Source organism: Clostridium sp. UBA4548, assembly GCF_002387895.1.
Lineage (GTDB): Bacteria > Bacillota > Clostridia > Clostridiales > Clostridiaceae > Clostridium_J.
Genome location: NZ_DGLI01000043.1, coordinates 1 through 57,671, shown reverse-complemented (window position 1 = coordinate 57,671; position 57,671 = coordinate 1). Strand labels below are relative to the sequence as shown.

The 57,671-nt window shown below is 30.8% G+C and carries 44 protein-coding genes and 2 riboswitches (1 of these 46 running past the window's edge); of the genes, 34 read left to right on the top strand and 10 right to left on the bottom strand.

Translation table 11 applies throughout. The annotated features are described in order from the left end of the window. Window positions 1-75, top strand: a riboswitch (purine riboswitch); it begins 27 nt to the left of the window's first position. 101 nt (window positions 76-176) lie between these two features. After that, complete coding sequence (locus B3040_RS15405; protein ID WP_291575054.1) at window positions 177-1,604, top strand: NCS2 family permease; 1,428 nt, start codon at window positions 177-179, stop codon at window positions 1,602-1,604. A 170-nt stretch (window positions 1,605-1,774) separates the two neighbouring features. Here the strand turns inward: B3040_RS15405 and msrA are convergent, their stop codons facing one another. Beyond that, window positions 1,775-2,344 carry a peptide-methionine (S)-S-oxide reductase MsrA gene (msrA, locus tag B3040_RS15400; protein ID WP_291575052.1) on the bottom strand — a complete coding sequence of 190 codons (570 nt, stop codon included), beginning with the start codon at window positions 2,342-2,344 and terminating at the stop codon, window positions 1,775-1,777. 253 nt (window positions 2,345-2,597) lie between these two features. Here msrA and B3040_RS15395 point away from each other — a divergent pair, with 253 nt between their 5' ends. The 9 genes from B3040_RS15395 (at window position 2,598) to B3040_RS15355 (ending at window position 13,627) form a co-directional block, all read left to right on the top strand. Beyond that, complete coding sequence (locus B3040_RS15395) at window positions 2,598-2,759, top strand: zinc-ribbon domain-containing protein (protein WP_017414257.1); 162 nt, start codon at window positions 2,598-2,600, stop codon at window positions 2,757-2,759. 159 nt (window positions 2,760-2,918) lie between these two features. After that, window positions 2,919-5,159, top strand: coding sequence for a DNA helicase RecQ (gene recQ / locus B3040_RS15390; protein WP_291575045.1), 2,241 nt, complete (start codon window positions 2,919-2,921; stop codon window positions 5,157-5,159). 142 nt (window positions 5,160-5,301) lie between these two features. Continuing rightward, window positions 5,302-5,559 carry a phage holin family protein gene (locus B3040_RS15385; RefSeq protein ID WP_291575043.1) on the top strand — a complete coding sequence of 86 codons (258 nt, stop codon included), beginning with the start codon at window positions 5,302-5,304 and terminating at the stop codon, window positions 5,557-5,559. 279 nt (window positions 5,560-5,838) lie between these two features. Then, on the top strand, window positions 5,839-6,531 hold the full coding sequence (locus B3040_RS15380) for an ABC transporter ATP-binding protein (protein WP_291575041.1): 693 nt from the start codon (window positions 5,839-5,841) through the stop codon (window positions 6,529-6,531). A 132-nt stretch (window positions 6,532-6,663) separates the two neighbouring features. Continuing rightward, entirely contained in the window at window positions 6,664-9,180 is a 2,517-nt protein-coding gene (locus B3040_RS15375; protein ID WP_291575039.1) for an ABC transporter permease, read from the top strand. Between the two features lie 106 nt (window positions 9,181-9,286). Continuing rightward, the gene (locus B3040_RS15370; RefSeq protein WP_291575035.1) at window positions 9,287-9,982 is read left to right on the top strand and encodes a response regulator transcription factor; all 696 of its coding nucleotides are present in this window, start codon (window positions 9,287-9,289) and stop codon (window positions 9,980-9,982) included. Further along, the gene (locus B3040_RS15365; protein WP_291575031.1) at window positions 9,979-11,220 is read left to right on the top strand and encodes a sensor histidine kinase; all 1,242 of its coding nucleotides are present in this window, start codon (window positions 9,979-9,981) and stop codon (window positions 11,218-11,220) included. The genes B3040_RS15370 and B3040_RS15365 overlap by 4 nt, the downstream gene beginning before the upstream one ends. 216 nt (window positions 11,221-11,436) lie before the next feature. Further along, the gene (locus B3040_RS15360; RefSeq protein ID WP_291575029.1) at window positions 11,437-12,429 is read left to right on the top strand and encodes a metallophosphoesterase family protein; all 993 of its coding nucleotides are present in this window, start codon (window positions 11,437-11,439) and stop codon (window positions 12,427-12,429) included. Window positions 12,430-12,793: 364 nt separating this feature from the next. Continuing rightward, window positions 12,794-13,627, top strand: coding sequence for a sulfurtransferase (locus B3040_RS15355; protein WP_291575027.1), 834 nt, complete (start codon window positions 12,794-12,796; stop codon window positions 13,625-13,627). 177 nt (window positions 13,628-13,804) lie between these two features. On the opposite strand, the gene B3040_RS15350 is transcribed toward B3040_RS15355, so the two are convergent. After that, a complete protein-coding gene (locus B3040_RS15350) occupies window positions 13,805-14,533 on the bottom strand; it encodes a polysaccharide deacetylase family protein (protein WP_291575022.1) in 729 nt (242 codons plus the stop codon). Between the two features lie 507 nt (window positions 14,534-15,040). Between B3040_RS15350 and B3040_RS15345 the strand changes: the two genes are divergently transcribed. The 5 genes from B3040_RS15345 to B3040_RS15325 all read left to right on the top strand — a co-directional run bounded on the left by B3040_RS15345 (window position 15,041) and on the right by B3040_RS15325 (window position 20,665). Beyond that, entirely contained in the window at window positions 15,041-16,414 is a 1,374-nt protein-coding gene (locus B3040_RS15345; protein WP_291575014.1) for an MATE family efflux transporter, read from the top strand. A 242-nt stretch (window positions 16,415-16,656) separates the two neighbouring features. Next, window positions 16,657-17,442 (top strand): hypothetical protein, encoded by a 786-nt coding sequence (locus B3040_RS15340; protein WP_291575008.1) that lies wholly within the window; start codon window positions 16,657-16,659, stop codon window positions 17,440-17,442. Between the two features lie 406 nt (window positions 17,443-17,848). Beyond that, complete coding sequence (locus B3040_RS15335; RefSeq protein ID WP_291575003.1) at window positions 17,849-18,751, top strand: CsxC family protein; 903 nt, start codon at window positions 17,849-17,851, stop codon at window positions 18,749-18,751. A 133-nt stretch (window positions 18,752-18,884) separates the two neighbouring features. Next, entirely contained in the window at window positions 18,885-19,517 is a 633-nt protein-coding gene (locus B3040_RS15330) for a DUF4489 domain-containing protein (protein WP_291574999.1), read from the top strand. 185 nt (window positions 19,518-19,702) lie between these two features. Further along, the gene (locus tag B3040_RS15325; RefSeq protein ID WP_291574993.1) at window positions 19,703-20,665 is read left to right on the top strand and encodes a hypothetical protein; all 963 of its coding nucleotides are present in this window, start codon (window positions 19,703-19,705) and stop codon (window positions 20,663-20,665) included. A gap of 45 nt (window positions 20,666-20,710) precedes the next feature. Here the strand turns inward: B3040_RS15325 and B3040_RS15320 are convergent, their stop codons facing one another. Further along, window positions 20,711-23,182: an ABC transporter substrate-binding protein gene (locus tag B3040_RS15320; RefSeq protein WP_291574991.1), complete on the bottom strand. Its 2,472-nt coding sequence runs from the start codon at window positions 23,180-23,182 to the stop codon at window positions 20,711-20,713. A gap of 403 nt (window positions 23,183-23,585) precedes the next feature. On the opposite strand from B3040_RS15320, the gene B3040_RS15315 reads away from it, so the two are divergent. The 3 genes from B3040_RS15315 to B3040_RS15305 all read left to right on the top strand — a co-directional run bounded on the left by B3040_RS15315 (window position 23,586) and on the right by B3040_RS15305 (window position 27,259). Further along, complete coding sequence (locus B3040_RS15315; protein WP_291574989.1) at window positions 23,586-24,095, top strand: hypothetical protein; 510 nt, start codon at window positions 23,586-23,588, stop codon at window positions 24,093-24,095. Window positions 24,096-24,557: 462 nt separating this feature from the next. Then, a complete protein-coding gene (locus B3040_RS15310; RefSeq protein ID WP_291574987.1) occupies window positions 24,558-25,985 on the top strand; it encodes a TldD/PmbA family protein in 1,428 nt (475 codons plus the stop codon). Then, on the top strand, window positions 25,985-27,259 hold the full coding sequence (locus tag B3040_RS15305; protein WP_291574986.1) for a metallopeptidase TldD-related protein: 1,275 nt from the start codon (window positions 25,985-25,987) through the stop codon (window positions 27,257-27,259). The genes B3040_RS15310 and B3040_RS15305 overlap by 1 nt, the downstream gene beginning before the upstream one ends. Window positions 27,260-27,680: 421 nt before the next feature. On the opposite strand, the gene B3040_RS15300 is transcribed toward B3040_RS15305, so the two are convergent. Continuing rightward, a complete protein-coding gene (locus B3040_RS15300; protein WP_291574984.1) occupies window positions 27,681-29,186 on the bottom strand; it encodes a PLP-dependent aminotransferase family protein in 1,506 nt (501 codons plus the stop codon). 141 nt (window positions 29,187-29,327) lie between these two features. Here B3040_RS15300 and pdxS point away from each other — a divergent pair, with 141 nt between their 5' ends. The 6 genes from pdxS to B3040_RS15270 all read left to right on the top strand — a co-directional run bounded on the left by pdxS (window position 29,328) and on the right by B3040_RS15270 (window position 34,632). Further along, window positions 29,328-30,206, top strand: coding sequence for a pyridoxal 5'-phosphate synthase lyase subunit PdxS (gene pdxS / locus B3040_RS15295; RefSeq protein ID WP_291574982.1), 879 nt, complete (start codon window positions 29,328-29,330; stop codon window positions 30,204-30,206). A gap of 10 nt (window positions 30,207-30,216) precedes the next feature. Continuing rightward, on the top strand, window positions 30,217-30,789 hold the full coding sequence (gene pdxT, locus B3040_RS15290) for a pyridoxal 5'-phosphate synthase glutaminase subunit PdxT (protein ID WP_291574980.1): 573 nt from the start codon (window positions 30,217-30,219) through the stop codon (window positions 30,787-30,789). A 323-nt stretch (window positions 30,790-31,112) separates the two neighbouring features. After that, window positions 31,113-32,075, top strand: coding sequence for a CobW family GTP-binding protein (locus B3040_RS15285; protein WP_291574978.1), 963 nt, complete (start codon window positions 31,113-31,115; stop codon window positions 32,073-32,075). 11 nt (window positions 32,076-32,086) lie between these two features. Beyond that, window positions 32,087-32,719 carry a GTP-binding protein gene (locus B3040_RS15280; protein WP_291574976.1) on the top strand — a complete coding sequence of 211 codons (633 nt, stop codon included), beginning with the start codon at window positions 32,087-32,089 and terminating at the stop codon, window positions 32,717-32,719. A gap of 159 nt (window positions 32,720-32,878) precedes the next feature. Further along, a complete protein-coding gene (locus tag B3040_RS15275; protein WP_291574974.1) occupies window positions 32,879-33,832 on the top strand; it encodes a permease in 954 nt (317 codons plus the stop codon). Beyond that, window positions 33,829-34,632, top strand: coding sequence for a TIGR03943 family putative permease subunit (locus tag B3040_RS15270; RefSeq protein WP_291574971.1), 804 nt, complete (start codon window positions 33,829-33,831; stop codon window positions 34,630-34,632). The genes B3040_RS15275 and B3040_RS15270 overlap by 4 nt, the downstream gene beginning before the upstream one ends. 293 nt (window positions 34,633-34,925) lie before the next feature. Here B3040_RS15270 and B3040_RS15265 read toward each other — a convergent pair whose 3' ends face one another. Continuing rightward, a complete protein-coding gene (locus tag B3040_RS15265; protein ID WP_291574970.1) occupies window positions 34,926-35,162 on the bottom strand; it encodes a hypothetical protein in 237 nt (78 codons plus the stop codon). 321 nt (window positions 35,163-35,483) lie between these two features. On the opposite strand from B3040_RS15265, the gene B3040_RS15260 reads away from it, so the two are divergent. The 9 genes from B3040_RS15260 to B3040_RS15220 all read left to right on the top strand — a co-directional run bounded on the left by B3040_RS15260 (window position 35,484) and on the right by B3040_RS15220 (window position 48,872). Continuing rightward, complete coding sequence (locus B3040_RS15260; protein WP_291574968.1) at window positions 35,484-40,400, top strand: cytidyltransferase; 4,917 nt, start codon at window positions 35,484-35,486, stop codon at window positions 40,398-40,400. A gap of 14 nt (window positions 40,401-40,414) precedes the next feature. After that, entirely contained in the window at window positions 40,415-41,791 is a 1,377-nt protein-coding gene (locus B3040_RS15255; protein WP_291574967.1) for a lactate/malate family dehydrogenase, read from the top strand. A 6-nt stretch (window positions 41,792-41,797) separates the two neighbouring features. Next, on the top strand, window positions 41,798-41,956 hold the full coding sequence (locus B3040_RS15250) for a hypothetical protein (RefSeq protein ID WP_291574965.1): 159 nt from the start codon (window positions 41,798-41,800) through the stop codon (window positions 41,954-41,956). A 70-nt stretch (window positions 41,957-42,026) separates the two neighbouring features. Then, on the top strand, window positions 42,027-43,079 hold the full coding sequence (locus B3040_RS15245; RefSeq protein WP_291574963.1) for a flavodoxin family protein: 1,053 nt from the start codon (window positions 42,027-42,029) through the stop codon (window positions 43,077-43,079). Window positions 43,080-43,500: 421 nt separating this feature from the next. Beyond that, a complete protein-coding gene (locus B3040_RS15240; RefSeq protein WP_291574961.1) occupies window positions 43,501-43,695 on the top strand; it encodes a hypothetical protein in 195 nt (64 codons plus the stop codon). 78 nt (window positions 43,696-43,773) lie between these two features. Then, the gene (locus B3040_RS15235) at window positions 43,774-45,771 is read left to right on the top strand and encodes a methyl-accepting chemotaxis protein (RefSeq protein ID WP_291574958.1); all 1,998 of its coding nucleotides are present in this window, start codon (window positions 43,774-43,776) and stop codon (window positions 45,769-45,771) included. A 410-nt stretch (window positions 45,772-46,181) separates the two neighbouring features. Next, complete coding sequence (locus tag B3040_RS15230) at window positions 46,182-46,430, top strand: cytoplasmic protein (protein WP_291574956.1); 249 nt, start codon at window positions 46,182-46,184, stop codon at window positions 46,428-46,430. 392 nt (window positions 46,431-46,822) lie between these two features. Continuing rightward, the gene (locus B3040_RS15225; RefSeq protein WP_291574954.1) at window positions 46,823-47,656 is read left to right on the top strand and encodes a CAP domain-containing protein; all 834 of its coding nucleotides are present in this window, start codon (window positions 46,823-46,825) and stop codon (window positions 47,654-47,656) included. A gap of 226 nt (window positions 47,657-47,882) precedes the next feature. After that, window positions 47,883-48,872 carry a sodium:calcium antiporter gene (locus tag B3040_RS15220; RefSeq protein WP_291574952.1) on the top strand — a complete coding sequence of 330 codons (990 nt, stop codon included), beginning with the start codon at window positions 47,883-47,885 and terminating at the stop codon, window positions 48,870-48,872. A gap of 100 nt (window positions 48,873-48,972) precedes the next feature. Here B3040_RS15220 and B3040_RS15215 read toward each other — a convergent pair whose 3' ends face one another. From B3040_RS15215 to B3040_RS15195, 5 genes are all read right to left on the bottom strand, one after another. Next, a complete protein-coding gene (locus B3040_RS15215) occupies window positions 48,973-50,223 on the bottom strand; it encodes a homoserine dehydrogenase (RefSeq protein WP_291574950.1) in 1,251 nt (416 codons plus the stop codon). Window positions 50,224-50,240: 17 nt separating this feature from the next. Then, on the bottom strand, window positions 50,241-51,116 hold the full coding sequence (locus B3040_RS15210) for a homoserine O-succinyltransferase (RefSeq protein ID WP_291574947.1): 876 nt from the start codon (window positions 51,114-51,116) through the stop codon (window positions 50,241-50,243). After that, window positions 51,116-52,405 carry an O-acetylhomoserine aminocarboxypropyltransferase/cysteine synthase family protein gene (locus tag B3040_RS15205; RefSeq protein ID WP_291574921.1) on the bottom strand — a complete coding sequence of 430 codons (1,290 nt, stop codon included), beginning with the start codon at window positions 52,403-52,405 and terminating at the stop codon, window positions 51,116-51,118. Before B3040_RS15205 ends, B3040_RS15210 begins: the two co-directional genes overlap by 1 nt. Window positions 52,406-52,619: 214 nt before the next feature. Continuing rightward, window positions 52,620-52,731, bottom strand: a riboswitch (SAM riboswitch). Window positions 52,732-53,186: 455 nt separating this feature from the next. Next, complete coding sequence (locus B3040_RS15200; RefSeq protein ID WP_291574919.1) at window positions 53,187-53,696, bottom strand: ferritin; 510 nt, start codon at window positions 53,694-53,696, stop codon at window positions 53,187-53,189. Between the two features lie 604 nt (window positions 53,697-54,300). Next, window positions 54,301-54,855, bottom strand: a complete 555-nt coding sequence (locus B3040_RS15195) for a biotin transporter BioY (protein ID WP_291574917.1) — start codon at window positions 54,853-54,855, stop codon at window positions 54,301-54,303. A 452-nt stretch (window positions 54,856-55,307) separates the two neighbouring features. Between B3040_RS15195 and B3040_RS15190 the strand changes: the two genes are divergently transcribed. After that, window positions 55,308-57,320, top strand: coding sequence for a methyl-accepting chemotaxis protein (locus B3040_RS15190; RefSeq protein WP_291574915.1), 2,013 nt, complete (start codon window positions 55,308-55,310; stop codon window positions 57,318-57,320). Window positions 57,321-57,671: the final 351 nt, after the last annotated feature.

Sequence of the window (57,671 nt, the reverse complement as noted above, 5' to 3'; positions counted from 1 at the left end):
GGTCTGACAATAGGGGTCAGGTGTTTCTACAAAGAGGCCGTAAACTTCTTAGCTATGGGTGAATCCAAGTTCTATTCTTAAAGTTTTTGATTTCAAACTTTTTTGGATTTAGAACTACCATTGGATTTACTCATAATCCGATGGTAGTTTTTTTTATTTTCAAAGGAGGAATAGATATGCAAATTACTAGCAAAGTACAAGATAAAAAAGATGGATTATTAGAAAAACTTTTTCATTTAACTAAGTATGGAACTAGTGCTAAAACTGAGGTTCTTGCAGGTTTGACTACCTTTATAACCTTAGGTTATGCACTTTTAGTTATACCAAATGTCTTAAAGGCTTCAGGAATGAATTCACAAGGAGCTCTTGGAGATGCCGCAAATGCACTTACAATTTTAAATGACCCTGTAGTAGGTTCTATATTTACTGCAACTTGTGTGTTATTTTTAATTTCAACTTTATTTATGGGGTTATATGCTAACTTACCCTATGCTTTAGGACCAGGAATGGGACTTGTAGCTTTCTTTACCTATGGTGTATGTTTAACTATGGGATTTACTTGGCAAGAGGCAGCTGCTGCAGTATTTATTTCAGGAATAGTATTTATTATTTGTACTGTAACTTCTCTTAGACAATTAATAGTGGATGCACTTCCAGAGAATATAAAGATTGCTATCACTTCAGGTATAGGACTATTTATAGCTCTTATCGGGCTGAAAAGTGGGGGCATAGTTGTAGCTAACCCAGGGACCCTAGTGTCTTTTGGAAGTTTCACAAATCCTAGTACTTTATTAACTATTATAGGAATTTTAGTAACCGGTATTCTTATGGCAAGAGGAACTAAGGGCGCTATGCTTATAGGGATTGTTGTAACAACTATAATTGGAATTCCCATGGGGATAACAAATATTCAAGGAGTACAACTGTTTTCAATGCCACCATCAATGATGCCAACCTTTGGTAAAATGGACTTTGTTGGCCTTTTAACTCACAATGGCACAGGAATTATTGCAGCAATAACATCAGTAATAATGGTTATTTTAACTTTTTCATTAGTGGATATGTTTGATACTATAGGAACTCTTGTTGGAACAGCTCAAAAAGGTGATTTGTATGATGAAGAAGGAAAGCCAAGAGGAATGAACAGAGCACTCTTAGTGGATTCTATTTCAACTACAATTGGTGCATTATTTGGTCTTCCAACAGTTTCAACTTATCTTGAGTCTACATCAGGAATTGCAGAAGGTGGAAAAACTGGATTAACAGCAGTGGTAACAGCTGTACTATGTGGGCTAACTTTATTCTTTGCTGGTTTTGTAGGGATGGTTCCAGCTCAGGCTACAGCACCAGTACTAATAATTATTGGGTGTTTAATGCTAGAAACAATAAAAGAAGTTGACTTTTCTAGCTTCGATGAAGCATTGCCAGCTTTCTTTACTATAGCAATAATGCCATTTAGCTACTCTATAGCAAATGGAATAGCTTTTGGGATAATTAGCTACCCTATATTGAAAATTGCAGTAGGAAAAGGAAAAAAAGTTCATCCATTAATGTATATACTAGCAGCATTATTTATCTTAAGATATATATTAATACCTCAATAAAAATAAATAAAACTTCCATCTTAAATTTGAATGTCATCTGCAAGGATTACAATTATATTAAGATGGAAGTTTTTTATTTAGATAGATTTTAAACTTTTCTCCAAAATTTTGTTTAGGAAGGAAAGTTTTAATTTTTATAGAAAATAAAAATTAAAAGTGGCTAAAAATATTTATTCTTCATAGATAGAATAGTAATCTTCTCCCCAATATTGTTGTATAAACTCATCTCTTCCAGATATGGAACGATCTTTTTTATATTCTACAGGGCTCTTTTTATAAAAATCTTGATGGTATTCCTCAGCATCATAGAATTTAGAAGCAGGTAATATTCTTGTTACTACAGCATCAGGGAATCTACCAGATTCATTTAACTCTTTTTTAGATTTTTCAGCTACAGTCTTTTGTTCCTCATTAGTGTAAAAAATAGCTGCTCTGTAAGAAGAACCCCTATCTTGGAATTGGCCCTCATCATCCATAGGATTAATTTGTCTCCAAAAAGCTTGTAGTAGCTTTTCATAGCTTATAACTTTAGGGTCATAGGTGATTTTAATAACTTCGAAGTGTCCTGAAGTTTGAGATTTTACATCTTTGTAGGTTGGGTTTTCCAGGTGACCTCCCATGTATCCTGATTTCACTTCAATAATTCCATCTAGGATATCAAAGGGAGAAACCATGCACCAAAAGCATCCTCCTGCAAAAATAGCAGTGCTATAGGTTGTATTAATATTATCTAAGCTCATTGTAAACACTCCTTTGTAATAAATAGCATATATTAAATTTTATCTCATAATTTCAATTAAAGAAAGAATTTTAATTATGATTATAGTTAGCAAAAAAACACTTGCATAATATTTTAAATCATGTTATATTAAAATAGTCAGGTAGCAAAAGCTACTTGTAGAGAGATTTAATTTGATAAGCAACATTTCCATTTTTCGGAACAATGTGAATCAGTTTTTAAATCTTAATACGAAGAAAAGGGGAAATGTTTAAATGGCAGATAAAACTTTAACATGCAAAGATTGCGGAAAAGAATTCATATTCACTGAGGGAGAGCAAGCTTTCTACAAAGAAAAAGGATTCGAAAACGAGCCACAAAGATGTGCTGATTGCAGAAGAGCAAAGAAGCAACAAAACAACGGATTCAGAAGATAATATCATTTGAATTAACAACTCTGTAAGAAGAAATTCTTATAGAGTTTTTTTATTTTGCAAAAGTTATTGAATTAAAACAATAGCTTTTTTTATTTTAGTTTTTATAAAAATCTACAACAATGGTATAATGTAAGGGACAAAAAATTTGAGGTGGAATGAATGATTAATAAAGCTTTAGAAGTTTTAAATAAATATTATGGTTATAGCTCCTTTAGGAAAGGTCAGGAAAAAATAATTGAGGAAATATTAAGGGGTAACGATACTGTGGCTATCATGCCAACTGGTGGAGGAAAATCTATTTGTTATCAAGTGCCTGCCTTACTTTTAGAGGGGGTAACTTTAGTTATTTCCCCCTTAATATCCCTTATGAAGGACCAAGTTGATAGTATTAGGGAGTTAGGGGTTGAGGCTGCATATATAAATAGTTCTTTAAGTAATAATGATATAGTAGAAATATTAGAAAAACTTGAAAGAGGACAATTAAAAATTGTTTATATTGCTCCCGAAAGATTAGAATCAAATAGTTTTATTTCCCTTATAAGAGATATAAATATTTCACAAGTAGCAATAGATGAAGCACATTGTGTTTCTCAATGGGGACATGATTTTAGAACTAGTTATAGAAATGTTAAAGGATTTATTAAATCTTTAAATAAGAGGCCCATTGTTACAGCTTTTACAGCTACAGCTACTGAGGAAGTTAGGGAGGATATTGTAAGTCTTCTTAATTTATCTAGACCTAAAGTTTTTATTCAAGGATTTGATAGAGAGAATTTAAAAATTCAGGTTATAAAGGGGTTAAGTAAAAAAGAGTTTTTGCTTAATTATATAAAAGAGAACAGTGAATTGTCAGGAATTATTTATACAGCGACAAGAAATGAAACAGATAAGGTTTATGAAGCATTAACAGCGAGAGGCTATTCCGTAGGGAGATATCATGCAGGATTGTCTGAAAGTGAAAGAACTGAAAACCAGGAGGCTTTTGTTTATGACAGAGTAAATATTATGGTGGCTACAAATGCCTTTGGAATGGGAATAGATAAACCTAATATTAGGTATGTAATTCATTACAATATGCCTAAAAATATAGAAAGCTATTACCAAGAAATAGGAAGGGCCGGTAGAGATGGAGAAAAAAGTGAGTGCATTCTACTGTTTTCACCTTCCGATGTACATACCCAAAAGTATATTATTGATGTTGGAACTAATAATCCTGAAAGAAAAATTAATGAATATAAGAAGCTTAAGCAAATTATGGACTTTGTCCATTGTAATTCTTGCCTCAGAAATTATATACTAAATTACTTTGGAGAGGAAACCTCTAGGGATTGTGACAATTGTAGCAGTTGCAATCTAGAAGGAGAGCTTATTGATAAGACTATTGATGCTCAAAAGGTTTTATCCTGTGTATATAGAATGAACAGACCTTATGGAGTTAACATGATAATTGATGTGCTTAGAGGTTCACAAAATAAGAAACTTAAGGATTTAAGATTAGATGAACTATCTACCTATGGAATTATGAAGGATTATTCAAAAGAAGGATTAAAGGAGTTTATAAATACCCTAATTGCACACTCTTTTTTAGACTCTGTTGAGGGGGAGTATCCTGTTATAAAGCTTAATCAAAAGTCCGTAGAGGTGCTCAAAGGTAGAGAAAAAGTAATATTTAAAGAACCTAAAAAGGCAGAGAAGGTAGTAATAAATAATGATTTATTCGAGTCCTTAAGAAATCTAAGAAGAGAGCTAGCGGCTAAGGAAGGGGTACCACCTTATATTATCTTTGGAGATAGTTCTTTAAAAGAAATGAGTGTTAGATATCCTAGCAACCTAGAGCAGTTCTTAGATATCAGTGGAGTTGGAGAAATAAAAGCAAATAAATATGCAAGTTATTTTATTGAAGCCATAGAAGCACATGTAAAAGAAAATGGCATCCAGGTTACCTGGACTTTTAAAAAAGAAGGAAAAGCTACATCTATTCTTAAAGCAGAGGGCAATATGGAGGAGCATAAGGAGCCTATTACTAAAACTCATAAGAGCAAAACTAGTGATGAAAATAGTACATCTGATTCAGAAAAGAAAAGTAAAGAAAAATCCTACGAAGTTACTATTAGTATGATAAGGGATAAAAAATCTTTAGGACAGATTTCTGTTGAAAGAGAAATAGCATTAACCACAGTTTTAACACATGTAACAGAGTTTCTTACTACAGGAAGTCCCATAGATTTTTCAGTAGATTTTACTGATGTGTTTAATGAGAAAACAGAAAACTTAGTAATGGAAGCAATAAAAGAAGTGGGAGCAAACAAGTTAAAACCTATTAAAGAAAAACTACCAGATTATATCACTTATGATCAAATAAAAGGAGTTGTGTTGAAAAATTACTCAAATCTTGTTTAGATTAAATAAAGAAAGCTCAGCTTTTAATACTGGTTTCTTTTTCTTATAAAATCAAATACTGGAGCATATAATAGATTAACAACATATTATATAGAAAGAATATATGATAAATAGGTTGTTAATCTATTTGGGAGGGGTAAGCATGGACTTAGGAAAATTTATAATTGACCAAGCTCTAATTCTTGTTCCGGCACTATATGTTATAGGTATGTTTCTTAAGAATACACCAGCGGTTAAGGATTGGACAATCCCGTATATATTATTAGCAGGTGGAATTATAGGTGCAATAGCTATAATGGGATTAAGTGTATCATCAGTAATTCAAGGAATATTAGTTACAGGTGTAACAGTGTTTACTAATCAATTAATTAAACAGACAGCAAAAAAGGATGAAGAGTAAAAAGAATAATATTAAAAAGGGTAATCTCTAGAAACAGGGATTACTTTTTTGTTTGTAAAAATATTAACTTTTAGGGTGAGTAAAATCCTGACTAACCTATCTTACTAAATTGTAAGATAAGTATTTTTATTGTAAGGTAACTGAAATGGAGTAGGAAATCTTAAAAGGCTATAATAAGAATATAAGCTAAGAACATATGAGTGTAAAGAAAGTAGCTTTTAAAAAATAATTATAGGAATTTAATATAAAGAATTAATTATTAGAAAAGGAGATTAATTTATGGAAATTTTAAAAGTAGAAAGTTTAAGCAAGATTTATGGTAAAGGGGATAATAAGGTAGAAGCTCTTAAAAATATTAATTTATCAATAAATAAGGGTGAATTTGTAGCAGTTGTAGGGGCTTCAGGATCAGGAAAAAGTACTTTGCTTCACTTACTAGGAGGTTTAGATAAGCCAAGTAATGGAAAGGTTATTATAGATGGTGAAAGTATTTATGACTACAAGGAAGAAAAGTTAGCTATATTTAGAAGAAGAAAAATAGGATTTGTTTTTCAGTTTTTCAACTTAATACCTGTATTAGATGTAGAAGAAAATATATCTCTTCCAGCACTTCTTGATAACGATAAGGTAGATAAGGGATACTTAAAAGAGTTAATCCAAATCTTAGGCCTTGAGGAAAGAAGAAGTCATCTTCCTTCTGAACTGTCAGGTGGACAACAGCAAAGAGTTTCCATTGGAAGAGCTCTTCTCAATAAACCAGCAATAATCTTAGCTGACGAGCCAACAGGAAACTTAGATAGTAAGAATTCAAAGGAAGTTATTGAACTCTTAAAGCTTACAGCAAGAAAATACAATCAAACTTTAATTTTAATAACTCATGATGTTAATATAGCATCTATGGCAGATAGAGTTATTACAATAGAAGATGGTGAAATAACATCAGATAAATATTTAAGAAATAAAGTTGGCTAGAATACTTATTCTAAAGTTCACATTAAAAATAAGTTCAGCTAAATAAAAAGAAAGATAAAATGTTAAGATATTTTCTCAGCAAAATAAAAATTAAGGACTCAGCAGAGGTAACATAAAGTAGGAGGTAGCAAGGTGATTACTGAATTTAAACAGCTTTCAAGTAGATATTTAAAGGCTAATAAGAAAAGAACTATTTTAACCATTATTGGAATAGTATTGTCTGTAGCATTAATCTCCACCATAGGTCTTTTCTTTAAAAGCATACAACAAACTGAATTAGAGGATGCCAAACATGATTATGGTTCATATCATGTAGCATATAAAAAAATAAATGAAGAGTTTGTAAATAAGGTAGTAAATAATCCAAGGGTTGGTAGAACTGGCTTATATAGTACTGGTGAAGAAATAGAAATATCAGATAAGCTAAAGATTTATCCTGTAGTGGCTTCAGATAAGGCGTTAGAACTAGCCCCATATAGAGTAACAGAAGGAAGACTTCCAGAGAGAGAAAATGAAATAGCTATTGAAAAATGGGCTATTAGACACATAGATAATAATACTAAAGTAGGAGAAAAAATTAAAATTAAAGATAATGAGTATTTACTAGTGGGTATTTTAGCAAATAATGTAAAGAATCAATCAGAAAACACATCAATGATACTATTTAATAGTAACAATATAAAGGTTGAAAATGCAGTTTTATTAGTAGAAGTAAATCCAAAAGCTAATTTAAAAAAAGCTGTAAAAGAATTAGTTGCTTTAGGTGAAAAAGATAATGTAAGTACAAATAATATGATTTTAGGGTTACAGGGAGCAGGAGAAGATAGTTCATCATGGAAAGGAATTTATTTTACTGTAGCAATAATAGTAGCAATAGTAGTAGTTTGTACCATTGCAGTTATCTATAACTCCTTCCAGATAAGTGTTGTGGAAAGAGTTAAACAATTTGGTCTTTTAAGAGCTGTAGGAGCCACTCCAAAACAAATAAGAAAGTTAGTATTTAAAGAAGCAACCACAGTAGCAATAATTGCAATTCCTCTAGGATTAATCTTTGGAATTATAGCTCTTTTAGGAATAAAGCTTACCTTTAAGTTAATTGGGGCAGATTCAGTTATGAATATTAGACTAACTATATCCTATATGGTTTTAGCTATAAGTGCATTAGTTGGAGTAATATCAATATATATTTCAGCCTTCATACCAGCTCACTTTGCAGGGAAGATATCACCTTTAGTTGCTATTAGTAGTAGAGCTACTATTACTAAAGAAAGAATTAAAAAGAGAAAATCAGGAGTAGCTAGCAAGATTTTAGGCTTTGAAGGAGCACTTGCTTCTAAGAATATGAAAAGAAATAGGAAAAGATATAGGATTACTGTCTTTTCTATAGTAATTAGTGTGGTTTTATTCATAACCTTTAAATCTTTTATGGACATGTCTATAAATATATCTGCAGACCTTAATGAATCACAGAATATACATTTTACAGTTTGGCCTGAGTACAATGATGGGGAGAACAGAATATTTATTGACCATAAGGTAGCTGAGGATATAAAAAATCTTTCAATGGTTGAGAAAATATATAAAAGGTACGATACCGACTACTTAAAAGGAACTATAAGTAAAGAGAAGAAAGTTGAAGAAGTAAATAACATAGAAAATGTCTATAAGTCAACAAATCTAGGAGATAACAATCTTGGAATAGATAGTGCTATAACTATTTATGATGATAATTCATTAGAAATTTCTAAAAAATATATAAAAAGTGGATCTATAGATAAAGATGCCTTAAATAAAGAAAATGGTGTAATCCTAATTGGTAAGAATAGAATATTTAATGGAAAAACCAAAAAGACCTATTATGGTCAGATTGCAGACTTAAAGGTTGGGGATGAAATTGAGCTAGAGGCTTATAGGGATGATAATGACAGAGATAAATCTTCATTGGAAACTTCTTTAGAATTTAATAAGGGTAATACTAAAAAGGTAAAAGTCATGGCAATACTTGAAACTAGTCCATTTTACTATATGGGAAGTGGTAGAGCTTTAAATCTTATAAGCACAAAAGATGTTGTTGAGAGCTTGGTTGGGAAAGGTGAACTTAAACCTACAAGCTTAGATATTCAAATTAAAGATTCGAAAGAAGAGATTCAAGCAAAAGAGAAAATTGAGGAGAAAGTAAAAACAAATTCAGCCTTAACTGTAATAAATAATATTGATGAAAATAGAAAAGCTAAATCCTCTATATTAATGGTACAAATATTATTATATGGCTTTGTAACAGTAGTATCTTTAATTGGTAGTGTAAATATCATTAATACCTTAACAACTAATATTATTCTTAGAAAAAAAGAGTTTTCCACTTTAAAATCCATAGGATTAACGCAAAAGGGATTAAAGAAGATAATTGTTTTAGAAGGGTTATTATATGGAGTAGTAGGAACTATATATGGCTCCATAATTGGAACAGGGTTATCTTACCTAATGGGCGGTGGAATGAATGCTGCAAGGGAATTTAAGTGGGTAATTCCTTGGAACGCTATAGGCATAGCAGGTGTTGCAGCTTTAGTAATAGGATATCTTTCAGTTTTGGCACCATTAAAAAGAATTGGCAATGAGAATTTAATTGAGGGTATAAGAGAAGACTTTTAAATAAAAAGGAAAAATAATGAGAAGGGGTCAGGGTAACTGACTCTTTTTCTGTTTATAGTTTAAACAATACTCATTTTGGGTTAAAATGTTTTTGTGAGGTGAGTTTATGAATAAATTATTGTTAATTGAGGATGATGAAGCATTAGCTTTAGGTATAGAGTTTACCCTTAGGGATGAAGGATATGAAGTGGTTCGAGGAGCAACTTTAGCACAGGGGAAGAGCTCCTTTGAAAAAGAAGAATTTGATTTAATTCTTCTTGATATAAACCTACCAGATGGTAATGGCTATGATTTATGTAAATACATAAGAACAAAAAGTGAAGTACCAATTATATTCTTAACTGCATTAGATGATGAAGTAAATGTGGTTTTAGGTTTAGAAATTGGAGGAGATGACTACATTACAAAACCCTTTAGAGTGAGGGAACTTTTATCTAGGATAAAGGCCTTAATAAGAAGAAGTAGCAAAACACAAATTGGTGGAACTAAAATGAAAAGTGGAGAATTAGAGATAAATACTCTAGATACTACTGTAAAGAAAAAAGGACAAGAAATAACCTTAACTGCTCAAGAATACAAACTTTTATTAATTTTCATGAGTAATTCAAATGTAATGATGAAGAGAGAAGAAATACTAAGCAAACTTATTGAAGGCGATGAGGTATTTTTTGATGAAAATACTCTATCAGTGTATATAAAGAGAATTAGAGAAAAAATAGAAGATAATCCTAGAGAACCTCAGTATATAGTCACCCAAAGAGGATTAGGGTATAAGTGGAATGGAGAGGTAGTAAGGCTATGAAAAAGTACTTTACTAATCCAGAGCTAAAAAGAAGTTCAATTTTCCTTGTAATTTTAATGAGTACTTTTTTTCTTATCACAATCTTTGCTCTTAAACTACAACATGACCGGTTAAAACAGTCATATATAAAATCACTGGGGGCTATTGCAATAAAAATTATAGAGAAAGATCCTCAGCTAGAAAAAGATATAATTCCACTAATACTAAACAAGGCGTCAGAGGAAGAAAAGGTGAAAGGTGAGGAGTTTTTAAGGAAATATGGCATTACTAAAGAGTTAGATACAGTTATCTTTCCATATATAAGTAAAACTTCAACTGAAAATTATTATTTGATTTGTTTTATATTTATAGCTATGTTATTGATGATTTTAACTGTGAATTATTTTAACCATACTTTTTTTTATAAAAGGATAAGACGAATAACTACAGGAGCTAAAAGAGTAATTGAGGGAGAATATGATATTGCAATTAGTGAAGATAAGGAAGGCGATTTCTCTAAACTAGCAATAGCTTTTAATTCTATGAAAGAAATTATTAGAAGTAATTTACATAATTTAAAAAGAGAAAAACAATTCTTAGTTGATTTGTTAGCAGATATATCCCATCAGTTAAAAACGCCACTTTCTTCCATGATTTTATACAATGAAATTATGCTAAGTAAGGAGTTATCCAATGATCAAAGAACAACTTTTTTAGTGAACAACAAAAATCAACTTCATAGGATGGAGTGTCTGATAAAGAGTATGCTAAAATTAGCTAAAATAGATGCCAAGGCAGTTGAGTTTCATAAAGAAAACTATAGCTTGAATGAAACCATACATGAAGCTGTAGAAGCCTTAGAAAGTATGTCAAATGAAAAAGGTATTAAAGTGAAATTTCATGAGGAAGAGGTCATGATTTTTAATCATGATGCTCTTTGGCTTCAAGAAGCCTTAATTAATATTATAAAAAATGGCATAGAACATAGTGAACAAGGAAAAGAGGTTTCCGTAAGTCTTATAGAAAATCCAGTATATAGAAGAGTTATAATTGAAGATAATGGTGAAGGCATTAGTGAAGAAGACCTACCTAATATTTTTAAAAGATTCTATAAAGCTAAGGAGTCTAAGAATACTAACTCTGTTGGAATAGGCTTAGCGCTAGCGAAATCTATAATAGAAGCTCATGGTGGAATCATAGAAGCACAAAGCACTTTAGGAGTATGTACCAGATTTATTATAACCTTTTTAAAGTATTAAGTTTACTAAAGAATATATGTGTCAAATGAAAACATAGAAGTAATAGTCTAAATTTGAAACACAAAGACTAATTTCAAGTATAATAATATTTTATATGAAAATTTTTTTTTTATTTCTTAGTGATAGTTGAAGTGTTACTTCATTAATGAAAATAAAAACTTATAAAATTCCTCTTATAGCACAAAATAATCTATAACTTTACTTGGAGGTGCTATGGTGAGGAAGTTTATAAAACTTATCTTGTTCATTACAATTATATTCAATGTATTTCCTAGTGTATCTTTTGATGCCAAAGAAAAAGATACAGTGCCAAATTTACAGATACCAGTAATAAGTGATATACATATTGGTGATGGAGAAGCAGAGAACAAAGTTAAGAAAGTTTTACAACAGTATAAAATTCTTGCACAAAATTATAAGGTTATAGCTATAGTTGGAGACATGACAGACTGTGGCTTAGAAGAGCAATATAGTGGTTTTAATAAGATACTTAAAGAAAATATAAACCCCCAGGTAGAAAGAGTTATTACTATTGGAAACCATGAATTTTTTGAGGGAAGATTTTTTAAAAAGCCTGGACTTACAGATGAAATTTTAATAGATAGATTTATAAGACAAACACAAATGTCAGGAGTTTATTATGATAAATGGATAGACGGATACCATTTTATAGCTCTTGGTGGGGAAAAATCTAACTTGTCTGATGAAACCATTGGAGATAAAGCTGTAATTTCAGAGGAGCAATATAAGTGGTTAGAAAAAAACATACAAATAAAAGTAAAACCTGATAAACCAATCTTTATATTTTTACATCAACCTATTGAGAATACAGTTTATGGCAGTAAACAGTGGGGTGGAGGGTTAAGTGATGGTAGGTTATATAATTTACTAAAAAAATATCCTCAGGTAATATTATTTACAGCACATTCTCATTATCCATTAAATAACCCAAGAACGTTATACCAAGATGGTTTTACCGTGGTAAATACAGGAGCTATAAGATACATATTAGAAGAAGATGGAACTGTATTAGAAGGAGACATGCAGGGTCTGTTAGTTAATGTTTATAAAAATCGAGTTGAGATCAAAGCTAGAGATTTTGCAAAGAATCTATGGATAAACAAGTACACTATTAATCTACCAGAGGATAGATCTATTAAGGATAAATTTAAGAGACATATTTTAAGCAGATATAGGCAAACAAATTGATATTTAATAATTGTTGAGTAAAAATTAAATTTTATATCTGTTTTTAATTTGAAATTTATAGTATAAGCTTTTATTATACTACAAGATATAATGAATAATTCATTGTAGGTATAGTTATACAATTTACTTAAATGTAGGACAGTAAGAAAAAGATTATATTTCTTCTGATTACTGTTTTTTTATATAACAATAATTTAAAACAGAGAATAACCTTCATCGTTAATCATATGTAAGTAAATGAAATCTAGATATTTGAGCGGGAAAGTGGATTTTTAATTCTTTAAATGATATTATATTTATGAGAAGATAATTGTTAATATTATACATATATCATTACTGGATGTATTAGATAAGGAGTGATTTTTTGAAAAATATAGTTGATATAAATTGGTTAAAGAAACATATGCAGGATAATGACTTAGTAATTATTGATTGTAGATTTAGTCTTCAAGACCCAACCTATGGAGAGAAGGCTTACAAGGAAGCCCATATCCCAAAGGCAATTTCAGTAAATCTTGATAAAGATTTAGCAGGAGAAAAGGGAGAACATGGTGGAAGACATCCACTTCCAAATATGAAGGACTTTGTAAAGTTTATGGAATCCCTAGGAGTATCAAACAATACAACAGTTTTAATATATGATGATGGTGATTTAGCTGCTCCTTCAAGGCTCTGGTGGATGCTTAAATATGTAGGAATTGATAAAGTGTATCTATTAGAGGGTGGAATAACAGCTTGGAAGACTTCTCAGGGAAGCGTTACTGCAGAAGAGTACAGGGGAAAAGAAAAGGGTAAAATAGACATAAACTTTAAAGAAGAAATGAAATGCTCAATGGATTATGTAAAGGAAAGTCTAGGAAAAAATGATATTGTAATTATTGATTCAAGGGCCAAAGAAAGATATCTAGGACTAGTGGAGCCAATGGATAAGAAGGCAGGACATATACCAGGTGCTAAAAATTATGATTGGACTTTAAATTTTAGAGATGATAAGGTACTTCCACTAGAAGAGCTTAAATCAAGATTTGAAGAAGTAAAAGATTATAAGGAGGTAATAGTACACTGCGGGTCTGGAGTTACAGGGTGTGCTAATGTGCTTATGCTAGAAGAGATAGGTATTCCCTCTAGGCTTTATGTAGGTAGTTGGAGTGACTGGTCAAGTTATGATGAAAATCCGGTAGCAACTGATGAAGAATAAGTTTAAATATAGCTAAAGATAAAGTTCAGATACAACATTATAAATATGGATAGGATAACATTAATTATAAAGATCACAGAATTGCAATTTAAAAAGCAAACACGAATACAAGTTTATGCAATTTGTAAGTGTAATAAAGAAAGATATGTTGAAATTGTACTTCAACATATCTTTCTTTTACACTTGTTTTTTTAGTGGGAAATAGTGTTCAGGAGTGGTTTCATCAATAACTTTAAACTCATATCCTTTGTTTTTGTAAAACTTAATAACCTCTGGTAAGGCTTTGCAGGTGTTTTTATGGGTGTAATCACAGTGCATCAGTAAAATTACTGGTTCACCAGATTCTACAGGTTTAGTTGCCTCTTTGTACAGTTTATAGGGAGGGGTTTTGCAATTGATACCATCAGACATAAAAAGATTCCAATCATATACTTTGAAATTATGATTATGTAGATTGTTTAAAAAACTTTGGCTTAATTTTTTGTTACTCCCAAAAGGAAATCTTATAATATTTGGTTTAACACCAGTAAGATCATCTATAATTTTTTGAGTGGTAAGCATTTCAGAAATAAATCTTTGCTGGCTAGAATAGATTTTCTTATACTCATGAGTGTAAGTGTGAAGTCCTATACTATGACCTTCCTTATGTATTCTTTTAACTTTTTCCTCTTGACCTTTTATTTGATTTCCAATAAGAAAAAATGTACCTTTAACATCAAACTTATTCAAAATATCTAGAATTTCGCCTGTTAAAACACTAGGTCCATCATCAAAAGTTAAGTAAATAGTTTTTTCATCCATGGAAGAATCTAAAGTAATTGCCTTAACTTTAGGTACTAATATATAGTTTAAAACTATAAATATAGTTAATACAGTAGAAATATAAGTTATAATAGTTTTTTTCATTTTATTCCTCCGTTTCATAAATAATGAACAGGTTTGGTTTTGTTAAACAATACTTATTATTTCTTAAATCTTGATTCATATTCCAAACAAATTTTCTCAAATAATTTAATTTAGTGGACAATCTGATTTAAACAAAATAAAATATACTTGTGTAAATATATGAATTAATCAATGGTTATATCAAGGAAAAAGACAAACAGTAGAAAAAAGTATTGTATTATGAAATTTAGTATAAGTTCTCTCACTAGATGGTACATAGGATTCCAAGAATAAATGGTGCTTTTCTTCAACAAAAAACGTAAGGAAACTAATAAAGAGTGATTTAAAAGGCAGATCTTAAATAGGGTTACCTCATTATCTAATGAATATAGAATTAAGGAAAAGACTCTTTAATATATAGTATTGATATATGTTTTCTTTACTATAAATTGTTAAGGATTATTAGTTAAAAGAAAAATATTAGAATATAAATAAAATTTAAATAAAATTAATGACTGGAGATGAATCATGGAAAAGAGAATAAATTTAGTTGAAGGAAATATTTTTACAAGTCTAATAAAGCTAGCAATTCCAATTATGGGAACCTCTTTTATACAAATGGCTTATAACATGACAGATATGATTTGGATAGGAAGAGTGGGAAGTAAAGCTGTTGCAGCGGTTGGAACAGCAGGTTTTTTTACTTGGTTAGCTATGGCATTTATTATGATTTCTAAGATTGGGGCAGAAGTTAAAGTTGCCCAAAGTTTAGGAAGAGGAGATAATGATACAGCTAAAAGCTATATTATCAGTTCAATTCAAATAAATGTAATTTTGGCATTGGCATACGGGGCGGTTTTATTTATGTTTAGAAAACCTCTTTTAGGCTTTTTTAAATTAGGGGACCCTTCTATTGTGAATATGGCAGAAACTTATTTAATAGTAATGATTTTAGGAATGGCATTTTACTTTATAAATCCTGTTTTCACTTCAATTTTTAATGGGGCAGGAAATAGTAGAACTCCTTTTATCATTAACTCAATAGGATTAGTGTTTAATATGGTATTTGATCCTGTATTAATACTTGGAATTGGACCATTTCCAAGAATGGAAGTTTTAGGAGCAGCTATAGCTACTGTTTTAGCTCAAATGGTAGTAACCTTATGTTTTATACTTGTAATGTTAAAAAGCAAAGAGCAATATCTAAAGTTTAATATATTTTCTAAACCTAATAAGGAAAATATTATAACAATTTGCAAGTTAGGACTTCCGGTAGGAGGACAAAGTGGATTATTCACTATATTCTCCATTCTCATTGCTAGAGCTATTGCGAACTTTGGACCTATTCCAATTGCAGTACAAAAGGTAGGTTCTCAAATTGAAGCTATATCTTGGATGACAGCAGGTGGATTCTCAACTGCTTTAGGAACCTTTGTGGGACAAAATTATGGGGCTAAAAAATATCATAGAGTTAAAGAGGGATATAGGGCTACTATGATAATGGCTATTATAGTAGGTATTTTTGCAACCTTGCTACTGACATTTGGAGGAAGAACAGTATTTTCATTATTTATACCAGAGGAAGAGGCTATAAAATACGGAATTGTTTATTTGAGAATATTAGGATACTCTCAGTTGTTTATGTGTATAGAAATTACTGTTAGTGGTGCTTTCAATGGGCTAGGGAGAACTATGATACCATCTGTTATAAGTGTAATATTCACAGGACTTAGAGTCCCTGCAGCTTATATCCTTGCATCAGAAAGTATTTTAGGACTAAACGGAGTATGGTGGAGTATTAGTATGAGTAGTGTTATTAAAGGTATATTGATGGTTGGAATTTTTACTATTTTATTAAAAAGAAACAAGCTTTTCAAAGAGGAAGTTGAGCTAGTTGCTTAAAGCTTTTTCATTTATATCGCCTTATATGCTTTAGAACTCTAAAGGATATAAGGTGATTTTTATTATAGAAAGCTATAAAAGTAGTTTTATTTATAAAATGAATAAAGCTAACTTTTCAACGGAAAATCTATGTATAGTAACATTTATAAGAAAAATGAATAGTATATACTGTAAAATAGATATACTGACATAGGTATATTTAGATTTATAATGTTAGCTTGTGGTGTGGGGAGGGGAAAAATATGTCTGAAGAAAATAAATTAAATAATGAAAAAGAACACGTACACTGCAAGGAAGACCATGAAGCAAAGGTATTAGAATGTGATACTATAGTAAAATGTCGTAGCAAACAATATAATATTGATACAAGCAAAAATGCTTTTATTGTAAATGTTCCAATAGTTTTAGCTGGAATTGAAATAGAATTAACCTTAGATAAAGAAATAGAGTTAGGAGAAAATAAAACATATGTAAGGGCTGAAAGTAAACATACCATGATAACTGAATGTAATATAATACCTTACACAAATAAATTATTTATAGAAGGATATGTTCAAAAATATATTGAGTTTTATGAAAATAGGAACATGGGATTGCTTAGCAAAGAATTAAAACATATGACTGTAAATATCCCTTTTAAAGCTTTTACGGAAGTTTCTTTTTTAACCAAGCCTATATATGGAAAAACTATAAATAAATCCATATGTGTGATGAAAAGTATGGAACTAGCCAAAGGGACCACAGAAAATTCTTGGTTTTATTATAACAAGCCCCAAGAACAAATTTACTGTGAGTTGGAGTGGTTAAAGAGTTTAGAAACTAATATTCTAGAGAATTCCTTAAAAGAGAATATGAACAATGGACAGGAATGTAAAAATTGTAGAAAGCTATTTATGAAGATGGTACTTAATATAGGTTTAAAGATAATTCAAAACCAACCACTAGCTATTTCTCATTTTGATAAAATCAATTATAGGAAAGAAGATAAAAGTAATATAAAAGAAGAAAAACTAGTAGAAGATGAATAACTACTTTTTAATACTATAAGGAGAGTAAGCATTTTGATGCATACTTTCCTTTTTTATAGTTAATGAAGGTAAATAATTAAGAAGAGTAGAAGTGAAAAACTAAACATAAGAATAAGATTTTATATTTACTCAATTAGAACATAGTATAATCACTTTATCTATTGATGAGGCATGGAACTTATTATCTAAATAAATACACTGCATACTTAGGTAAGCGAAATATAAATAGATGAAATTAATTAAAACATAGTGTTTTATAAAACTTATATTTGTCGAAAAAATTTGTAAATAAGAAGTTCTAAAAATAGGTGACAAGCTGTAACAACTTTCAAATTACTGAATAAGATATTATTAGATATGAAGCTTAAGGATTCAGCAGATAATGTGAAAGATCAAAAGTAGATTATTGGATAAAATTAATGTAACTTTAGGCTTTCATATACTTGAAGACAAAAATGGAGATGAAATCGTGTTTAAGAATCATGCAACCTTTAATAATTGTAATTGTGGAGAGTGCCCACCAGCTACAATTGAACCTGTAAACTTAGGGGAATGTAGTAACGAGCACTATCATCCATATGGATATCCAGGTCCAATGGTAGTTAAGGTTCCAGTAGTTCTATCTGAAGTTAAAGTTCAAATAGACCTTGAAAAGGAAGTAGTTTTAAACGAACCAGCTTATGACATTAAAACTATTGATAAAAAAGTATGTATAACACAATGTCATTTAGTACCATATACAAATAAATTATTCCTTGCAGGTTATGTTCAAAAAAATATACAGTATTCAACTGTTGACCAAGAAAACGCAAATAGTTTCAGTGGAGATATAAGGCACCATGTAATTAATGCTGATTTTAGGTGTGTTACTGCAGTAAAATTTACTAGACAACCTAATTTTGGAAAGTCTTATAAAATGAAATCTAATGTTTTAGATTGCAATATGGTTTGTCAAGATGAAGGAGAAGACAACTGGATGCACTATAATCAATATTTTGAGCCAATCTTCTGCGAAGTAGAGTGGACAAAAATTCTAGAAACTGATATTTTCAATAGAAATAATGAATGCCTAACAGAGTTCTCTACAGTAAACTGTTTCACAAACTTCATTGAAAAAATGGTAGTTTATATAGACCTTAAAGTATTACAAACTCAACAAGTGTTTATTCCAGAACCTGAATGTGAAGTAAAGGTAGAAAAGCACTATGAAGACAATCATAATTCTTGTGACTATTATGACGACATTGAAGTAAGCTGCATACCTGGAAAAGGAATGGTAGCAAGACCAATAAGAAGAGATAAATACTAAGAAAGCCTCTTAGTAAAGTATTATAAATAGTTAGGTTAAAAAAGAAACTTAAAACCATTAACTAAGAATTGTAGAGATTTATTCTTTTAATATAGATAGAAATTCAAATTAAATTCAAAAGGAGATTTTATATATGAAACTAAATTACAATGGACCAGAAGAGTATAAATATGACGAGAAAAAATGTGATTATAGACAAGAAGACAAACACTATGAAAAATGTGATTATCACCAACCATGCTGCGAAGAGCATAAATATTCACACTGCTATCCAAAGAGCCCATGTGCTTATGGCATATTATTTGAATGCAATAATGGTACTATGGCTAAAATACCATCAACAACAACTACAACTGGAGCACCAATAAACTGGGTGCCAAGATCTCTAGGTTGTGTTTCAATAGATACAAGTTGCTTAAAAATGCCAACAGTGAAATTTGATTTTAATTGTATAATCCAATATAGACGTATAGTAGCATCTCCAGCTCCATCAACTTTAACTTTTGGATTATTTAAAGTTTGCGATAATAATGGAGAAGAAATTCCATGTGGAACTTGGGAATATAGAGTAAACTTTGTTGACACACCAGTTGAAGAGCTAACAACCTCTTTCAGCTTCAGTTACTGTGAATGTGCTAGCTGTCCAAACTGCTGCACTTACTATGTGAAAATTATTGAAGCTAATAACCCATCATTAGGCGGAGTTTCTGATATTCTTGACGTAATGGCTCCATCACTTTCAGTTATGGCTAAATCAAGCTGCTAATCAGTTTAAAATATATTTTGGAAACCCTTCGGGGTTTCCTTCTCAAAACAAATAACCTTAAGTTGCTAAGTGACTTTGGAAGAAGAAAATATACTTCTGCCAAAGTCTATTTTATAAGCAAATTTATATAGTGTTGAAAGGTAATTTGGTTTAATTTATTTATGCAAGCATTAGGAGGAGAATTTATGAATGAAAACAATAGTCTAAATTATATCATAAAGCAAATAGCTAAAACTATTCCTAAAGAGAACCGTAACAAAGCTATGTTAGTCATATTAAGTATATTAAAGGAAAAAGCAAATATTAGTGAGAGTAGAGTTAGAAATGAAGGAATAGTGGTAGATAAGTTAGAGTTAGGTAATGACAGGGATACTAGCAATAACATATTAGATAAGGAAGAAAATAAGGAAAACACAATTGGAATTATATCACTGCGTAATGACAAGGATGAAAGGCCTAAGGAGTTTGTTGAAACTATTGCTAATCTTCAACAATGTGTCAGTGAGCAGGTGGATATTAGTATAGTACCTGAATCTTTAGTAGGGAATTTCCCTGTGATACTAGCACAAATAAACATAGAAATTTCAATTGAAGCACTTACAAAATTTCCAGAAGAGGTCTTCACTATAGAAGACATAGATAAGAATTTAATTGTAAGTAGTTGCAGCATTGTTCCAGATGCAAGTAGCATATTTTTAGAAGGAATTATAGAAAAAAAAGTAAAATATACCACAGTTAATGAATGTTATAGTGATAGAATTATTGGTAATATTAAAAATGCAACCTTGATACTTCCTTTTAAATGCTGTTCAGATCTGAAGTTTTCAAAAAGTCCTGAAGCTTTTAAGGGAAATAATTCTATAATACTTCAAGTATTAAGTCCTTTGGAACCTCAGTGCAATTACAATAAAGAAAGCTCAGTTGAAAGTAAAAAATTAAGTCATGAGATTTATTGTAGCTTGGAAAATGTGAAAATATGCGAATATAATAAAAAACTTAAAACTAAAATGTTAAAAAACACTTTATCAAAGGCAGATACTTTTAATATAATGAAAGAAAAAACTGTGATAAGCTTTACTATTTCTATAATGCAAAACCAACAGGTTTTTATTTATAATGAAAATAATAGCAAACCATTTGATACTTAGATGAAAAAAGCTTAAGGGTGCAGGTGAAGCTCCCTTAAGCTTTTTTTAAGATATGATTATATCGTCATATTTATAGTGGCCAGTAATGGTTTGTCTTAAGCCAAGTAATTCCCTTTTGTGCACAAATGCTCTTTGAGGGTGGAATAAAAATACCCATGGAGCTTCATCCACAATAATGTTTTGAATTTCCTTATAAAGTTCTAATCGTTTCACAGGGTTTATAACTTTTTTAGCTTCGCTTAACAAATCCATTACTTCCTCATTATTATAACGAACAAAGTTTGTAGAATTTTCGAAGTTGAATAGTGGTTGCAAGAAGTTGTCCAAATCTCCTGTATCAGCAATCCATCTACTCATAAAGCCATCACAATTTTTTATAGCAGCAGGAGTAAGATATTCACTTGCTTTAACAACTGTAATATCACACTTTACACCAATAGCATTTAAGTCTTCAACTATAAGTTTAAGAACTTTTCCGTTAGTTGTGTTTTCAGTATCTGTATCACGCAGATTAACTTTTAAAGTTCTATTTGATATTCCTTCCTTTTGAAGTATGCTTTTTGCAAGGGTAGGGTTATAATCATAGCCCTTTCCAGTGGCTCCATTTAACATTCCAGGAGGAATTGGACCCTTTGCTGCAACTCCTAATCTACCAAGAATCTCTTTAACTATTCTATCTTTATTTATAGCAAGATTAATTGCTTTTCTGGCTTCCTTACTTTTAACAAGAGGAGAAGAACCCTCTAAGTTTAAACCGAAATAATAGGTTCCTAATATTTCAGCAATCTTAGGATCTAAACCGGTTTTAGTTTTTATCTCTGTAATGTCAGTATCGGTATCTGTAACTATGAAGTCATGAGTACCATCTATGAACCCAGCTACGGCTCCAGAGGTGTTAAAGCTTATGATTGCCTTATCTACATAAGGAGTACCACCATAGTAGTCTTTAAAGGTTTCTAGTACACATTCTTTGTCATTATACTCTTTAACAATAAATGCTCCACAACCAGTAATTGTTCCTTTTAAACAATCTTCCTTGCAAAGAATAGAGGTAGCTACTTGTCCTAAGTTTAATAAGAAACCCATGTAAGGAGAAGCTAGTTTTAATTTCACTCTATATCTATCTAAAGCCTTGATACCTGAAACAGAAGAAGCTTGTCTTGTCATAAATTCATGGGCACCTTCTAGGAAATCTAAATACCAAGCATTATCAGCTTTTAAATTTGGGTCTAATATTCTCTGAAGGGAATATACTACATCATCAGAGGTAACTTCTTTTCCGTTATGAAATTTAAGACCCTTTCTTAGATTAAATATCCAAGTTAATCCATCTTCCTCTACATACCAACTTTTAGCGAGACCAGGAAGTATATTACCTTCACAAGAAAGAGAAATTAATCCACTGTGTACATTTGATAAAAGCTGGTTTCCATCAGAATCGATACAATTTGCAGGATCTAAGGTAATTGGCTTACCATGACAGGCATGAAGTACTGATTCTTTTTTCTCTTCAACATCTTTAATTTCATTTAGAAGATCATTAGTAAGAACTTGCATATCCTTTGACACATCATCCAAAGCGGCTAAGGAAGTTTTAGTGTATGCAGTGTTCAAAGAAGCATATTGTGCCATTTGCTCTAGGTGTTCTGCTACCTTAGTCATATCTTCTGTAGCATACATTATCTTTTCTAAAATATTTGTTTGTGATGCCGTAGCATTACTAATTTCTTTAACAACTTCAGTAGTACTAGTTACTGCTTCAGTAATTTCATCAAAAACTTGTAATGTATTGTGAGCAATTTCTGTTCCTTCATTTACCTTAGAGGAGCTTACCTTCATTGCGTCTAGGGTTTGAGCAACACTATTATTTATTTCCACTATATTTTTAGAAATATGATCAGCAGACTCTGCACTCATTTCAGCTAATTTTTTTACTTCTGTAGCAACAACTGTAAAGCCTTTTCCAGCTTCACCAGCTCTTGCAGCTTCTATAGCAGCATTAAGAGCCAAAAGATTTGTTTGTTTAGATATGCTTTTAATAATCTCTAACATATCATTAATTTGAGTTGCTTTGTGGCTTAGGTTATTTACTAAAGAACTTACATTGTCTACTGAAGATTTAATTTCATCCATGGCATCAATAGATTTATGTACAGCATCAGTTCCCTTTTTTGCTGTAGTCAAAGTTTCTTCAGCAATTGTTCTAGTATTATCAGTATTAGCCATAACTTCTTCAGCAAAGGCGCTATACTCTCTAACACCGTCAGATACTTTCTCGATAGAGCTCATTTGAACTTCAACTTGACCTGCAATATCGTTAATCATAGTTATAAGGTTTTCTGTAACAGAGGTAGCATCCCCAACTTTATTAACTATCCTTTGAGAAATACATTGTTGGTTATACTTTAACAAAGCTAATTTGCTATTACTGTTAGGTTTAACCTCAGGAGTGTTTTTCACTGCTATTGTAGTATCTACAATATTTGTAGAAGGAGTATTTTTTTTTCTTCCGAACATATTTATACCTCCAGAAAGTGTTTTATATAATTTAGTTAAATATAGTATTATTTTAAAGGTCACATTATGTAGAATTTTCTTTTAAAGTTATATGTTACCAATATTTTTCAACTATTAATTATATAGCTATAGTTTAATATAATCAATAGAATAGAAAAAATATAAATTGGTATAGTGAAAAATATGACACCTCCATAAGTATATCGTCAAAAATCATCAAAACTGAATAGCAGTATTTTAAGTTGTATAGGCCACATATAATTAGTAAGTCAATATAAATTGCTTTAATAACAATAAAATAATCCCGACCTATAGTAGGATTCTCAGTAGATGAATAGTAATAATAGAGAAAATAGTAAATGTTCGTGGTATAATATAGAAAATATAAAAAGGGGGCGAGAATATGGAAGGATTTACTTTGGATAATATTATCATGGTTTTAGTAGCTTTAGGCCTTTTAATTCTAGTTATAAAATTTATTAAAGGTGTAATTAGAACGGTGATATCTTTAATTTTAATTCTGACTTTAGGTGTAAGTGGGTATAATATTTTTATTGCCAAAAAGCCTGTATCTTATGAAATCCAAAGATATAAAACTGACTTTGCCTATGTAAAAGAAATGAAAAATTTAACTACAGAAGCGTCCAAAGCAATTGATGAAATTAAGGAAAACAAAAATGTTAACGAAAATGTGAATAAGCTTATGGATCTCAGGGAAAAAGCTAATGGAATCAATCATAGTGAAGAAGCAAGCTTTATTCATAAAAAATACATGAATGGATTTGATGCAGTAATTACTGGGGTAAAAGGTTACGAAGTTGCTAAGGGGGCTGAGGCTCAGGTGGCAAAACTTGAAGAATTGTCAAAAGAAATTAATATAAGTTTTATGGATGTAATTTTTCCAGAAAAATAAATTTTGAAATTACAATGAAGCAATAAAGAAGTAATTTTATTATGATAAATTTGTATAATTAAAGGAATTAGGATAAAAGTCATTGAGTAAGGGTTACACCGCTTAATGACTTTTTTTAATTAAATAAAAATTAAGTCCATTTGTTTGATGAATTTGGATGAAAGTCCTTTTGTAAATAAATCTTTTTGTTTTACAAAAATTTTACACTATACAAAAACTTAGGAGTTATTAAGTGAATAGTGGTGTTTAAAATTATTTAAATTTATTAGATACTAGAAGCTAAGTTTAGATAAATAACATTATTTACGAATTTTTAATATAAGCAACAAGAATTCTTAAGAGGATTAGGGAATAAGCTATGAGAGAAATGGAATTTTATTGTAATTAGCACTAGAAAGTAGTACCATTATAATAATATACTGAATATTAAAAAAGTAGTTTGTGTAAAAGGGGGAATAAAACATGGAACTAAAATATAGTAGTTTTCTTACGGAAATTAAAGAAGACTTAAAATTACTAGTAAAAGAACTTTCCAAAGATTTTCCTTATGTATCTATATTAGCAACGGATTGTATAGGAAAGGTTTATTCTGTTACTAGAAGAACTTCAGCTATTTCAGGAAATGACTGCAATGAAAGGGGATTTGTGGTAAGAATTCATAATGATGTGAACTATTCAGAGTACTCTTTTAATGAAATATCAAAGGATACTGTGCTTGAAATCGCAGAAACAATAAGAAAAGACTTGGGTGGATTTGTAAAGCAAGCTATGGGAAAACTCACATTTAATGAATATGAAAGAATTAAGGAAGAAGAAATGAAGAAAGTCTTTAGCAAGGAAGTGAAGATTAATCCAAAGACTTTAAAGGACGAGGAAGTAATCAAAAGACTTACTGCTATAATGAACAATGGACTAGTAAAATCAGAAAAAATAATAGATTATAGAGTTAGATTTGAATATCTTCATGTAAATAAGCTATATCTTTCAAAGAATAAGGATTTAGAGCAAAGTTATATGTGGGGTAATGGAGCAAATATTTGCATTGCTTCTAAGGATGAAAATACAAAATATTCCTATAAGGGTTTTTCAGGCTTAAAGGGTGGTGAGCTTTTAGAGGAAATGGAAGCTTCTGTAGAATTAGTAGTTAATAATACGCTTGTTTTATTAGATGCAGAGCCAATGCCACCGGGAGAATATGAAGTTATTTGTGACCCAGATGTTACTGGACTTATTGCTCACGAAGCTTTTGGACATGGAGTAGAGATGGATATGTTCCTAAAAGATAGGGCAAAATCAAAGGAGTATTTAGGAGAGTATGTGGCTTCAGAGTTAACTGTTATGCATGATGGAGCTAAGGGGATTGAAGAAACCTCTTCTTATAATTTTGATGATGAAGGTGTACTAGCTCAGGATACTATAATCATAGAGGAGGGTATTTTAAAACAAGGCATTTCCGATAGCCTTTCAGCCTTGAGTCTAGGTGTAGAACCTACAGGCAATGGGAAAAGAGAATCCTATGAAAGAAAAGCGTATACTAGAATGACAAATACTTATTTCTCACCAGGAAAACATAAATTAGAGGATATGATAGCTTCAATTGATTATGGATTTTTACTAGAACAGTCAGCCAGTGGAATGGAAGATCCTAAGAACTGGGGAATTCAGTGCATGGTTAATGTGGCTAAGGAAATAAAGGATGGAAAATTAACTGGAAAAGTTTATTCGCCTGTTATTCTTACAGGGTACGTTCCAGACCTTTTAAAATCAATATCTATGGTTTCAGAAGATTTAGAAATGGGTGGAGCAGGCTTCTGTGGAAAAGGATATAAAGAATGGGTTAAAGTGTCTTGTGGAGGGCCATACATTAAGGCGAGAGTGAGGTTAGGATAATGGTTGAGAAAATTATAAATGAATTAATGAAAGCTGATATAGATAAATATAAAATTAACGTAGAAACTGTAGAAAGTGTAGAGTTGTTTTTTATTAAAAAGGCTCTGGATATGAATAGAAAAAAGAAGATTACTAATTACAAGGTAACGGTTTATAAGGATTTTGAGGAAAATGACCAGACTTATAGAGGTTCTTCAGAGGTGGACATATATCCAACTATGAAGGAGGATGAAATAGGAATTATTCTAAAGGATGGGTTATATGCAGCAGGTTTTGTTAAAAATAAATTCTATCCATTAGTAAAGGGTGAGAAGTGTGGTGAAATAACCCTTCCATCAAAATTTAGTGGATATACCTTAGAAGCGGGAGCCCTTGCTATACAAAAAGCTCTTTATAAAAATGATATCTGTGAGCAAGGAGGAATCAATTCTTCAGAGATATTCCTAGAGAAAATTACAAAAAGAATAATTAACTCTGAAGGTGTAGACGTAACTTTTGTGAAGTTTTCCTCCGAAGTGGAGTGTATTACTCAATGGATTGAGGAGCAAGACGTGGAGCTTTTCAATGTATTTAGATATGGAGATTTAGATGAAGAGTTAATTGCAGATAGTGTTAAAGATGCTATCGAACTAACTAAGTGGAGAGTTAAAGCTAATAATGCAGTTAAAACAGGAAACTATAGAGTGCTTTTAAGAAAATCGGCTCTTAAGAGTATGTTTTCTTATTACATGGATAAGGCTAGCGTAGGGGCAGTTTACAATAAACTTTCAAATTTTAAGCCTGGTGAAGGAGTTCAAGGTAATGAAATTAAGGGAGATAAGGTTACTATAACTCTAAAAGGATCTGCACCTTACGATAATGATGGACTTAAGCTCGAAGAAGTAACTATCATTGAAGATGGAGTTTTAAAAACTTATCATGGAAACACTAGATTTTCTCATTATTTAGAGGTAGAACCTACAGGTAATCTTGATGAAACTGTAGTAAAGTGTGGAGAAAAGCCTATAGTGGAAATGACAAGGGAGCCATATTTAGAATTAGTTGCCTTTTCAGACTTCCAGATAGATTCTTTAACAGGAGACTTTGCAGGAGAAATTCGACTTGGTTTCTACTACGATGGAGAAAAGATAACTCCAGTAACAGGAGGTTCTATGTCTGGTAATATTAAGAATGTACAAAATAATATGTTCTTATCAAAAGAAATTTACAAAGACGGAAGCTTTACTGGACCTAAGATGTTAGAGCTTATAAATGTTAATATTGCTGGAGAATAGAATTTTTAAAATTAAGTGGTTATAAATTTAGTATAAAATGCATAAAAGCGCATAAGTGCTATATATTCTTTTATTTAAGTATTCTTATATTTTTATAAAGAAATAAATATAAGGATACTTAAATATATATTTATAATAATTTCTTAATATAGCGGTGTATTTTAACTTATATATTACTACATATTACTAGCGAAGAAGTAATATTATAGTAGGGATAATAAAAAATGAAATCTAAGATAAACAGGGAATTTTGCATAAAGCGTGAATTCCCTGTTTTATTGAGAATAATGAACAATATTATTCCTAAGGAGTGTTGTAACCTTATTACTTAACTAAAAAAATAAATTATTAATTGGTGATTTGTGTATTAAACACGTTTAAACATCCATAAGAGCTAGAGAACTATTTTATTGGAATATGATTAAATCATAGGACTCATATAAGTTCGACCTTTGGACTTGTTTAATATTTTGGTAATGGAAGCTTCCAGTACTCTCATTCCTGTTTTTATTTGTTCAAGATTTGTAGCAGCATAGCTTAATCTTATAGTATTGTCATTATTTCTGTAGTTATTTACGTAAAAAATTTTACAGGGAACTATAAGCACGTCTTCTTTTGCACATTCAAGGTAAAGTTTAGTAGCTTCCACTCCTTGAGGTAGTGTAACCCAAAAATTTAGCCCGCCCTTAGGTTCAATGAAAGTTACTCCATATTTTTTAAGATTATTTAGCTCTTTTAACATGGCCTCATATTTTTCCTTATAGATATCCTTCATATAATTTATATGATCTTCCCAATGACCTTTTTCAAAATATAAATGAAGTGCTCTTTGTATCAATCCAGATGAGGAAATATCTGTTGAGTGCTTTGCCTTAAGAAGCTCACTAGAAAGATTTTCAGGAGATACTATGAATCCTATTCTAAGACCAGGCATCAGAAGTTTAGAAAAGCTTTTGATATAAATTACTTTATCCAGCGTATCAAGGGATTTTAAAGAAGGACTTTCATGGAAATTCTCAAAAGAAAGTCCAGCAAGAGAATCATCCTCCACTATATATACCTTATATTTTTCAGTAAGTTTCAATAAACCTTCAAGATTTTCCTTAGAGTATGAAATTGTAGTAGGACTTTGAAATCTAGTCATTACATAAATTAGTTTAGGATTATACCTAATAATTTGTCTCTCTAATACCTTCAAATCTATACCATTTTCATTTATTGGAACTCCAACGATTTGAGCACCTCTAGATTTAAAAACGGAAACTGCTCCAGTATAGGTTGGATTTTCTGTAATAACATAATCACCAGGATTTAAAAGAGTTTTTCCAATAATATCTATACCCTGTTGAGCACCTGATACTATTTGTATATATTCCTTTTTTACATTTATATTATTGTAAAAATTTAGAAAGTTACAAAGGGATTCTCTTAAGGGTTCAAAACCATTACTTTCTTGATATCCAAAAGCGTATCCTTTATCTCTATCCAGAACTTCATTTAAGGAATTTTTAAAAGCATCTATAGGAAATATGCTAGGATCTGGAGTGGCACTGGCAAAATTAATAGTACTAGAAGTTAGTTCTATTTGGCCGCTAGACATAAGTTTAATATCCTCATGCTCTAAAAACTCATCCTCACCCAAGCTATTTCCAGTGGCTTTTTTTTCATGGCATTGCTCTTCTAACTGAAGTACATAGTAACCACTTCCTTTTATAGCCTTAATATATCCATTAGTCTCTAATTGTTTATATGCATTTACCACTGTAACATTATTAACTCCTAAATCATTAGCAAGTTTTCTGATTGCAGGAAGTTTTTCTTTAGGTTTTAGCTTTCCACTTTTAATTAACTCTCCAAGAGAACTTGAAAGTTGGAGATACATAGGAGTGTTTATTTCTTTATTTAATTGTATCGATATAATATCCATAATTTTCATTTCTCCTTTAAATTGTATTGACTCAGAAAAAATTGTATGCAATAATTTGGTTGAATTTAGATGGCTATACAATAATTGTAACGATACGATTATTGTATAATGCCAGTATACATTTGTAAAGGAGAGTTTATTATGAATGAAAGATATGAACTAAACAAGAATCTAGCTCAGATGCTAAAAGGTGGAGTAATAATGGATGTGATCAATGCAAGGGAGGCAGAAATTGCACAAAAAGCCGGTGCTGTAGCTGTTATGGCTCTTGAACGTGTTCCTTCAGATATAAGAAAGCAAGGTGGTGTTGCTAGAATGTCTGATCCAAAAATGATTAAGGAAATTCAAAGTGCTGTAACCATACCTGTTATGGCAAAGGTGAGAATTGGTCATTTTGTAGAGGCTCAAATTTTGGAAGCTTTAAATGTTGATTATATTGATGAAAGTGAAGTTTTAACACCAGCAGATGAAGTTTTTCATATAGATAAAAAAGGTTTTAAGGTTCCATTTGTTTGTGGGGCTAGGAATTTAGGAGAAGCACTTAGAAGAATAGGTGAAGGAGCATCAATGATAAGGACAAAAGGAGAAGCTGGTACAGGCAATGTAGTAGAAGCTGTAAGACATATGAGAACTATGGTTTCAGATATAAAAAGAGTTCAACTTGCGTCTCAAGAGGAATTAATGACCATTGCAAAGGAAATGGGAGCACCTTATGACTTAATTGTATACGTAAAAAATCATGGAAAATTACCAGTAGTAAATTTTGCAGCTGGTGGAATAGCAACACCAGCAGATGCAGCTTTAATGATGCAATTAGGAAGTGATGGAGTTTTTGTGGGTTCAGGTATATTTAAATCTTCAAATCCAGAAAAAAGAGCACAAGCAATAGTTAAAGCTACTACTTATTATAATAATCCAGAGGTCATTGCAGAGGTGTCAGAGGAGCTTGGTGAGGCAATGAATGGTATAGATATTAGAGAAATTCCAGAAGCAAATTTATATGCTAATAGAGGCTGGTAAGGAGAAAGTTATGATTACCGTAGGTGTACTTGGAATTCAAGGAGCAGTAAGCGAGCACATAGATAAACTTCACAGTTTTACTGAAGTAAAGGCTATAGTTGTAAAAACCAAAGAGGAATTAAACTTAGTTCAAGGAATAATAATACCAGGGGGAGAAAGTACTGCTATTGGCAAACTCCTAGAAGAATTTTCTTTGATAGGACCCTTAAGGGAGAGAATAGAAAAAGGGCTTCCAGTTTGGGGAACCTGCGCAGGAATGATACTTCTGGCTAAAAAAATTAATAAGGATCCAAAAGCTTATTTAAAGGTTATGAATATAGAAGTAAAAAGAAATGCTTATGGAAGTCAATTAGAGAGTTTTCAGGAACAAAAGATTATTAGGGGAATTTCAAAAGAACCAATTCCTTTAGTATTTATTCGTGCTCCATATGTGGAGAGAGTCTGGGGAAGTGTAGATATTTTAGCAGAAGTTGATGGAAAGATTGTAGCTTGTAGAGAAAAGAACATGTTAGCAACATCCTTTCACCCAGAGTTAACTGAGGATTTAAGTTTTCACAAATACTTTGTGGAAATGATTAGCTAAGAATCACTCTAATTACTACTTAGAGGTTAACTTAGATCATGCAAAAAAGAAGTAAATGCAAATAATTTGCATTTACTTCTTTTTTGTTTTAGAATATTATTAAAGTAAAAGTAAAAATTTAGTCTAAACATCATTATTTACTATGGAATTTATTTTATATATAAGGTTAGGTTTATGCATAAACTTACAGGTGTTCAAATATAAATTTAAAGGAGTACAAAGGGTTTTTAGGGTGCTATTAAAAACCACAAGTAGAATAGTCATTAGATGATTACAATGAATTAATTATAAAATCATATGAAAATTAGTGGGGGAGATGAATTTTGAAAACAAAGATAGATATACTTTCTGGATTTTTAGGTGCAGGAAAAACCATGCTTATTAAGAAGTTAATCAGTGAAAAACTACAACATGAAAATATTGTTATCATTGAGAATGAGTTTGGTGAAGTGGGAATTGATGGAAGTATTTTAAAGAGTTCCAATGTTCAAGTAAGAGAAATAAATGCTGGATGCATTTGTTGTACAGTATCCTCAGATTTTAGTAAGGCAATAAAAGAAGTTATAGAAAAATTTAATCCAACTAGAATAATAATTGAGCCATCAGGTGTAGGAAAATTATCTGATATTTTAAATGTATGTAAAGGAGAAGAAATAAAAGAGTTAGCAATAATCAATATGATAATTACAGTAGTAGATGGATTAAAGTATCACACTTACATTAAAAATTTTAGTGAGTTTTATAAAAATCAGATTCAAAATGCTAATACACTAATCATTAGTAGAAGTCAAAAGCTTTCTCTATATAAGTTATTAGAGGTTGTAGAAAGTTTACAAACTATCAACACCAAAGCACATATCATTACTACACCTTGGGAGAATATAAAAGCAGAGAAAATAATAGCTATTAGTGAAAGTAAAGGGAATGACACTTTGGACAGTGTAAATTTAGTTAAAAAGCCAATGTTGGCAGGTAAAATAAGAAATTCTGTAAATCATAAGGCAAATGAAGTTTTTCAAACTGTAGGTATAGAAACACCAAAGGTTTTTAGTGAAAAATCTCTTGAAAGGTTTCTACAAGTCATGGAAAAGGATTCAACCTACGGGACAATACTTAGAGCAAAAGGTATTGTGGAGACTGAAGAAAAGAAGTGGATTCAATTTGATTATGTACCAGAAGAATTTCAAATGAGAGAAAGTTATCCTGAGTATACAGGTCGGGTTTGTGTTATTGGAAGTGGACTAAATAAGGAAGCAATTAAAAAGTTATTTCTTAACTCAAAATAGAGGTAAAAATTATGATGAAAACAGATATTGAAATTGTAACAGGCTTCATAGGTTCAGGAAAGACCACTTTTATTAACGCCTTATTAGAACATACTTTAGGTAAAGAGGAGAAAGTTTTAATAATACAATTAGAATGTGGAGCTGGAAGTATTGAAGAAAAGTTTATAAAAAATAAAAATATAAGATATGCACCTATGAGCTACGAAGAGTTTTCTGAAAGAAGGTTTAGTGATATTCTGCAGAAGATAACACCACACAGAGTTATCATAGAATTTAATGGTACAGAAGACATTAATAAATTGCTAGAGCTTATTCACAGTAAAAGGATCAAGGAACTTTCAAAGTTAACTACAACTTATTTTGTTTCCGAGGCGGTAACCTTTATCACCTATTTAAATAATATGGGAAGATTCTTGTTACCTTGTCTTCAAATAAGCGATTTAGTGATTTTAAATAATACAAAGGATATTCATAAGGACTCTCTAAATACTGTGACACAAACTATTAAAGTATATAAAGCGTTTATACCAATATTAGAAGTAGAACATATTAGCAATATAAAAGAAACCCTTAACAGGAGTAAATTATTTCATAGAGGAATTTTAAAGACATGGGACATATTTTTAAAAAAATTAAGGGCATAAATAAAAAATAGAGACCGAGTATTGAGAAGAATTTAATTAGCAAATCATTTGTAAATCAAAAGGAGAAGAATAGTGGAAAATAGAGTTAATTATGAAAAAAAATATACACTCCTTCTTTATATCGCAATAATAGGAGTTATTGCTTTTAGTTTGCTAAGGATGAAGAATATAGGAGTCATAGATACAAATATGCTTCAAAGCTTTGCAACCATTTTTACAAGTATTGTTCTTGAAGGTATCCCATTTATTTTATTAGGTGCATTTGTATCTGCTTTAATTCAAGTATTTGTGTCAGAGGAAACCATAACAAAAATAATACCTAAGAACAAATTTTTAGGATTTTTTGGAGCTTCACTTATGGGGTTCATCTTTCCAGTATGCGAATGTGCCATTATACCTATTGCTAGAAGGTTGATAAAAAAAGGCCTTCCTTTAGGTTTGGGGGTAACCTTTATGCTGGCAGTACCCATAGTAAATCCAGTGGTGCTTTTATCAACTTATTATGCCTTTTATGATAAGCCTTCAATGGTGATTATGAGAGGTGGCTTTGGAATTATAGCGGCTATAACCATTGGAATTTTTATATCTATGGTGGAAAAGAAGGCCATATCTCCACTTAAGAATAACGGATATAAAGATGAGTATGGATGTAATTGTGGATGTGACATTAATAATCCTTTATATAAGTATAAATCAAAGCTTAGCATAATTCTTGATCATACCACTAGGGAATTTTTATCTATAAGTAAGTATTTAATTTTTGGAGCATTCATATCAGGGGTATTTCAAACCTTAGTATCAAGAGATGTAATGACCTCCCTAGGTAGTAGGCCTATGGCTTCTATTGGCATAATGATGGCACTGGCATTTTTACTATCAATATGTTCGGAAGCAGACGCTTTTATAGCAAGAACCTTTTTATCGCAATTTACAGTAGGTTCTATTTTAGGTTTTTTACTTCTTGGGCCAATGTTAGATATAAAAAACACCTTCATGCTATTTGGCAATTTTAAAGGCAAAGTAGCTATTCTTTTGACCGTCTATATAGGATTAGTAGTTTTCATCATAGCTGCTTACACAAATGTGGCAGTAATGTTTGGGGTGATTAAATGAAGAAGTTTAATATAGAAGAGTTTTTCACCTTTATTGTTCTTTTAGGATTTTCAACACTTTTTTATTACTTAATCTTTACTGGAAAAATAAAGACTTTTATTAGTCCCAAAATGATAAATTACATGATGTTTGCACTAATTATGTTTACTATATTAACCTTTTATCAAGGAAATAAGGTGTTTTCTCCTAAAAACTATAAACCAATAAGTAGTAGCTATATATTATTACTATTAACTTTAATTATAGGATTTGTATCAGCAGAAAAGGGAATAAACTTAGCTATTGCGGAAAATAAAACTATGAGTTTGCCAAGTTATACCAATAGGGATAAATTAAAGGCTCCTAGTTCAAATAGTAAGGATGAAAAAGTTAGTGAAAATAAGTTAAAAGAAACCTTATCCTTAACAAATGATAATACTATAATAATAGATGATGGTAATTTTTATAAAGCTGTTAATGATATTGGATCAAACTTAGAAAAATACAGAAGTAAAAAGGTAGTAATTACTGGCTTTGTATTTAAGCGAGAAGATTTCAAAGAGGGTGAATTTGTTGTAGGTAGAATGTCTATGGCCTGTTGTGCTGCAGATGCTCAAGTTATGGGGTTAATGGCTAAATGGGCTGAAGCAAAGAATTTAGAAAAGGATACATGGGTTAATATAGAAGGTGTAATTCAAAGCACCCAGTATAGCTCTTTAGAAAATAATGAGGCTTTTACCTTACCTTTGATAGAAGTAACTAAGGTGGAAAAAATTCAAACACCAGAAAATATCTATGTGTATCCTGATATTAATAAGTAAAAATGTTGAAAGAACTTGAAACTATAAAAGAGAGGATACTGCACAATGCATAAAGGTCCTATGTAATACCAAAGCCATGGATAGTAGATAAATAACTCCTCTACTATTCATGGCTTTATTAGTATTAAATTAATAAATATTCATTTTGAGATAGCCCTTTTTAAAAGTAATGAAAAAGTCAATTTCTTAGTGCTTTTGATAATAGGTTTAATTTTGCTAAAAGATATATTGTCTTCAGACATTCTATCTAGAAGTATAATTAAATCAGTTTTTAAAAACATTTTTGAATTACTTTATCCCCAATATTCTGGTTTTTCTTGATGATCTGCACGAATGGCTTTTCGAAGTATTGTAAGAGTAATTTTATTATTATTTCTATCAATAGAGCAAGGATATGTGGAACCACAATCCTTACAGACTAAATACTCTTTTTCATTGATCTGTTCTCTATTATCAAATAAGTAGGGAGTTTCTTTTGTTTCTTTAATATCAGAAACCATATCAGATGGATTTACCTCATAAGTATACACATAAGTAGCCTCTCGTTTCATTTCAAAATGGTTAGAATTACATTTTGGGCATACTAAGGATTTATCTATATTTAAATTCATGAATATAACTTCCTTTCTCCTATAACTATGGTTTTATTATTTCTTAAGTTAAAAGGTTATATTCAGTAAGTGCTAATATATACAGTGAAATAAAGTATCTTACTACTATATTGAGGAGATATAAGATTATTTATTTTTCACACACTATAAATAACTAGATTAGAAGGTTATAATTTAAAATATAATATAGGTAATAGAAATGAACAAATAACCATTGTAGAGTTTGTTAGGAGGGCATCTATGGAAAATTTAAGTTTTAAAGAGCTTAATCAAAAAATATCTAAAAAGCTTTTGACCTCTAGATACTTAAAAGTTAGCAATATCTCGAAGGCATTAGTTGGAGAATTTTTAAAAAGTAATTCATATATAGAAAATTTAGTAACCATGGCGGAAGAAAAGGATTTTAGTTGTAGAAGAACTCTTTTACTTTGTGAAGAGTTAATGAAAAATATATTAGAATTTAATAGATCAAAAAGTGTTTATAAAGATGAAGAGGAAGTTACTTTAGATATAAATTTTCAATTAGAAGATAATCAAAATAAATGGTTGAATTATTTATATAATTATTCGCTTAAGAAATCTTTTCCAGAAGCAGTACCAATTAAGTTAAATTCCTTATATGATGCTCTGTGTGAAGTGTACCTAAAAGTTTTAAGAGTTGTATCTGAGGTACAAAAGAATACAGAAGATAGCACCTGGCAAAGCTTGTACCCTATAAAGTTCTTAACACAGGGAGAAATCAGAGGACTTGAAAGTGATGAGGAATATGTAAAGTTTCTTAAAGCTTTTAAAAGGGACTATATTTATGAAACTATGAAGCTAAACGGAGAAGTATTTGGGTACAATACACTAGATCATATTTGTGGAGTTCATCATTTATCTTTATACATTGGACGACAGGCGAAGCTTAAAAATCTCCCAGTAGACTTAGGGAGAGTTTCGGGAGCTGCAGCAGGTCATGATATAGGAAAGTATGGTTGTAAAGGGGAGGAACTTAAGAGAGTTCCACATCTTCATTACTATTACACAGATCAATGGTTTAAAAAACATAATATTAATTATATAAGGAATGTAGCAATAAATCACTCAACTTGGGATTTAGAACTAGAGAATCTTTCACTAGAGAATCTTATCTTAATTTATTCAGATTTCAGAGTGAAAAATATTCAAACAGACAAAGGGGCAAAGATGCATATATTTTCCCTTGCTGATTCTTTTAGAGTAATTTTAGATAAGTTAGAAAATCTGGATGATAAGAAAGAAAAAAGATATAGAAGAGTTTATGCAAAGCTTAAGGATTTTGAGGATTATTTAGTAAGTATTGGAGTTGATACCACTCTTGAGGAAAATCAAAACTTAACTCTTATTGATAAACCTATTTACTCCTTAATGCAGGGGAAGGAGGTAGTTCAGAATCTAAGGTACCTTTCAATAAACCATAATATCAAGCTTATGCATGCTCTTCGTGATGAGTATTCTATTGAGGAAATTTTTGAGCAAGCAAGAAGTGAGGAACATTGGAAGAATTTAAGACAATACATAAGGGTCTTTGAAGAATACTCTACTTATTTAACACAAAAACAAAAGATACAAACTATGAGATTTTTGTATGACAATCTTACTCACCCAGAAGATGATATAAGAAGACATTGTGCAGAACTTATAGGAATTTTAATTGGGATTTTTGATGAGGATTACAATAAGGAAATTCCCAAAAATGTGATTCTTGAAAAGTCAGAGATTAATAGTGGTCAATTATTTAAGGAATATTTAGATTTATTGCTTTATCCAAATTATAAAATAATCGCAAGTCATAGAAGTTGGATAGGCTACAGCACGAGAATTATGGTAAATTCACTATTTAAAAACTGCAGAAGAACCTTTATAGCTACTTATAGAAGTATATTGATGGATTACTATAGTGCTACAGGAAACTTAAGCAATGAAACCCAGTTGTTTCTATTAGAAACAGCTAAGTATATTCCCGTGGAACCTTATGAGGAAAAACTAGGGCTTTTATTTAATTATATAATTTCTATGGCTAAAAAAAGGAATACTACTTTAAGATTAGCAGCTCTAGAGGTTATGAGTGAGGTTTTAGAAAAATCAAACTCAAATGATGAACTTAGAGAAATGGCAGTAGAATATCTTTCTATATCAAATAGTAGAAGTAAAATTCCAACAGAGAATTTGCTGAAGTTAAAGTTAGCAACTCAGCTTAATATGAGGGAAAAGATTATCATCTTTGAGAGATACTGCGACCTTGATAATGTTAGAATTCCTGAAATATTTTTAAGTAATTTAAAATCTGCGACAGATTGGATTAAAAAGAAAAACCAAATTGAATTACTTTTAGAATACACTCTTAAAAACATAGGAATTACAGGACTTCATACAGCTATTCATTTTTGTAATTTAATAAAGGTAAGTGCAATAGAAACTGTAAGAAAAAGGGCTGGTTTTGCTATACTTAGAATTATGCCTCACCTAACTTTACCAGAAAGAAATGAAGTAGCAGTAGAGCTTTTAAGAGCCTTAGAAATAGATGAGCACAGGTTTACTGAGTATATTCCACCCTTGTTAGGAGAAGTTCTTCTATGGTTAGAACCAAAAGAATTAAATGAGATTATTGAGGATTTTAAATATAAAATAAAATCCTCAGAGGAAAATATTAAGCCTCTAATTCTCAAAACTATTGGAACTTGTGTAGCAGGCTATGGAAAATACCAGAGTAGATTTATTGAGAAGAAGGAAGCAAGTCATAAACGTCTTATAAATATGATAGGAATATTATTAAATGGTCTAGGTGACTATAAAATTAGAGTTAAACAAGCTGCTATAAGTAGTTTAGGTAAGGATATCTTTGGCGCAAAAACTTTGTCTTTGGAAGAAAAGTATAATATTTTCAAGCTTGTTGGTAAGAAAATCCTTACCTTAATTACTGATGATGAAAGAGACAGAATTATTTTTCTAACTAATTCTGCTGCTTTAAATCATATATATAGATTTATATCAGATTATAGCTTTTTTAAAGGAGAAATAGATATACCCATATCATCGAAAATAGCCTTTTTCCCAGGTACCTTTGACCCATTTTCCATAAGCCATAAAATTATTGCAAAGGCAATAAGAGATAAAGGCTTTGAAGTTTATTTAGCAGTGGATGAGTTTTCTTGGTCTAAGAAAACCTTACCTAATTTATTGAGAAAGATTTTAATAAATATGTCTGTTGCAGATGAATTAGATATATTTATCTACCCAGAAATATTTCAAACTAATATTTCTAATTCAGAGGATTTAAAAAGATTAAAAGAAAATTTTAGTCATTCAGAAGTATATTTTGTAGCTGGAAGTGATGTAATACTAAATGCCTCTTGTTATAGAAGAGAAAATAGTGAAAACTCTATTCATAGTTTTCCACATATAATTTTTGAGCGGGGAAAAAGTAAGTACTTAGAGGAGGCTAAAAAGAAAATACAGGGAGAAGTAATGATCTTAAATCTTCCGCCAAGCTATGCAACCATTAGTTCAAGCCAAATAAGAGATTATATTGATAGAAATAGAGATATATCTAGTTTGATAGATCCATTAGTCCAGCAATATATCTATGAAAATGGATTTTATCAAAGGGAGCCTTTGGAAAAATTAGCTTTAACCTCTTCTAATATCCATATTGAGTTTGCTGAAGAAATTACAGAGGGATTAATTAAAATCATAGGTAACTCTTCTAAAGATAAGGAGCTAGTTTCTCAGTTTTTAAAAGAGCATTCCCAAAAAACTGCTTCAAAATTAGTGATTATTAAAAATGTTGAAACTCATCAGGTATTAGGATTTTCTGCACTACATTGGGTTAGATCTAATAATCTTTATAATGAAGTACTGTGCGAAAAGGTATCCAGATATGTTCGTGAAAGTGGTACAGGAAGACTTATTCTTATTGATGCTATTTATGTAAATAATAAAGATAAAAATAAAGCCTTAGAGGAAATACTAATTACAGAAACTTTAGCTTATGCTATAGCAAAGGATTATGAGTATGCACTTTTTAAGCCTAAAGCTGAGGAGTTTTACTCTCTATCTACCCTAGAAAGTATGAAGCTCTGTGGATTTAAGGAATTAGAGACTATTGAGGAAACTATACCAGTTCTAGGGGTGAACATGAGCAATCCATGTGTGCTTAATTTAGATATAGAGAATGTATTAAAAGAACCCTTTAGAAGTAGTGGAAGAGTAAAATCAGTGATTGCTTCAACTAGAAAAAGGTTACAGGAGACTTTAACACAAGTATATCCTGGTGAACTTATACTGCCCTTTGACACTCACGTACTGCATGAAAAAATGATTAAAAAGGTTTGTAAGGAGAATGGAGTATCAACTAAATTAGGTACTAGTAAGGAATATGGAGCTGCTATGTGTGTACCCTATGGAGATATGTTAGATCGGTACGTGGTACCTAATACAGTAACAAAGGCTTTGCATACAGAAAAATATTATAGTCCAGATATGAAAAGCTTTTTTATAGGAGAGTCTCCATATTATTTAAATTTAGAAAATCAAATAAAAATGATAAGATCCTTTAACAGACCAGTAATACTTGTAGATAACATTCTTCATAAGGGATACAGAATGAAAGCACTTGATCCCCTTTTAAAGAAAGAAGGAGTGCAGGTGCAGAAAATCATTGCAGGAGTTTTGTCCGGAAGAGGAAAGGATTTAATGGATATGCAGGATAGGGAAGTAGATGCAGTGTATTTTATTCCAAAGCTAAAGGTTTGGTTTAATGAAAATTCAATGTATCCTTTTATTGGAGGAGATGCCTTGTGGAGAGGGATTTATCCAAGAAGAAATTTAATTCCTTCCGTTACTTCAATTATGCCCTATACCTATCCAATCTTTATAAGAAATGCAAGCAAGAAAAGTATTTATGAACTTTCAAAGGTTTGCATAGAAAATTCTATTGAAATATTGAGAGCTTTAGAAAACGAATATCATCTTTTATATACTCGTAATTTAACCTTAAGTTCACTTGGAGAAGTGCTAACCATTCCTCGCCGCCCTGATATAGGTAGGGATATGTATTATGATTTAAGTATGTATCCATCTCATTATCTTCAAAATGATTTAGAACAATTGAGTAGAATGGAAAGCATGTTTTAAGAAAGGGGTATAATATGTTTTATTATAAATACAAAGATAAATTAATGATTTCAAATAGAAGCTATGAAGAATATAGGAACTATAATTCCATAAACAACAATATAAGTAATTATGCAAATAAAGAAGAAAGCTATTTTGGCTTAAGAGAAAATAACTTTAAGGATTTTCTTCAAATATCAGAAGCTGAAGCACAAAGATATAAGGGGAAAATATTTGCATTAAATTTGCTTAACCCTAGGTTTTCAAGGCGAAGTTTTATTATAACTAATGAAGAACAGCTATTTATAGAAGAAGAAAATTTAAATTTACTTAAAAACCCTATAAAATATGGAAACTGTAAGGGACAAAAGGTTGATGAAAATAACGTGTTGAACCCTCAATGGATAGTAGAAGCTATTGAAGATAGAAGAGTCATCTCTTTAAATATGGCTTACCACAGCTGGCCAGGAGTAGTAGATTATGAAGAACCTAAAAAGTGGAGAATAAATGTTGTAGGATTGGGGGATGTGGGAGGAATTCTTTTAACAGGACTTAAACTTTTAGGTCATGAAAGAATTTCTCATTTAGGGCTTTATGATAGGGATGAAAATAAGATAAAACGCTGGAAACTAGAATTAGGGCAAGTTTTATCTCCAGATATGATGGAAAGAGAGATAAAGATGGTAAGCCTTAAGGAACAGGGAGTTTTTAATTGTGATATGTTTGTATTTTGTGTATCAGTTGGAGTTCCAGAGGTAGGCAAAGAAGGAGAAGATGTAAGACTTGTACAATTTAAGGGGAATTCCAAAATTCTAGGTTCCTATGCAAGAAAGGCAAGGGAAAGTGGATTTAAAGGCGTTTTTGCAGTGGTTTCAGACCCGGTTGATTTATTGTGCAAAGTTGCATATGAAGAAAGCAATAAGAATGAAATGGGAAATATGGATTTTGAAGGATTAGCACCAGAACAAATTAGAGGATATGGACTAGGAGTTATGAATGCAAGAGCCTGTTATTATGCTATGGAAAATCAGGAAACAGAAATGTATCCATTAGAAGGAAGAGCGTTTGGGCCTCATGGAGAAGGTCTAATAATAGCAAATAGCATTGAAAATTATAATGAAAAACTTTCAGAAGAACTTACTGAAAAGACTAAAACAGCTAATCTAGAAGTCCGAAGTGCAGGCTTTAAACCCTATATTGCACCAGCTTTGTCCTCAGGAAGTCTATCATTATTAAGTACAATAAATTCTCAGTGGCATTATAGTGCTACCTTTATTGGAGGTACTTTTATGGGTTGTAGAAATAAACTTATAGATGGATGCACAGAACTAGAAACTTTAAAGCTTCCACAGGAGCTTTTTCAGAGGCTTCAGCATACTTATGAATTACTAGACATTCTTTATAATAGGTAAAAAATTATGAAGAAGGAAAAGCTTATAACATTAAATCCTAATTGCCCATGTACAAGGAACTGTCCTCGCCATGGCAATTGTGGAGAGTGCAGGGAAAACCATGAAAATAAGAAATCACCCACTTGGTGTATGAGAAAAGTGAAAAAGAAAGCAAAAGAAAATTAAGTAAGATAAACTAAAAAAATTCTGATCTAGTAGTTAAGCCTTGAAAAAATTTAAGTTAAAGGAGGCAGGTATGGAGGAGTTATTTGTAATATTGCCCAATACACCCATAAGTGATACCTTAGAAAATATGTTGAGAGCGGCTATAGAAGATAGGAAATATGTTTTGGTAAATGATGTACAAAACATCCCTAATTTGAGAAATAAAAAACTATTATTTATCTCTCAGGTTAATGAGCTTGGTACAGACTTGTTTATGCTAAATTTTCTTTCTAAGATTATGGAAAAAGGCAAGGATTGTTTTAGTGGATCTATGGGTGCAGTTTTAGTACATAGCGAAACAGAGCAGGGTACTAAAAGAACAGCACAGGATATTATTTTTATTGCTAATGGGTTAGGGTGTAGTTTCATTGGCCATCCACTAGTTGAAGCTATAAGCTCTTTGAAGAACTTTCTTACTTGGCAAAAAAATCTAGATTTATCCTTAGAAGAAATATGCCTAAAAAATTGTAGAGAACTGACAAAGAGATTATTAGAAGGCAAATTTGTTACTTTAGAAAATCCTAAAATATTAGCATTATACTCAAGTCCACACAAAACTTCAAATACCTTAGATTTATGGCATATGGTATCTAGGCATCTGGAAAACTATGAGGTGAAGGAATTACTTATTGAAGCAGGTGAAGTAAAGGATTGTCATGGATGTGCCTATAAGCTTTGTAACCATTACGGGAAAAATAATAGGTGTTTTTATGGAGGTATAATGGCAGAAGAAGTACTTCCAGCAATTGAAAAATATGATGCTATAGTATGGCTATGTCCCAATTATAATGATGCAGTAGCTGCAAACTTAACAGCAGTAATAAATAGGCTAACCGTATTATATAGGCAAATGTCTTTTCATGAAAAAAGCATTTTTGCAATAATAGTTTCAGGAAATTCAGGCAGCGATTCTATAGCTAAACAACTAATTGGAGCTTTAAATATTAATAAAGGATTTAGATTACCTCCATACTTTTCACTTATGGCTATAGCAAACGACCCAAAATCTATTTTTCAAGTGGAAGGAATAGAAGAAAAAAGTAGAGAGTTTGCAGAGAACATGACAATAGAAATAAAATGTTAAATAAAGCTTTCGGTAAAGGTAACTACCGAAAGCTTTTAAATTAATCTAAGTTTATTCAACAGGAGCTTTATAACCATAAATATTATTATTTAAATAAAACAGTAGTGAATTTTTAGAGAGTTTATATATAAGTTGAAACCTAATTATACAATTTATAATCATAAAGACAAATTAATACAAATTATAAGGATATATTACAAAAAAATGTATTTTGTAACTTTATATATAAACTTTTTGTAGAAATGAACGAATTATAAAAGTGCATAATAATTAGTGAAATTAAAAGTCACTTTAGAGTTAATAAAGTGGGAAATACAACTTATTTTATCTTCTTATTTTATTATTTTTATAAATAAATAGATGAAAATTAATACTAATATACAATAACTTTACCTGGGAAATAATTCAGAAAATTTGATTTATGGACAATGGTTGTTGTTTTGAACAAGATATTTCAATTCATGAAAAAATAAAGGTCTTTTTAAAAGATATCAAATGTGGTAATAATATTGAAATAATTGATAAATGTATTGTTGGGACAAACAGAACTGGCAACTTTCAATTGTTTAGTGAATTAAATTATATTATTTACAAAAAAGCTACACAAATAAAATAAAAAATATGTAATAATTTGAAAACATATGGTACAATATGGAGGAAAAAGTTAAAAATTGAGATTTGGGAGGAAGAAAAATTGAAAAAGAAAATGAGGATGAATATTAGGACAAAGCTGATGTTCAGTTTTATGGCAATATGTTTGATACCGCTAATTGCTTTGGGGGGTGCAACTTATGTTAGAGCACAACAAATAATTAGTAAAAAGCTAGAGGTTACTAGTTCACAAACCTTATTAGAGGTTAATAGAGGTCTTAGTAACTATTTTAATGCTATGTCAAACCAAGTAACAACTCTTGCAGGGAACTTTGACTTTGTTAATGTTGATGATAATCCAACATATATTGATTTTGCTAAGTCTTTACTAAAGGATGTCCAAGGTAGTAGTGAGGATATATCAAATATGTATTTTGGAACAGAATCAGGGAAATTTGCAATCTACCCAGAAGCAGATATGGGGAAGGACTATGATCATAAAAGTAGAGATTGGTACACTTTAGCAGTAGCTAAAAAAGGTCAGGTAGTTATTACTAATCCATTTAAAAGTGCATCTACAGGAAAAACTGTGGTAGCCGTTGCAAAGGCTATTATGAAAGAGGATAAACTTATTGGTGTAGTTGCTATGAATGTGAATTTAGAAAAGTTGTCAAGCTCTTTGGCAGAAATAAGGGTAGGGGATAGTGGCTATGTTTTTGTAGCTGATAGTAATGGAAAGATGGTAGCTCATAAAGATGCCACTTTAATTGGTGGAGATTCCCCAACTACTATAGCTATATGGGAAAAAGCAAAAGTTAATACTAGAGGTTTTGGAAATTACGAATTTCAAGGACACAAAAAGTTTGCCTCTTTTGATACTAATGAAGCAACAGGGTGGAAGTTAATTGCTCCTATGGAAGAAATGGAACTTATAAAAGATACAAATAGTATAAGGAATATGATAGTTTTAACAGTATTACTTGTTCTTGCAGTATCTATAGTAGTTTCATATATTATAAGCCAAGCGATGTCTTCTAATATCAACAAAGTAAGAAAAGCATTTGGTAAAGCATCAAGTGGAGATTTAACTGTGTCAGTACATATTAAATCTAAGGATGAGATACAAGCCTTAGGTGAAGAGTTTAACTCAATGATGGTGAATATATCCAGTTCCTTAAAAAGTGTAGATGCCTCATCAAAGGTAGTTTTAGATACTGCAACTAATTTAGCTGCAATGGCAGAAGAGACCACGGCATCCATAACTCAAGTATCACAAGCAGTAGATGAGATTTCTTCAGGAGCTACTAAACAAGCTCATAGTTCTCTTGAAGCAGTTACTAGTATGGAAGAGTTTTCACAGAGACTAGAAAGAGTTACTGAATCAGCACAGGAAATGGGGAATATATCAAAAAATACTCAAGAGCTAAGTTCTAGCGGATTAAACATGGTAAAAGAGCTTACAGAAAAATCTATGGAAACTAAAACATCTACTACAGAAGTAAGTGAAATAGTTGAAGATGTAAATAATAGTATGACACAAATTAATGCTATATCCGATACTATAGCTCAAATAACTGAACAAACTAATCTTTTATCATTAAATGCATCTATTGAAGCTGCTAGAGCTGGTGAATCAGGTAGAGGTTTTGCAGTAGTAGCTGATGAAATAAGAAAGCTTGCCGAGCAATCTAAAAATTCCACAGAGGAAATAAGAAGGATTGTAGAGGCTATTCAAAGTAAATCACAAAAGGCTGTTAAGGCAATTAACGGGACTGAAAACACGGTTTTAGAACAAGTAAATGTAGTAAATAAAACTGAAGAAATATTTAATGATATTATAAATGGAATTTTTATATTAACGGATAGGGTGGAAGAAATAAAAATATCTACTCTAGAAATCAATGATAAAAAGGACTCTATATTACAAGAAATTGAAAGTGTTTCTGCAATATCTGAAGAAACAGCTTCGGCTACTGAAGAGGTTGCTGCTTCCACTGAAGAGGTAAGTGCATCTATGGCTGAATTTACAAATTATGCGGAAGAATTACAAGGGCTTTCTCAAAAGTTAGAAGATGAAGTAGGTAAATTTAAACTTTCATAATAGAATGATTAAAGTAATATAAGCTAAAAGTTAGCAGGGAACAAAAATCCTTGCTAACTTTTAAATTTTTATAAAAACTATAAGGTAAAAGTATAGCAACTAGTATGCTGAAGTAAATTATGAAATTAATATTAAAGTATATAGAAACAAATTATAAAGTTAACAATTGCTTCAGTGTATAAAATATTTTAAGTTCTGTGAAAGAGAAGTGCTATAAGGCTAATAACCACTAATAATATGTAGAATTTCCAATACTTTCAGTATAAATTAAATCTCAAATTGGCACGAAGATTATAGTGAAATGACAATAAGTAAGTGGAAGTACTTAAATCAGCAATAAGTTTTTGAGTTTGATTTAATACTTGAGAGGAAATGAAATTATATTATTAAGGGGTAAAAGGAGAGTAGCAATGAGAACGATACAAGAAGCATCAAGACATTCTATATATAATAAAAAGAAGGTTGAAAAAAGTTCAGTATGTGGGTGTTATTATTGTTTAAAAATATTTAACCCAAAGGAAATTAGCTCGTGGATGGATGAGGGAAGAACTGCTAAATGCCCTCAGTGTGATATGGATAGTGTTTTAGGAGATGTATCTGGTTATGAAATAAATGTAGAAACCTTGCAAATACTAAAAGAATATTGGTTTGAAGACTAATAAAAAGAGGATAATAAAAGGGAAATGTATAGTATTTATGCTGTCAAAGAGTATATTAATCCTTGATATATATTAATTAGCTTCATTAAGATTATATGATTAAAACAATTCAATAAGTTGCAGGAATTAAAACTGATTTTTCAATTTTAAAAAAGATTTATCAAGAATAAAATTATAGTCACAGAAACAGTATAAAAAGGTTAATTAAACCACTATGGGTTATTGTGGGTTGAATATGAAAGTGATGGAAAAGGGTTGTTTTGGTACAAGCCTCATGTTATCATGTACACATCAGCAAGGAACTGAAGAAATAAAAGCTTCCAATTCTCAAATGGAGTAGTAATAGCACCATGGAAGTAAAAGCAAAATAAAAAATAAGGAGTTGTTGATTAATGATAACAAATAAGATACTAGCTTTAATTTTATCACTTTGTACAATAGGGGGAGCTACTGCAGGAACTGTTGCAAATAACAGCCAATTTATAAAGTTTCCGTTAGATTCAATTGTACAAAAAATAAGTCAGGGCAAAGTAAATAATGGACAAGTTATTGAAGTTCCAATAAATAATCCAACAGAAGGACAAGCACCTTCTACAGAAGCGCCAAAAGCAGAGGTGCCTGGAAATGTGGTAACTAAGCCAGAGACACCAAAAACTGAGATTCCAGGAACGGGAACTACAAAGCCTGAAGCACCAAAAGTTGAAACACCAAAAACAGAGGCACCAAAGGTGGAGAAACCAGTTACTAACCCAAGTACATCTACACCAAGTGGGGTACCAACAAATCCAAATAATAAGAGCTTTAAATATCTAGATGCGGTAGAAAAAGAAATTTTAACTTATGTGAATCAGGAAAGAACTAAGGCTGGACTTAAGCCACTAGCTTGGGAAGAAAACATGAGACCAATTGCTAGATATAAATCTAATAACATGCTTCAATATAACTATTTTGAACACAACACACCATCTCTAAATAATGCTAGCCCAATGGATTTAGCAACTAAATACTTCAAGTATAATACTAATGGATATGGTGAGAATATATTCTACAGTCAAGGTTACCCAGAAGCTACAACTACAGCTAAATACTTAGTTGACCAATGGATGAACTCTCCAGGGCACAGAGCAAATATCTTAAGTGCAAACTGGACAAAAATGGGTGCAGGAGTAGTATTCAGCAGCCAAGGTAACTATGTTTATGCAACACAACACTTTTCAACAAAGTAGTTAAAAGCTAATCAAATAACCTTGTTGATTATGGGTGGATGTAGGTAATTTAAATTATCTACATCCTTTTTCTTATATAGGAAAAGTAAATTCAGTTTTTTTATTGAGGTTTAATAATTTTAAGGGATATAAACATATGTTTTTTTATTAAATAAGTGTTTGTTTATTCATTTTTTTAGTACAAGTTCTATATATATAAGGTATGAGGTTTTTGGGGGGATAATATATGTGGAGTTTTATACTTTTAATAGCAGTAAACATAGGGCTTATTTTATTTTTTTGTCATATGTTTTCTAATAGTGTGGAAAATTTAGGGGAAAGATTAAACTTAGGAGATGGAGTTGTAGGAAGCCTTTTGTCTGCAGTTGGGACAGCCCTTCCAGAGACTATGATACCTATCATTGCAGTACTAAGTAATAAACCATCAGGAAATGGGATAAGTACAGGTGCCATTTTAGGAGCTCCCTTTATGTTATCAACCTTAGGTTTTTTAGTTACAGGACTTGCAGTGTTTTTTTACTCTTTTATTAATAAAAGAACTATAAAAATAAATGCGGATAAAAAAATATTTTCAAGAGATTTTTCTTTTTTTATAGTTGCCTATTTAGCCACAATCTTAATTTCAATTACAAAAAATAGATCGATTTTTTATTCTGGAGCTATGTTTTTGATACTACTATATTTTATTTACATAGTAAAGACTCTTAAACACCAAGGAGTTAAGGAGGCAGGGACGCCTACACTTATGTTAGGTAGAGTTATCAGAAATAATGGGATTATAGCAATCATACTTCAATTGATGCTATCTCTTATAGGTATAGTATTAGCTAGTGAGGAGTTTGTGGATAATATTAATAGAATATCAAGCACTTTGGGTATAGCTTCCTTTATTTTATCGATGATAATATCACCAATAGTAACGGAATTACCAGAGAAGTTTAATTCTATAATGTGGATAAGAAGTAGAAAAGACAATTTAGCTCTTGGAAATATCACTGGGGCCATGGTGTTTCAAAGTACTATACCAGTTGCTTTTGGTCTTGCAGCAACGAACTGGGCTCTAAATATTACTTCTCTTTTTATAATGACTCTTACTCTAATTTCAGCTTTAATACAATATCTATACTTGGAGATGAAAGAAACTATTAGCCCTTTTATGCTTATGTTAAGCGGATTACTATATGGTATTTTTATTTATTTTATTATTGTACCTTAGAACAATTTGAACTTATTTATTATTTAATAATTCCCTCCTGAAGAGCTAGGAGGGAATTTATTTATATTCGTAATTTGAGCTATAGCCTCATAATACTATGCTATGCTTTGATTTCAATATCTTCCTCAAGCCTTACATAGCAGCTACTTTTATACATGAATTTTAGGCACTGAATATTTTCTTCTAATTCTATTAAAGAAAGCTTCTCTGTAAAAAGGATTATATCTTTATCGTAACTTAAGACTTTTTTAATCCAAGATTTTTCCTCTAAGGCTTTTACAAGGGTGACTTTGTAATTATAATTATATGGAGAAAGTCTCACATAATACTTTGAAGCTACATGTTGGATAGTTACTGTAGAGTCTAATTTTTTAGATAAAAGATTATCATGTTTATAGGATTCCCCTAGAATATCTATGACATCACATATTATTGCATTTGCAGTAGGATTTTTACCGGCTCCTTCTCCTACAAATTGAAGCTCTCCCACAATGTTTCCAGTTACAGATATAAGGTTACAAGCATTTTTAATTTTGGAGAGTGATGAGTCATTTTTCATTAAAACAGGTTCTACAGAAGCTGATACCCTATTGTTAGAATTAATAGCCTTTCCTAAGAGTTTAACTGTGCAATCCATTGTTTTAAATATAGACATATCAAAAGAGGTTACATAATCTATTCCTCGACAAGTAATCATTTCCTCTGATACTTGTTTTTTAAAGGCTATGGATGAAAGTATTGCAAGCTTTCTTCTCACGTCATAGCCCTTTATATCATCACTAGGATCTGTCTCTGCGTATCCTAACTGTTGTGCCAAAGTTAAAGCACCTTCAAAGGTTAAGTCATTATCATTCATTTGTGTTAAGATGAAGTTACTTGTACCATTGAGAATTCCTTTTACTTCTTTCATTTCATTAAAGGCAGAGTGGTGTTTTAAAGGTTTAATAATTGGAATTCCACCACCTACACTAGCTTCGAAGAAAAATCCTTTATGATTTTTTTCAGCTAAGACTAATAAGCTTTTAAGATGCTTTGCTACCACAGCTTTATTTGCTGTGACTACATGTTTACCTCTTTCTAAACTTTCTACTAAAAAAGTATAGGCTGGGTTAAAACCACTAATAGCTTCAATTATAATGTCTATTTGGGGATTATCTACAACCTCTCGAAAGTTATCAGTAAAAAGTTCTTTAGGAACTTTAGAATTTCTTTTTTTACTTAAATCTTTTATTAAAATCTTACTAATAACAACCTCTTCATCGGTATGATTTTTAAGAGCTTTGTAATTTGTAATTAATTCATAAACTCCAGAACCAACAGTTCCAAAACCTAGTAGACCAATATTTATCATAAAAAAACTCCTTTCTATTATAGTTTGCTAATGACCTTAAGCCAATTTTTAAAAAATAGCAGAGAATCCTCCATCCAGATATAGTAGGGAAGAAGATTGCTTGAATAGTTTTTAGGAAATATAGGGTCTAAGCCTTTGGAAATATCCCTTTTATATTCGTTTATTAGGGTTTTAGGTTGGTATTCCCAATGACCAGTTAAAAAGATTTGTTTATAATCCAAGGAGGCTATACAGTGAGCTCCAGCTTCTTTTGAAGAAATTAGAACTTGAAGCCTTTCAATATTTTCTATACAATAACTATCTGTTAAAAAGTATCTTGAATGGGGAATCCATAGATTTTTTTTAAAGTCTTTTAATAATAAGTTCTGTTTCCTTTCAACATAACAGGGATAAACTCCAAAAATTTTTTTGCTTACTAACTTTTTAGGTAAGTCATAATGATAGTATAGACCAGCAATAGATGCCCAGCATATGTGAATAGTAGATTTAACTTTAGTCTTTGAAAATTCCATTATGTATTTTAGTTCAGCCCAATAATCTATATCTTTAAAATCAACTTTTTCCAAGGGGGCACCAGTTATAATTAACCCATCATAGCTGAGATGTTTAATGTGAGAAAAAGTACTATAAACATTACATAAATAATCTATAGATGTATTCTTAGTCTTATGAGTTTCAGGGTATAAAAAGGTTACCTCAACAAAAAAGTATGGGCTATCTAAAAGTTTTAGTATTTGTAGCTCTGTCTCTATTTTATTAGGCATGAGATTTAAAATAGCTATTTTCAAAGTGTTTGTAGGATGTTTTTTAAAATCCTTCTTATATAATAAGCTTATATTTTCTTTTGTTAGTGATTCACAAGAAAGCAAAGCATTATCCAATATAATTGGCACTATATTTCCTCCTTAAGGGAGTCTAAGCCTTGAGCAAAGTCATTTATTATATCTTCAATGTGCTCGATACCAACAGACACTCTTATTAAATCACCATGTACTCCTGAGGCAGCAAGTTCCTCATCACTTAGTTGCCTATGGGTAGTGCTGGCAGGATGAATTACAGAAGTTCGAACATCACCCAGATGTACAACCAATGAAGCTAGCTTTAGATTTTCAATAAGTTTCTTTGCAGCAGCTCTTCCTCCCTCTACACCAAAGGTAACAATACCACTTCCACCTAAGGGAAGATATTTTTCTGAAAGTTCAAAGCTAGGATGATCCTCTAATTTTGGATAGTTCACCCAACTAACCTTAGGGTGGGTAGATAAAAACTTTGAAAGGTTTAGAGCATTGCTACTGTGTCTTTCCATTCTAAGAGTAAGGGAGTCTAAGCCTAAATTTAATAAAAAGCCATTAAAAGGACTTAATGAAGGTCCTAAGTCACGAAGAAGATGAACTCTTGCCTTAGTTATATAAGCTAGGTTTTTAAATTCTTTCACATAAGAAAGTCCATGATAGCTTGGATCTGGCTCAGTAAGTTCTGGGAACTTACCATTGCACCAATTGAAATTTCCTCCATCTACAATTACCCCGCCAATACTAGTGCCATGGCCATCAATATATTTTGTGGCTGAATGAACAATGATATTTGCACCATGTTCAAAGGGATTACAAAGAACTGGAGTTGGAAAGGTGTTATCAACTATTAATGGGATTCCTAAAGTCTTTGAGATATAGGAAAACTTTTCAAAATCTAATAACTTTAAACTAGGATTACTAATGGTTTCAGCAAAAATAGCCTTAGTATTTTCTTTAGCATAAGATAAAATTTCACTTGCTGGCAGGTCTGGATTTATAAAGGATACCTCAACTCCAAATTTTTTTAAGGAAGAAGAGAATAGGGTAAAGGTTCCACCGTAAAGAGTGGAAGCCGCTAATATACTATCACCTGAACTGCAAATATTAAGGATAGATAACAAGGTAGCAGACTGACCAGAAGCTGTTGCTAAAGCACCAACGCCTTTTTCTAGTGCAGCAACCTTTGATTCAAAGGCTTCTACTGTTGGATTACTGATTCGTGAATACATATGACCAGAAGTTTTTAAATCAAAAAGTTCTGCCAAGTGGTCTGGATTCTCATATTTATAAGTTGTACTTTGAACTATAGCGGGTATTCTTGGCTCACCAACCTTTGGTTTATATCCTCCTTGAACACATATAGTTTCTTTTTTCCATGAATTAATCATTTATAAATCCTCCTTTAATAATAATTTTCTTTACTCGTAAAAGACTTAAATCGAAGCAACACCAAGTGATTGATTGCAATAAAGTACTTCTACTTTCAGTTGCTTAAGGTGCCTTCTAGATAAGAAAAACTTTCATCTTGAAGGCTATAAATTAAAAAACCACTTCTTAAACATAAGAAGTGGTTTTAGTTTACAAAAAATCCATAAAACACAGTTCTTATCTTTCAGCCTTTAGGCTGCAGGAATTAGCACATTTCCATATATGTTAAATATATGGTTGTTGCCGGGTTTCATAGGGCCAGTCCCTCCACCACTCTAAATAAGAATGACTATATTAAATTTTAATGGTAGCTAAATTATGATATTTTTAGTGACTTATGAAATATAGATATCTTCACAAAACAATAAGTATTATTTTACCTATACAAATCACAATGATTTAAAGAAGTTCCATTGACTTAACAATGTATTTTTCCCTTTGAGTTACACATACCATTCAAAGAAAAAAACAAACATATCAACAAATATAAGATATGAGTATTATTTGACTAAAATAAAAAACCTTCTCAACGAAGTTAAGAAGGTTTATATCTCTAAAAATATAAGCAATTTCCCTCTTATCGTTGTTAGCTGAACCACCTTACTTTTGTAGGTTGGTATAGGGTCAACGAGCTAACTCTCTACCCTAACTCATAATAAGTACTTTAATTATTTGTTATTATAAGAATATCATGGTAAATAATTCATGTCAATACTAATGTTATTATTGAATTAAAAATTATTATGGAGCTACAGGAGGTACAAAAGTCCTTGTAGCAAGTTCAGCATCTAGAGAATAAAGAGCATGAGGATCATTTTCAATTCTTTGAAGTTTTTTAATTATATTGCCAACTGTAGACATTTCTTCCACTTGCTCATCAATAAACCACTTTAAAAAGCTGATAGTTGCATGTTCTCTTTCTTCTGTAGCAATATCCATCAGGTTATAGATTCTATCTGTTACAGATTTCTCATGCTCTAAGGTCACATTGAAGGAATCTAAAATTGAGTCATATTCGTTTCTAGGTTCACCAATAGCCTCAAAATTGATTCTTCCATCCATTTCTTTTATAAAATTGAAAAATTTCATAGCATGGAATTTTTCTTCCTCTGCTTGAACTGTGAAAAAGTTAGTAAATCCGTCTAAATCTTGAGATGCACAGTAGCCTGCTAGAGCTAAGTAAACATGAGATGAATAAAATTCATAGTTCATTTGCTTGTTAAGTTCGTTGAATAATCTTTCGCTTATCATTATGTAATCCTCCTATACATTTAATTTATTTATAATTTATGTATTTAGAAATAACTCAAATATTTGCCAAAGTAAGTTATCTCATTTAAAGTAAAGTAGAAAACAAAAGCTTTAGGTTTGTGTAGGTTTTATAGGTTACATTTATAATTTCCAACTATATTATATACATTAAAATCACATATAAACAAAATAATAAATATTTCAGTATTTTGTAATACGTAGTTTTACTTAATGAAAACATCCATTATCCATTGATAAAAGTATTAGATAAAATTAAGTAAGTTTATGAAGATTTTAAGTATTAATTTTGGATTCTCTAAAATAAAGAAAATATATAAATGCAAAGTTACTTTAGTCTTGTGATAACCATAAATTGTTTTATTGTAGGTATATATCACATAAATACAATATAGTATTTACTATATGATACCATATAATTAATTTTTTTCAAGTAATAGCTATTATTGTTTACTTGTTGTTATTTTCTATATAAAAAATCAGAATTAATAAGAGTGATATCTTAATAATTCTGATTCTAAATACAAGAGTGAAATTGCTAGTCAACTTTATATTGTAAAATTTTATCTTTTATAAAAAAAATGTGTTATATAGTAGTGGAAGTTCGAGAAAGTCTTCTTATTAATTGTTTACCAAGGGCTACTGAAATAATAGCTTTTACAGCATCTCCAGGAATAAATGGTATACAAGCCATCTTCAAGGCTCCATAAAAGGTTATACTTTTACCCATATAAGAAGTAAAGATAAAGTAAAAATAAGGTACTCCAATGATATACATTAATAAACTGCCTACTGTCACAGCAATAATAAGATTACTATAAGATTTATGTTTTTCAGTTATTTTACCCACAATATAGGCTACTAATATAAAGGATAATAAGAAACCAAAGGTTGGATGAAATATTGAATCAAAGCCACCACTTCCTCCAGAGAAAATAGGTAGTCCAATTAATCCAAGAAGTACATAAGTGATTTGAGATAAGGCACCAACTTTACTTCCTAAGATAATGCCAGATAGTATAACCATAAGGCTTTGCAAGGTTATAGGTACAGGCCCTATGGGGATAGAAATGTAAGAACTAACTGCAGTTAATGCAGCAAATAATCCAGCTAAAATTAAATCACGAGTTGAGAGTTTCATTTAAATACCTTCTTTCAATAATTATTCTTGCAATAAATAAACTAAAAATCAAAGTAATAAAATATATAATGGCAAAAGCACACTGAAATTATATATTTAAAACCAAAGCAAGGTTTTAAGTAACAGTAAGATTAACATAATTGTAAACCTGTAATACATAAGCAGTTTACAATTATGTTAGCATAGGTGATAAAAAAAGTCAAAGGTTATAAAATTTATTTAATAGAGGCAGTGTTTTACTATAAAAGTATAGATAATAAGATCTATTTTAGAGGTAATAGCCTTATTAAGGGCACGTATGAAAAAAATACCAGCAAAAAAATACAAAATTCGACTAAACCCCTATTAATATATGATTTCTTCTTACGATAAATATATAAAGCAAATTACTTTTGGTTTACAGGTAATTAGTTCTTATAAATGATAGAAAACTTTCTAAGGGGGAAGTAAAGATGAAAAAGGAGAAAAATAATAGTAAGCTTGGTGTTAAATCGGTTCGTGTCAAGCTTATTAGTAGCTTTTTAGCTATTTGCTTAATTCCATTAGTTGCGCTTGGTATTTTTACCTATGCTCAATCCTACTCTATTCTAAGTAAAAAGTTGGAGGTAACCAGTGCACAAACATTGGGAGAAATTGATCGAGGCTTATCCAATTATTTTTCAGCTATGTCTAATCCGTTAGATATTTTAGCAATTAACTATAATTTTACTAACTATAATACTGCACCAGAATCGGATAAGTATATTAATCTTTTTCTAGAAGATACTCAAATTTCAGATTCTAATATCACCACCGTGTTTTATGGAACTGAAACTGGAAATCTTTTTCTTTATCCAAAAGCAGAATTACCAGCTGGATTTGATGCAAGAACAACTGATTGGTATAAAGCATCTGCTAGTAAAAAGGGTGAAGTGACTATAAGCCCACCTTACTTAGATAAAGCTACAAAGACTTATATAGTAACCTTATCTAAAGCTGTGGAAGTTGAGGGTAAAATAGTTGGAGTAGTTGGTATGGATATATCTCTTCAAAAGTTATCAGAAGGTTTAGCAGCTATGAAAGTTGGGGATCAAGGGTACGTAGCTGTAAGTGATGATAAGGGGATTATGATATCACATCCTAAAAAAGAATACATTGGAACAGATATAATGAAAAAACAGAGTTTTTGGGGTGAAATGGAAGTAAATCCAAGTGGATTTGCAAGGTATGAACTTGATGGGGTAAGAAAATTTGCGGTTTACAAAACTAGTGAGTTTACGGGATGGAAAATGGTTGCTACCTTAAGTGAAAGTGAACTTTCAGCAGATACAAATAAAATTTTATTTGCAATTACCATTGCTGTATTAATAGTAAGTGTTCTAGTAATAGTATTATCAGTATTTTTAAGTAATGGTATAGCTGGAAATGTGAAAAAGATACAAGCGGTAATTGAAAAGGCATCTAGTGGAGATTTAACTGTAAGTGTAGATATTAAATCAAAGGATGAATTTAATATTCTAGGAAAAGCTTTTAACAAAATGATAGAAAATATATCGTCACTAATGAAGAATGTAGGAACCTCTTCAAAAGATGTATTAGAAACAGCAAGTAACTTAGCTGCTATGTCAGAACAAACTACAGCAGCGGTTCATCAGGTAGCTCAAGCTATGGATGAAATAACTATAGGAGCAACAAAACAGGCTGAAAGCACACTTCAGGGTGCAACGGATATGGAGGATTTATCTACCAAACTTGATATAATATCTGAATCTACAAAAAACATGGGACAAATATCTTCAGATACTGAAAAGCTAAGTAGTACTGGACTTACTATGGTTGAGGAGCTAATGGATATATCAAGTGGAACAAAAACTTCTGCTTTAGAGGTAGGGAAGTTAGTAAATGATGTTAATAATAGTATGGTTCAAATTACAGCTATATCTGATGTTATATCTGGAATTACAGAACAAACAAATTTACTATCCTTAAATGCATCCATAGAAGCTGCAAGAGCAGGGGAGTCCGGAAGAGGTTTTGCAGTAGTGGCAGATGAGATAAGGAAGCTAGCAGAGCAGTCTAAAAACTCTACTGAAGAGATAAAACACATAATTAATGAAATCCAACATAAATCTATAGCTGCTGTTAAAGCTATGAATGAAAATGAAATTGCAGTTAATAATCAAACAGAAGTAGTAAAAAAGACTAAGGAAATATTTGATAATATTATTAATGGCATTTTTGCACTGACAGATAAGGTTGGGGAAGTTCAAAAATTTATAGAGGACATACAAGATAAGAAGGAAAATGTAGTAGGTCAAATAGAAAATATTTCTTCTATATCAGAGGAAACTGCCTCAGCAACTGAAGAGGTTTCAGCTTCAACCGAGGAAATCACAGCTACGATGAATGATTTTACTCAATATGCTCAGGACTTACAAGAATTATCAGAGAAACTAGAACAAGAAATAAATAATTTTAAAATTTAATAAAAATAACCATGAGATTAATCTCATGGTTATTTTTATTAAATTAATGAAGGATATACAAACTTATCCTAGCGTATCAGTATTTAAAATAATAAGGAATTCATAGGTATTTAATGAAATCTATGAATAATATCTCGTAATATGGGTAAAATGAGGAATGGGATGAAATATTGCTGATATAATAACATTTGTCGCTGAGATGCGGCAAAGTAATTGTCCTGAACTTTAGAATAAATAATTAGTTTGAAAAGAACTTAATTAATTGTTGACAATAGTTTAGAATGATGATAAGATAGTAAAAGTCATCACTTAACAAGTTTAAAGTGGTGAAGTGATGAAGTGGTCTTTGAA

Coding starts and splice junctions, on each gene's coding strand:
- B3040_RS15350 (WP_291575022.1), bottom strand. CDS start 14,533: ATGAAAAAAACTATTATAACTTATATTTCTACTGTATTAACTATATTT.
- B3040_RS15205 (WP_291574921.1), bottom strand. CDS start 52,405: ATGATTAATTCATGGAAAAAAGAAACTATATGTGTTCAAGGAGGATAT.
- B3040_RS15280 (WP_291574976.1), top strand. CDS start 32,087: ATGATGAAAACAGATATTGAAATTGTAACAGGCTTCATAGGTTCAGGA.
- B3040_RS15240 (WP_291574961.1), top strand. CDS start 43,501: ATGGACAATGGTTGTTGTTTTGAACAAGATATTTCAATTCATGAAAAA.
- B3040_RS15380 (WP_291575041.1), top strand. CDS start 5,839: ATGGAAATTTTAAAAGTAGAAAGTTTAAGCAAGATTTATGGTAAAGGG.
- B3040_RS15330 (WP_291574999.1), top strand. CDS start 18,885: ATGAAACTAAATTACAATGGACCAGAAGAGTATAAATATGACGAGAAA.
- B3040_RS15305 (WP_291574986.1), top strand. CDS start 25,985: ATGGTTGAGAAAATTATAAATGAATTAATGAAAGCTGATATAGATAAA.
- B3040_RS15215 (WP_291574950.1), bottom strand. CDS start 50,223: ATGATAAATATTGGTCTACTAGGTTTTGGAACTGTTGGTTCTGGAGTT.
- B3040_RS15270 (WP_291574971.1), top strand. CDS start 33,829: ATGAAGAAGTTTAATATAGAAGAGTTTTTCACCTTTATTGTTCTTTTA.
- B3040_RS15405 (WP_291575054.1), top strand. CDS start 177: ATGCAAATTACTAGCAAAGTACAAGATAAAAAAGATGGATTATTAGAA.
- B3040_RS15255 (WP_291574967.1), top strand. CDS start 40,415: ATGTTTTATTATAAATACAAAGATAAATTAATGATTTCAAATAGAAGC.
- B3040_RS15345 (WP_291575014.1), top strand. CDS start 15,041: ATGGAAAAGAGAATAAATTTAGTTGAAGGAAATATTTTTACAAGTCTA.
- B3040_RS15195 (WP_291574917.1), bottom strand. CDS start 54,855: ATGAAACTCTCAACTCGTGATTTAATTTTAGCTGGATTATTTGCTGCA.
- B3040_RS15340 (WP_291575008.1), top strand. CDS start 16,657: ATGTCTGAAGAAAATAAATTAAATAATGAAAAAGAACACGTACACTGC.
- B3040_RS15310 (WP_291574987.1), top strand. CDS start 24,558: ATGGAACTAAAATATAGTAGTTTTCTTACGGAAATTAAAGAAGACTTA.
- B3040_RS15200 (WP_291574919.1), bottom strand. CDS start 53,696: ATGATAAGCGAAAGATTATTCAACGAACTTAACAAGCAAATGAACTAT.
- B3040_RS15260 (WP_291574968.1), top strand. CDS start 35,484: ATGGAAAATTTAAGTTTTAAAGAGCTTAATCAAAAAATATCTAAAAAG.
- pdxT (WP_291574980.1), top strand. CDS start 30,217: ATGATTACCGTAGGTGTACTTGGAATTCAAGGAGCAGTAAGCGAGCAC.
- B3040_RS15275 (WP_291574974.1), top strand. CDS start 32,879: ATGAAGAATATAGGAGTCATAGATACAAATATGCTTCAAAGCTTTGCA.
- pdxS (WP_291574982.1), top strand. CDS start 29,328: ATGAATGAAAGATATGAACTAAACAAGAATCTAGCTCAGATGCTAAAA.
- B3040_RS15250 (WP_291574965.1), top strand. CDS start 41,798: ATGAAGAAGGAAAAGCTTATAACATTAAATCCTAATTGCCCATGTACA.
- B3040_RS15220 (WP_291574952.1), top strand. CDS start 47,883: ATGTGGAGTTTTATACTTTTAATAGCAGTAAACATAGGGCTTATTTTA.
- msrA (WP_291575052.1), bottom strand. CDS start 2,344: ATGAGCTTAGATAATATTAATACAACCTATAGCACTGCTATTTTTGCA.
- B3040_RS15315 (WP_291574989.1), top strand. CDS start 23,586: ATGGAAGGATTTACTTTGGATAATATTATCATGGTTTTAGTAGCTTTA.
- B3040_RS15325 (WP_291574993.1), top strand. CDS start 19,703: ATGAATGAAAACAATAGTCTAAATTATATCATAAAGCAAATAGCTAAA.
- B3040_RS15230 (WP_291574956.1), top strand. CDS start 46,182: ATGAGAACGATACAAGAAGCATCAAGACATTCTATATATAATAAAAAG.
- B3040_RS15395 (WP_017414257.1), top strand. CDS start 2,598: ATGGCAGATAAAACTTTAACATGCAAAGATTGCGGAAAAGAATTCATA.
- B3040_RS15190 (WP_291574915.1), top strand. CDS start 55,308: ATGAAAAAGGAGAAAAATAATAGTAAGCTTGGTGTTAAATCGGTTCGT.
- B3040_RS15225 (WP_291574954.1), top strand. CDS start 46,823: ATGATAACAAATAAGATACTAGCTTTAATTTTATCACTTTGTACAATA.
- B3040_RS15320 (WP_291574991.1), bottom strand. CDS start 23,182: ATGTTCGGAAGAAAAAAAAATACTCCTTCTACAAATATTGTAGATACT.
- B3040_RS15365 (WP_291575031.1), top strand. CDS start 9,979: ATGAAAAAGTACTTTACTAATCCAGAGCTAAAAAGAAGTTCAATTTTC.
- B3040_RS15300 (WP_291574984.1), bottom strand. CDS start 29,186: ATGGATATTATATCGATACAATTAAATAAAGAAATAAACACTCCTATG.
- B3040_RS15245 (WP_291574963.1), top strand. CDS start 42,027: ATGGAGGAGTTATTTGTAATATTGCCCAATACACCCATAAGTGATACC.
- recQ (WP_291575045.1), top strand. CDS start 2,919: ATGATTAATAAAGCTTTAGAAGTTTTAAATAAATATTATGGTTATAGC.
- B3040_RS15385 (WP_291575043.1), top strand. CDS start 5,302: ATGGACTTAGGAAAATTTATAATTGACCAAGCTCTAATTCTTGTTCCG.
- B3040_RS15370 (WP_291575035.1), top strand. CDS start 9,287: ATGAATAAATTATTGTTAATTGAGGATGATGAAGCATTAGCTTTAGGT.